Origin of the sequence: Thalassovita sp., from assembly GCF_034670005.1 — a bacterium.
GTDB lineage: Bacteria > Pseudomonadota > Alphaproteobacteria > Rhodobacterales > Rhodobacteraceae > Thalassobius.
Window position 1 is genome coordinate 57,672 of the sequence record NZ_JAXMOH010000010.1, and the last position, 57,671, is coordinate 115,342.

49 protein-coding genes and 1 riboswitch (2 of these 50 cut by a window edge) are annotated in these 57,671 nt (G+C 60.0%); of the genes, 31 read left to right on the forward strand and 18 right to left on the reverse strand.

The genetic code is table 11. The annotated features are described in order from the left end of the window. From VOI23_RS15340 to VOI23_RS15370, 7 genes are all read right to left on the reverse strand, one after another. On the reverse strand, positions 1-293 hold the 5' portion of the coding sequence (locus VOI23_RS15340; RefSeq protein ID WP_416376539.1) for an ABC transporter permease. The gene continues 796 nt to the left of window position 1, outside the view; 293 of the gene's 1,089 nt are visible here — the first part of the coding sequence; its start codon is at positions 291-293; the stop codon falls past the left edge of the window. Next, complete coding sequence (locus VOI23_RS15345) at positions 293-1,372, reverse strand: ABC transporter permease (RefSeq protein WP_323785811.1); 1,080 nt, start codon at positions 1,370-1,372, stop codon at positions 293-295. Before VOI23_RS15345 ends, VOI23_RS15340 begins: the two co-directional genes overlap by 1 nt. Positions 1,373-1,420: 48 nt before the next feature. Continuing rightward, positions 1,421-2,938 (reverse strand): ABC transporter ATP-binding protein, encoded by a 1,518-nt coding sequence (locus VOI23_RS15350; protein ID WP_323785812.1) that lies wholly within the window; start codon positions 2,936-2,938, stop codon positions 1,421-1,423. Continuing rightward, positions 2,935-3,882: a xanthine dehydrogenase accessory protein XdhC gene (gene xdhC, locus VOI23_RS15355; RefSeq protein WP_323785814.1), complete on the reverse strand. Its 948-nt coding sequence runs from the start codon at positions 3,880-3,882 to the stop codon at positions 2,935-2,937. The genes VOI23_RS15350 and xdhC overlap by 4 nt, the downstream gene beginning before the upstream one ends. After that, the gene (gene xdhB, locus VOI23_RS15360) at positions 3,872-6,250 is read right to left on the reverse strand and encodes a xanthine dehydrogenase molybdopterin binding subunit (RefSeq protein WP_323785816.1); all 2,379 of its coding nucleotides are present in this window, start codon (positions 6,248-6,250) and stop codon (positions 3,872-3,874) included. Before xdhB ends, xdhC begins: the two co-directional genes overlap by 11 nt. Continuing rightward, on the reverse strand, positions 6,247-7,644 hold the full coding sequence (xdhA, locus tag VOI23_RS15365) for a xanthine dehydrogenase small subunit (RefSeq protein WP_323785817.1): 1,398 nt from the start codon (positions 7,642-7,644) through the stop codon (positions 6,247-6,249). The genes xdhB and xdhA overlap by 4 nt, the downstream gene beginning before the upstream one ends. 173 nt (positions 7,645-7,817) lie before the next feature. Further along, the gene (locus VOI23_RS15370) at positions 7,818-8,297 is read right to left on the reverse strand and encodes an SRPBCC domain-containing protein (protein WP_323785818.1); all 480 of its coding nucleotides are present in this window, start codon (positions 8,295-8,297) and stop codon (positions 7,818-7,820) included. Positions 8,298-8,403: 106 nt separating this feature from the next. Here VOI23_RS15370 and dnaE point away from each other — a divergent pair, with 106 nt between their 5' ends. Beyond that, positions 8,404-11,910, forward strand: coding sequence for a DNA polymerase III subunit alpha (gene dnaE, locus VOI23_RS15375; protein ID WP_323785819.1), 3,507 nt, complete (start codon positions 8,404-8,406; stop codon positions 11,908-11,910). Positions 11,911-11,953: 43 nt separating this feature from the next. Here dnaE and VOI23_RS15380 read toward each other — a convergent pair whose 3' ends face one another. The 3 genes from VOI23_RS15380 to VOI23_RS15390 all read right to left on the reverse strand — a co-directional run bounded on the left by VOI23_RS15380 (position 11,954) and on the right by VOI23_RS15390 (position 14,039). Next, positions 11,954-12,148, reverse strand: a complete 195-nt coding sequence (locus tag VOI23_RS15380) for a SlyX family protein (protein WP_323785820.1) — start codon at positions 12,146-12,148, stop codon at positions 11,954-11,956. Positions 12,149-12,363: 215 nt separating this feature from the next. Next, entirely contained in the window at positions 12,364-13,071 is a 708-nt protein-coding gene (locus VOI23_RS15385) for a glutathione S-transferase N-terminal domain-containing protein (protein WP_323785821.1), read from the reverse strand. Between the two features lie 26 nt (positions 13,072-13,097). Beyond that, complete coding sequence (locus VOI23_RS15390; protein ID WP_323785822.1) at positions 13,098-14,039, reverse strand: DUF726 domain-containing protein; 942 nt, start codon at positions 14,037-14,039, stop codon at positions 13,098-13,100. Positions 14,040-14,158: 119 nt separating this feature from the next. Then, positions 14,159-14,235: riboswitch (SAM riboswitch) on the forward strand. Between the two features lie 61 nt (positions 14,236-14,296). Between VOI23_RS15390 and VOI23_RS15395 the strand changes: the two genes are divergently transcribed. The 5 genes from VOI23_RS15395 (at position 14,297) to VOI23_RS15415 (ending at position 19,156) form a co-directional block, all read left to right on the forward strand. Next, entirely contained in the window at positions 14,297-15,478 is a 1,182-nt protein-coding gene (locus VOI23_RS15395) for an aminotransferase class I/II-fold pyridoxal phosphate-dependent enzyme (RefSeq protein WP_323785823.1), read from the forward strand. A 128-nt stretch (positions 15,479-15,606) separates the two neighbouring features. Then, a complete protein-coding gene (gene folE2 / locus VOI23_RS15400) occupies positions 15,607-16,707 on the forward strand; it encodes a GTP cyclohydrolase FolE2 (RefSeq protein ID WP_323785824.1) in 1,101 nt (366 codons plus the stop codon). Positions 16,708-16,906: 199 nt separating this feature from the next. After that, positions 16,907-17,230, forward strand: coding sequence for a hypothetical protein (locus tag VOI23_RS15405; protein WP_323785825.1), 324 nt, complete (start codon positions 16,907-16,909; stop codon positions 17,228-17,230). 125 nt (positions 17,231-17,355) lie between these two features. Beyond that, entirely contained in the window at positions 17,356-17,583 is a 228-nt protein-coding gene (locus VOI23_RS15410) for a hypothetical protein (protein ID WP_323785826.1), read from the forward strand. A 124-nt stretch (positions 17,584-17,707) separates the two neighbouring features. Further along, positions 17,708-19,156 carry a TrkH family potassium uptake protein gene (locus VOI23_RS15415; protein ID WP_323785827.1) on the forward strand — a complete coding sequence of 483 codons (1,449 nt, stop codon included), beginning with the start codon at positions 17,708-17,710 and terminating at the stop codon, positions 19,154-19,156. Positions 19,157-19,263: 107 nt separating this feature from the next. Here VOI23_RS15415 and VOI23_RS15420 read toward each other — a convergent pair whose 3' ends face one another. Beyond that, positions 19,264-21,000: a serine protease gene (locus tag VOI23_RS15420; RefSeq protein WP_323785828.1), complete on the reverse strand. Its 1,737-nt coding sequence runs from the start codon at positions 20,998-21,000 to the stop codon at positions 19,264-19,266. Between the two features lie 185 nt (positions 21,001-21,185). On the opposite strand from VOI23_RS15420, the gene VOI23_RS15425 reads away from it, so the two are divergent. From VOI23_RS15425 to folP, 7 genes are all read left to right on the forward strand, one after another. Further along, entirely contained in the window at positions 21,186-22,118 is a 933-nt protein-coding gene (locus VOI23_RS15425; protein ID WP_323785830.1) for a glycine--tRNA ligase subunit alpha, read from the forward strand. Further along, positions 22,115-22,642, forward strand: coding sequence for a DUF6446 family protein (locus VOI23_RS15430; protein WP_323785832.1), 528 nt, complete (start codon positions 22,115-22,117; stop codon positions 22,640-22,642). Before VOI23_RS15425 ends, VOI23_RS15430 begins: the two co-directional genes overlap by 4 nt. Before the next feature lies 1 nt (position 22,643). Further along, entirely contained in the window at positions 22,644-24,899 is a 2,256-nt protein-coding gene (gene glyS, locus VOI23_RS15435) for a glycine--tRNA ligase subunit beta (protein ID WP_323785833.1), read from the forward strand. A gap of 235 nt (positions 24,900-25,134) precedes the next feature. Further along, entirely contained in the window at positions 25,135-27,684 is a 2,550-nt protein-coding gene (gene ppdK / locus VOI23_RS15440; protein ID WP_323785835.1) for a pyruvate, phosphate dikinase, read from the forward strand. Between the two features lie 171 nt (positions 27,685-27,855). Beyond that, positions 27,856-28,473, forward strand: a complete 618-nt coding sequence (locus VOI23_RS15445) for a cell wall hydrolase (RefSeq protein ID WP_323785836.1) — start codon at positions 27,856-27,858, stop codon at positions 28,471-28,473. Between the two features lie 112 nt (positions 28,474-28,585). Next, positions 28,586-29,506 (forward strand): dihydroneopterin aldolase, encoded by a 921-nt coding sequence (locus VOI23_RS15450; protein WP_323785837.1) that lies wholly within the window; start codon positions 28,586-28,588, stop codon positions 29,504-29,506. 39 nt (positions 29,507-29,545) lie between these two features. Continuing rightward, positions 29,546-30,547, forward strand: a complete 1,002-nt coding sequence (gene folP / locus VOI23_RS15455; protein ID WP_323785838.1) for a dihydropteroate synthase — start codon at positions 29,546-29,548, stop codon at positions 30,545-30,547. Between the two features lie 114 nt (positions 30,548-30,661). Here folP and ilvC read toward each other — a convergent pair whose 3' ends face one another. Beyond that, the gene (ilvC, locus tag VOI23_RS15460) at positions 30,662-31,684 is read right to left on the reverse strand and encodes a ketol-acid reductoisomerase (RefSeq protein ID WP_323785839.1); all 1,023 of its coding nucleotides are present in this window, start codon (positions 31,682-31,684) and stop codon (positions 30,662-30,664) included. Between the two features lie 132 nt (positions 31,685-31,816). Between ilvC and VOI23_RS15465 the strand changes: the two genes are divergently transcribed. The 4 genes from VOI23_RS15465 (at position 31,817) to VOI23_RS15480 (ending at position 36,550) form a co-directional block, all read left to right on the forward strand. Further along, positions 31,817-32,272: an Lrp/AsnC family transcriptional regulator gene (locus VOI23_RS15465; protein ID WP_323785840.1), complete on the forward strand. Its 456-nt coding sequence runs from the start codon at positions 31,817-31,819 to the stop codon at positions 32,270-32,272. Then, complete coding sequence (locus tag VOI23_RS15470) at positions 32,269-32,727, forward strand: Lrp/AsnC family transcriptional regulator (RefSeq protein WP_323785841.1); 459 nt, start codon at positions 32,269-32,271, stop codon at positions 32,725-32,727. Before VOI23_RS15465 ends, VOI23_RS15470 begins: the two co-directional genes overlap by 4 nt. A 77-nt stretch (positions 32,728-32,804) precedes the next feature. Beyond that, complete coding sequence (locus VOI23_RS15475) at positions 32,805-33,932, forward strand: aminotransferase class V-fold PLP-dependent enzyme (protein WP_323785842.1); 1,128 nt, start codon at positions 32,805-32,807, stop codon at positions 33,930-33,932. 1,016 nt (positions 33,933-34,948) lie between these two features. Further along, positions 34,949-36,550, forward strand: coding sequence for a methyl-accepting chemotaxis protein (locus VOI23_RS15480; RefSeq protein ID WP_323785843.1), 1,602 nt, complete (start codon positions 34,949-34,951; stop codon positions 36,548-36,550). A 101-nt stretch (positions 36,551-36,651) separates the two neighbouring features. Here VOI23_RS15480 and VOI23_RS15485 read toward each other — a convergent pair whose 3' ends face one another. The 3 genes from VOI23_RS15485 to VOI23_RS15495 form a co-directional block, all read right to left on the reverse strand. Further along, on the reverse strand, positions 36,652-37,854 hold the full coding sequence (locus VOI23_RS15485; protein ID WP_323785844.1) for a UbiH/UbiF family hydroxylase: 1,203 nt from the start codon (positions 37,852-37,854) through the stop codon (positions 36,652-36,654). Between the two features lie 61 nt (positions 37,855-37,915). Further along, positions 37,916-38,137, reverse strand: a complete 222-nt coding sequence (locus tag VOI23_RS15490; RefSeq protein ID WP_323785845.1) for a hypothetical protein — start codon at positions 38,135-38,137, stop codon at positions 37,916-37,918. A 108-nt stretch (positions 38,138-38,245) separates the two neighbouring features. Continuing rightward, positions 38,246-38,890, reverse strand: a complete 645-nt coding sequence (locus tag VOI23_RS15495; RefSeq protein WP_323785846.1) for a pyrimidine 5'-nucleotidase — start codon at positions 38,888-38,890, stop codon at positions 38,246-38,248. A gap of 101 nt (positions 38,891-38,991) precedes the next feature. On the opposite strand from VOI23_RS15495, the gene VOI23_RS15500 reads away from it, so the two are divergent. Then, positions 38,992-39,636: a GntR family transcriptional regulator gene (locus tag VOI23_RS15500; RefSeq protein WP_323785847.1), complete on the forward strand. Its 645-nt coding sequence runs from the start codon at positions 38,992-38,994 to the stop codon at positions 39,634-39,636. Here VOI23_RS15500 and VOI23_RS15505 read toward each other — a convergent pair. Together VOI23_RS15505 and carA are read right to left on the reverse strand one after the other, a co-directional pair. Continuing rightward, entirely contained in the window at positions 39,586-41,517 is a 1,932-nt protein-coding gene (locus VOI23_RS15505) for a glycosyltransferase (RefSeq protein WP_323785848.1), read from the reverse strand. The two genes, VOI23_RS15500 and VOI23_RS15505, sit on opposite strands and share 51 nt — an antisense overlap. A 77-nt stretch (positions 41,518-41,594) precedes the next feature. Further along, the gene (gene carA, locus VOI23_RS15510; protein ID WP_323785849.1) at positions 41,595-42,755 is read right to left on the reverse strand and encodes a glutamine-hydrolyzing carbamoyl-phosphate synthase small subunit; all 1,161 of its coding nucleotides are present in this window, start codon (positions 42,753-42,755) and stop codon (positions 41,595-41,597) included. A 198-nt stretch (positions 42,756-42,953) separates the two neighbouring features. Between carA and VOI23_RS15515 the strand changes: the two genes are divergently transcribed. Then, entirely contained in the window at positions 42,954-43,412 is a 459-nt protein-coding gene (locus tag VOI23_RS15515; RefSeq protein ID WP_323785850.1) for a GatB/YqeY domain-containing protein, read from the forward strand. A 102-nt stretch (positions 43,413-43,514) separates the two neighbouring features. Here the strand turns inward: VOI23_RS15515 and VOI23_RS15520 are convergent, their stop codons facing one another. Then, positions 43,515-44,696 carry an NAD(P)/FAD-dependent oxidoreductase gene (locus VOI23_RS15520; RefSeq protein WP_323785851.1) on the reverse strand — a complete coding sequence of 394 codons (1,182 nt, stop codon included), beginning with the start codon at positions 44,694-44,696 and terminating at the stop codon, positions 43,515-43,517. A 148-nt stretch (positions 44,697-44,844) separates the two neighbouring features. On the opposite strand from VOI23_RS15520, the gene ftsW reads away from it, so the two are divergent. From ftsW to VOI23_RS15580, 12 genes are all read left to right on the forward strand, one after another. Continuing rightward, positions 44,845-46,011, forward strand: a complete 1,167-nt coding sequence (gene ftsW / locus VOI23_RS15525) for a putative lipid II flippase FtsW (protein ID WP_323785852.1) — start codon at positions 44,845-44,847, stop codon at positions 46,009-46,011. 100 nt (positions 46,012-46,111) lie between these two features. Further along, positions 46,112-47,209 (forward strand): UDP-N-acetylglucosamine--N-acetylmuramyl-(pentapeptide) pyrophosphoryl-undecaprenol N-acetylglucosamine transferase, encoded by a 1,098-nt coding sequence (locus VOI23_RS15530; RefSeq protein ID WP_323785853.1) that lies wholly within the window; start codon positions 46,112-46,114, stop codon positions 47,207-47,209. After that, on the forward strand, positions 47,206-48,606 hold the full coding sequence (gene murC, locus VOI23_RS15535; RefSeq protein WP_323785854.1) for a UDP-N-acetylmuramate--L-alanine ligase: 1,401 nt from the start codon (positions 47,206-47,208) through the stop codon (positions 48,604-48,606). Before VOI23_RS15530 ends, murC begins: the two co-directional genes overlap by 4 nt. Continuing rightward, positions 48,599-49,795: an APC family permease gene (locus tag VOI23_RS15540; RefSeq protein ID WP_323785855.1), complete on the forward strand. Its 1,197-nt coding sequence runs from the start codon at positions 48,599-48,601 to the stop codon at positions 49,793-49,795. The genes murC and VOI23_RS15540 overlap by 8 nt, the downstream gene beginning before the upstream one ends. After that, entirely contained in the window at positions 49,792-50,043 is a 252-nt protein-coding gene (locus VOI23_RS15545) for a DUF2484 family protein (RefSeq protein ID WP_323785856.1), read from the forward strand. The genes VOI23_RS15540 and VOI23_RS15545 overlap by 4 nt, the downstream gene beginning before the upstream one ends. A gap of 118 nt (positions 50,044-50,161) precedes the next feature. Further along, positions 50,162-51,091: a UDP-N-acetylmuramate dehydrogenase gene (gene murB / locus VOI23_RS15550; RefSeq protein WP_323785857.1), complete on the forward strand. Its 930-nt coding sequence runs from the start codon at positions 50,162-50,164 to the stop codon at positions 51,089-51,091. Positions 51,092-51,189: 98 nt separating this feature from the next. Continuing rightward, positions 51,190-52,104: a D-alanine--D-alanine ligase gene (locus tag VOI23_RS15555; protein ID WP_416376540.1), complete on the forward strand. Its 915-nt coding sequence runs from the start codon at positions 51,190-51,192 to the stop codon at positions 52,102-52,104. Further along, the gene (locus VOI23_RS15560) at positions 52,092-52,955 is read left to right on the forward strand and encodes a cell division protein FtsQ/DivIB (RefSeq protein WP_323785859.1); all 864 of its coding nucleotides are present in this window, start codon (positions 52,092-52,094) and stop codon (positions 52,953-52,955) included. The genes VOI23_RS15555 and VOI23_RS15560 overlap by 13 nt, the downstream gene beginning before the upstream one ends. 4 nt (positions 52,956-52,959) lie before the next feature. Continuing rightward, complete coding sequence (ftsA, locus tag VOI23_RS15565; RefSeq protein WP_323785860.1) at positions 52,960-54,294, forward strand: cell division protein FtsA; 1,335 nt, start codon at positions 52,960-52,962, stop codon at positions 54,292-54,294. A 356-nt stretch (positions 54,295-54,650) separates the two neighbouring features. Continuing rightward, the gene (gene ftsZ, locus VOI23_RS15570; protein WP_323785861.1) at positions 54,651-56,267 is read left to right on the forward strand and encodes a cell division protein FtsZ; all 1,617 of its coding nucleotides are present in this window, start codon (positions 54,651-54,653) and stop codon (positions 56,265-56,267) included. 209 nt (positions 56,268-56,476) lie between these two features. Continuing rightward, positions 56,477-57,397, forward strand: a complete 921-nt coding sequence (gene lpxC / locus VOI23_RS15575; RefSeq protein ID WP_323785912.1) for a UDP-3-O-acyl-N-acetylglucosamine deacetylase — start codon at positions 56,477-56,479, stop codon at positions 57,395-57,397. Positions 57,398-57,548: 151 nt separating this feature from the next. Next, a protein-coding gene (locus VOI23_RS15580; RefSeq protein ID WP_323785862.1) for an outer membrane protein assembly factor BamD crosses the window boundary here: on the forward strand, positions 57,549-57,671 show its start. It continues 726 nt past the right edge of the window; only the first 123 of its 849 coding nucleotides appear in the window; the start codon lies at positions 57,549-57,551; its stop codon lies beyond the right edge, outside the window.

A 57,671-nucleotide genomic window follows, 5' to 3' on the forward strand; every position in this document is an offset into this window, starting at 1 on the left:
GCCAGCCCGGACGCCACCTGATTGGCCAGCGCGAACTGGGTCAGGATCGCAAACAAAAGCGACAGGACCGCGCCGCCAATAGCCGCCGCAATCAGGCCCAGCACAGGTGATCCGGTATTGACCGCAATGGCAAAGCCGCAGATTGCACCGGTGATCATCATCCCCTCGACACCGAGGTTCAGCACACCGGAACGTTCCACCACCAATTCACCTATTGCCGCCAGCAACAGCGGTGTCGCAGCCACGATCAAAGAGGCAAGAAGCAGGATCGGGTTGATCGAAGACAAATCCATTATGCGACCTCTCTGCGGCTCAGCCGGATGCGGTAATTGGTCAATACATCGACCGCCAGCAGGAAAAACAACAACATCCCCTGGAACAACTGAATTGCCGCCGATGGCAGCCCCATGTTGGACTGGGCGATATCGCCGCCGATATAGGTCAGCGCCATCAACGCACCGGCCAGCAGAATACCCACCGGGTGCAACCGTCCCAGAAAGGCTACGATGATCGCGGTGAAGCCATACCCGGCATTGAAATCAATGCTGATTTGTCCCGACGGCCCGGCGACCTCGAACAATCCGGCCAACCCGGCCAGCGCCCCTGACGTGCCAAGGCAGATCAGGATCAGCCGCGTCGGGTTCACCCCGGCAAACCTTGCCGCCCGCGGTGCTTCGCCGGTCAGCCGGATATGGAAACCCAGCATGTGCCGGTTGAGCAGGATATAGGCGAAGATGACCGCAATAAAACCCGCGACCACGCCCCAATGCATGCCGACGGTCTGATTGATCCAGCTGTTGGCGCTGGCATACTCATTCAGGTTGCGGCTGCCGGGAAATCCGAAACCTTGCGGGTTTTTCAGCAATCCCAGCGACATTGAGGCCAGCAATTGTTCGGCCACATAGACCAGCATCAGCGAGACAAGGATTTCATTGGTGCCGAACTTCACCTTCAGGATCGCCGGGATCATCGCCCAGGCCCAGCCGCCCAATGCCCCTGCGATTACCATCAGCGGGAAAATGTACCACGCTTCCAGCGGATAGAAGGCCAACCCGACGCCAGCGCCACAGATCGCGCCGATGATATACTGGCCTTCGGCGCCGATATTCCAGATGCCAGCCCGAAACCCCAACGACAGTCCGATCGCAATCAGCACCAGAGGTGCGCCTTTGACCAGAATTTGCGGCCGGTAATAGAAGGCAAATTCGGAAAACAAAGGGTCCCAGAAAATCGTCTTGATCGCCTGCGTGGGGTCCTTTCCGAGAACGGAAAACAAGATGCCCCCCGCGATCATTGTCAGGATTACCGCCAGAAGTGGCGTTACATAGGTCCACAGCTGCGACGGCTGGGGCCGCTTTTCAAGCCTCAGCACGCCGCGCCCTCCTTTTTACTGTTCCGAAAATACCCTGCTTTCAAACGCTTACACATGGGCCACCTCCATGCCATGGGCACCGCCCATCATCAGGCCAATTTCGTCCACGGTCAGACCCTTGGCCGGGCGGATTTCCGACAACCGGCCTTCGTTCAGCGCCCCGAACCGGTCCGAGATTTCCATCAATTCGTCCAGATCCTGACTGATCACGACCACTGCGGCGCCACCCGCCGCCAGATCCAGCAGGGCCTGCCGGATCGCGGCGGCTGCCGAGGCGTCCACGCCCCATGTCGGTTGGTTCACAACCAACACTTCGGGCCGTTGCAGAACTTCACGTCCAATGACGAATTTTTGCAGATTTCCGCCCGACAGCGACCGCGCCGCGTTGCCGGGACCCGGCGTGCGCACGTCGAACCGCGCGATGATCTCTTCGGCGAATTCCTTGGCACGGCCCCATTTCAGGAACCCGCGGTTTTCCAGCCCCTGCCGCGCCGCACCGGTCAGCAGCGCATTTTCGGTCAGGCTCATATCGGGGGCGGCGGCATGACCCAGCCGTTCTTCGGGCGCTGTCAGCAATCCCAGTCTGCGCCGTACCACCGGTCCCAGATTTCCAACCGGCTGACCGTCCAGTACGACCGCGCCCGCTGCGGTGATCATTTCGCCCGACAATACGGCCAGCAATTCATCCTGCCCATTGCCGGCAACCCCGCCCAGCCCCAGAACTTCGCCGGTATGCACCTCCAGCGAGATGTTTTTCAAAGACGTACCAAAGGCCGAGGGTGACGCCACCGACAGATTGTTCAGTTGCAGCCGCACTGGCCCGATATCGCCGCCGCTGCTTTCAGGCACATGCAGGCTGGATCCGACCATCATTTCGGCCATTTCCCGCGCCGTGCTGTCGCGCGGGATGCAGGTGCCGACCACCTGACCCAGCCGCAGGATGGTGGCGCTGTCACACAGCGTGCGAATCTCTTCCAGCTTGTGGCTGATATACAGGATCGCGGTGCCTTCCGCGGACAGTTTTCGCAGGGTTTTGAACAGGATGTCGACTTCTTGCGGGGTCAGGACGCTGGTCGGCTCGTCCATGATCAACAATCTGGGGTCCTGCAACAGGCAGCGAATGATCTCGACCCTTTGGCGTTCCCCGGCCGACAGATCGCCGACGATCCGGTCGGGATCGAGAGGCAGGCCATACAGGTCCGACACTTCCCGGATACGGGCGGCCAGATCGCGCATCTTTGGCGGGCTTTCCATCCCAAGCGCGATGTTTTCGGCCACGTTCAGCGCTTCGAACAGGGAAAAATGCTGGAACACCATCGCCACGCCTGCTGCCCGCGCCGCGCTGGGTTCGGAAGGGGCAAAGGGCAGGTGATGCAACTCCATCTCGCCGCTGTCGGGCTTGACCAGCCCATAAATCATTTTCACCAGTGTCGATTTCCCGGCGCCGTTCTCACCGAGCAGGGCATGAACCTCGCCAACACCAATATCGAATGAGACGTCGTTATTGGCAACGACGCCCGGATAGGCCTTGGTCAGGCCGCGGATTGAAAGAAGCGTCCCCGTCACGCTGTCATATCCCCCTGTTGGGCGGTGTGTCCCGCCTTGGTTGTTAGTAACGTGGCAGCGACACCCACGGCAATGGCCTGCGGATGTTTCCCAAGCGTCGGGTCGCCAATCGGGCAGGTGATCCTGCCTATGGATTGGGCAGAATGTCCCAACTCGGCCAGTCGTTTCCGGAACCGCGCCCATTTGGTGGCCGATCCGATCAGCCCGGCGCGGTCAAACCCCCGGGTCAGCGCCGCGTGGCACAGTGCCAGGTCCAGCGTATGAGAATAGGTCAGGATCAGGTGATGGGCATCGCGCGGCGCGTGGGCCATCAGGAATTCGGGCTGTGCGGCGGGGATTGCGGTCACGCCCTGCGGCACGGTGTCGGGAAACCTCTCGGCCCCGGTATCGACCCAGGTCAGCGCGACGTCGGGCAGCGGTTTCAGCACCGAAACCAGCGCCCGGCCAACATGGCCCGCCCCCCAGATCCAGACCGGCAGCGCCGGGCGGTGAACCGGTTCGACCAGCCAGCCTTGAACCATTTGCGGTTCGGGCGCGATTCCTTCGCACCGCGCCCGAGACAATAAACGGGACACCGCAAGGGGCCGTTCGGACGCATCGGTGGGCCGGGCGATGACCGGTTGGTCTTTCAGCTCAGCCAGCCGCCCGGCGTTATAAACTTCGCGCCACAGCGTCACGCGCCCGCCGCAGCATTGGCCCAGATCGGGACCAAGCGCATGCGTGCTCAGCTGATCCCGACCCGCCGACAGGGCTTTGCGTGCCGCGGCCACAGTCTGATATTCCAGCGCACCGCCGCCAATCGTGCCCGATTGGCCGCTGTCCCAGACCAGCATCGCCGCGCCGACTTCGCGCGGCGACGACCCTTTGATACCGGCAATCACCACCCGGGCCACGCGGCCGTGAGTGGCAACGGCGCGCCGCAGTTCGTCCAGATCAAATCCCATTGCGCTGCCTCTGCACCGCTGCCAGCAACCGCTCCGGTGTCGCCGGGGCATCCAGCGCGGGGTATTCTGTCCCGCAAGCCGCCACAGCATCGCTCAGGGCGAGGAACGCCGAAATGCCCAGCATGAAGGGCGGCTCACCCACGGCCTTGGAACGGTAGATTGTGTCTTCGCGATTCTGCCCGTCCCACAGCGCGACATTGAATAGGTCCGGCTGATCTGAAAAGGCCGGGATCTTGTAGGTCGATGGCGCATGGGTCAACAACCGCCCCTTGTCGTCCCACACCAGTTCCTCGCAACTCAGCCAACCGGCGCCCTGCACATAGCCGCCCTCGATCTGACCCTTGTCCAGCGCCGGGTTCAGCGATGCGCCCGCGTCATGCAGGATATCGGCGCGCAGGATACGGTTTTCCCCGGTCAACGTGTCCAGCGCCACCTCGGTTACCGCAGCGCCATAGGCGAAATAGAAAAATGGCCGTCCCTCGCCCTTGATCCGGTCCCAGGCGACTTTCGGGGTCTTGTAGAACCCGGTCGCCGACAGGCTGATGCGGTTTTCATAGGCCAGCATGGCGGCCTCTGCGAAAGGTATCTCGGTATCACCGACCTGGACGTAGCCGTTTTCGAACAGGACTTCGTCGGGCGGGGCCTGATGCAACTGCGCCAGAAATGTCGCCATGCGGTCGCGGATGGTATCACAGGCGGCTTTCACCGCCATGCCGTTCAGGTCGGACCCGGATGATGCGGCGGTGGCCGATGTGTTGGGCACCTTCGCGGTATCAGTCGCGGTGATCCTGACCGCGTCCAGCCCGACGCCGAAACGGCTGGCGGCCACCTGAGCTACCTTTTGGAACAACCCCTGTCCCATCTCAGTGCCACCATGGTTCAGGTGGATCGACCCGTCCTGGTAGACATGAACCAAAGCCCCGGCCTGATTGAGATGGGTCAGGGTAAAGGAAATCCCGAACTTCACCGGGCTGAAGGCCAGTCCCTTCTTGATCACGGGGTTGGTCGCGTTCCACTCCGCCACCGCCCGCTTGCGCGCGGCGTAATCGGACGAGACCAGCAAGGCCTCGGTCATCCCGCACAGCTCGAAATCCTCGACCAGCTGACCGTAAGGCGTGTAATTGTCTTTCTTCTTTTCAGAAATATCCCGGGGGGTCGATCCGGGAACGCCATCGGTCCGAGTGACCGGATCGATGGCGGCAGCCCCCCCCGCGGAGCTCTGGGTCGGCGCATCATAGTAATTTCGCCGCCGCACCTCGACCGGGTCGAGCTGCACCTCATGTGCGATATGATCCATCACCCGTTCGATCCCCACCATTCCCTGAGGACCGCCAAATCCGCGATAGGCGGTGGCGCTTTGGGTGTTGGTTTTCAGCCGGTGACTTTCGATGCGGATATCGGGCAGGCAATAGGCATTGTCGGCATGCAGCATGGCGCGGTCCGCGACTGGCAAAGACAGATCCTGCGCCCAGCCGCAGCGGGTCAACTGCACGAATTCGACCCCCAGAACGGTGCCCTGATCGTCAAACCCGGCGCGGTACCGAATGCGGAAATCGTGCCGCTTGCCGGTGATCATCATATCGTCGTCGCGGTCATAGCGCATCTTGCAGGGCCGCCCGGTCAGCCGTGCGGCCACCGCGCAGGATACCGCCAACGCGTTACCTTGGCTTTCCTTGCCGCCAAACCCACCGCCCATGCGGCGGGTTTCCACCCGGACCCCATGCATCGCAATGCCAAGCGCCTCGGCCACCTTATGCTGGATCTCGGTGGGGTGCTGGGTGGAGCTGTGCACCACCATATCGCCACCTTCCTGCGGCAGCGCCAAGGCGGCCTGACCTTCGAGATAGAAATGTTCCTGCCCGCCGAGTTCGAGCACGCCTTCGACCTGGCGCGGCGCGGCGGCGATCGCCGCAGCCGCATCGCCACGGGCATAGACGCGCGGGCCTTCTTCGAACCGGCTGTCGGCAGCCAGCGCGTCCTCGATGCTGAGAATCGGTGTATCTTCCTGATAGGAAATCTCGCCGCGCCTGGCGGCGCGTCTCGCCGCGTGATGGCTGTCAGCAACCACGAGGAAAATCGCCTGACCGAGGTAATGCACGGGGCCGTCGCTCAGCATCGGTTCGTCATGGGCCGAGGGCGAAACGTCATTGGCGAAGGGCAGATCGGAAGCGGTCAGCACCGCGACGACCCCCGGTGCAGCCCGCACTGCGTCGAGATCCATCGAGACGATCCGGCCCCGGGCGATGGCGCTGAGCCCGAAAGCCAAGTGTAGCGTGCCTTGCGGCGTGGGGATGTCGTCGATGTAACGTGCCTGACCGGTCACATGCAGGCGGGCGGCGTCATGGGGCAAGGGGGAGGAAACACTCATGCCTGAACCTCCTTGACCGAGATGCCGGTGCCTTCTGTTTCCAGATAGTAGCGCATCAGCAGGTTGCGCGCCGTATCGAGCCGGTAGGTGGCCGAGGCCCGCATATCTGACAATGGAGTGAAATCCGCGTCCCAGGCCGGGGCGGTGGCGACGATGGTTGCTTCGGACCACGGCTGTCCGATCAGCGCCGCTTCGACATGCGCGGCCCGTTTGGGAATGCCCGCCATGCCGCCAAAGGCGATCTGGGCCGCCGTGACGCTGCCGTTTTCGACCGTGATGTTGAAACAGCCGCACAGCGCCGAGATGTCCTGATCGAACCGTTTCGACAGCTTGTAGCATTTCAGCCGGTCGGGGGATTTGGCGAAGCTAACCGCCTCGACGAATTCCCCCGGCTGCCGGTCCTGCTTGCCATAGTCGATGAAGAAGGATTCCAGCGGGATATCGCGGCGCTCAGCGCCCTTGCGAAGATGCAAGGTCGCGCCAAGCGCGATCAGCGCCGGCGGGCCGTCGCCGATGGGGGACCCGTTGGCGATATTGCCGCCGATCGTCGCCGCAGCACGCACCTGCGCCGAGCCGTAGCGGCGCAACATCGCGCCCAGAGAGGGATGCAGACGGTCCATCAGCGGGATCAGCCGCGCGATGGTGACGCCCGCACCTAGGGTGACATGGGTTTCGGTTTCCTCGATCCGTTGCAGGTCGCGGCAGCGGTTCAAGAAGGCGACAGGGCCCGGATCGCGCATTTGCTTGGTGACCCAGAGACCGACATCGGTGGCCCCGGCAATCAACGTGGCGTCGGGATTGGCTGCGTACCATTGCGCCAGATCATCGGCGGTTTCGGGCTGCACCGTGGCACCGGTGGTCGGGGGCTGGTTGCCCGTCACTTCCCCTACGGGCATTTCGGCCAAGCTGAAACCAGACAGCCAGTCCGGAACCGGTTCTTCGCTGGCGGCTTTTGCGGCGCGCAGGATCGGGGCATAGCCGGTGCAACGGCACAGGTTACCCGCCAGCGCGGTGGCATGATCGCTGTCAGCATTGAGATGCGCGGTGGCCATCGAGGTGATGAAACCCGGGGTGCAGAAGCCGCATTGCGATCCGTGGTGGTCGATCATTGCCCGCTGTACGGGATGCAGCTGACCATCAGGGCCAGAGATGCCTTCGACGGTGCGGACCGATTTGCCGCTGATCTGGGGCAGCAACAGGATGCAGGCGTTCAAGGCTCTTGCGCCGTCTTCGTCCTGCACCATCACGGTGCAGGCCCCACAATCGCCTTCGTTGCAGCCTTCCTTGGTGCCGGTCAGGCCACGCGCGTCGCGCAGCCAGTCGAGCAGCGTCGCGGTGGCGGATACGCCGCGCAGCTCCACGCTCTCTCCATTCAGAAGAAAGGTGACATTCATGTGAATAAACCCGCCGCCTTACCAGTCTCTATTCACCCGTTCAGCGCGTCTTCGATGCGGCGTAGAAAACGTGCGGGCCCCCTAATATGACGTCAGGAAAGCCTGTTTTTGATCTTTTGGCAAGAAAAAGCCGGAGCACCTGCGCGGTTCTTCGGCAGTTGCCCGGAAATTGATCAGCCCCTGTCGAGCTGTTGAGCGAGTTCGCCAAGCTGGGTAATCGCGCGGCCCCAGCCATCGTGAAAGCCCATGTCTTCGTGTTTCTTTTTCTGGTCAGGCGTGGTGTGCAGTGCACGGGCAATGTAGCGGGTGCCGACCACTTCGGCGCTCAACATGATGACGGTGGTCAGAAAGCCGGACCGGCGCGGGTGGAAACCCGGGCTGAGCCTGTCGGAAATGACCATAAGTCGCGCTGGGCTGGCCGCGAGAACGCATCCAGAGGTTTCAACTATATTGCCATTCGGGCTGCGCAGTCGGGTGTAGAATTCGCCGCCCGGAGTCGGGTTGATCCGCGCCTCTTCGGCGAGCGCGGGCTTGGGGCAGAACCATTTTTGCAGCAGGTCGGGTTCGCTCCAGCAGCGCCAGATCGCCATCGGAGAAACGTTCAACACCCGGTCGATTTCCAGATCGGTTTCTTTGGAAAAGGAAAAATACAAAACCGCCTCCGTTCGTGATCAATATGTGCAGACTCGCCGATGGGGAAAGCGACTGCAAGTCAGATCGTGGCTTTTCGGCTGAGGTGCTCTGGCATAGGATGCCAGCATGAGCACCCCGGCCCGATTCATCCATCTTCGCACCCATACCGAATATTCCTTGCTGGAAGGCGCGATGCGCCTGAAAAAGCTGCCCGGGCTGTGCGCCGAGGCGGGGATGCCCGCAGTGGCGGTGACCGACACCAACGCGCTTTTCGCGGCGCTGGAATTTTCGGTATCGGCGCAGGCGGCGGGGATTCAGCCGATTGTCGGTTGCCAGGTCGATGTGACCTTTGAACACGCCGCGCCGGGGGAGCGCCCGAAAGATCCTGCGCCGGTGGTTCTGTTGGCACAGACCGAGGAGGGGTATGAAAACCTGATGCGGCTTTCGTCCTGCCTGTATGTCGACAAGGGCGGGCAGTTGCCGCAGGTTACGATTGACGAATTGCAGGAGTTTTCCGCCGGTCTGATTTGTCTTTCGGGCGGACCGGACGGGCCGGTGGGCCGGCTGTTGCAGGCCGGTAATCGCGACGCGGCGCAAACTCTGATGCGACGGCTGGCGGCGCTCTATCCGCAGCGGCTTTATGTCGAATTGCAGCGGCATCCGGGCGAAGATGGCCTGCCGCAAAAGGAAAAACTGACCGAGCGCGGTTTCGTGGAAATGGCCTATGATCTGGGCCTGCCCCTTGTTGCCACCAACGATGTCTATTTCCCCAAGGCGGATATGTACGAGGCGCATGATGCGCTGATCTGCATCGCCGAGGGGGCCTATGTCGATCAGTCCGAACCGCGCCGCCGGTTGACACCCCAGCATTATTTCAAATCCCAGGAAGAAATGATCGCGCTTTTCGCGGACCTGCCGGAAGCAATTGAAAACACAGTGGAAATCGCGCGACGTTGTGCCTTTGCCACCTATCGGCGCGATCCGATCCTGCCCAAATTCGCCGATGACGAGGTGGTGGAATTGCGCCGTCAGGCCAATGAAGGTCTGCAGAGACGGCTGGCGGTGATCCCGCATGCAGTGTCGGTCGAGGAATATCAGGAACGGCTGGATTTCGAGCTGGGCATCATCGAAGGCATGGGCTTCCCGGGTTACTTCCTGATCGTGGCCGACTTCATCAAATGGTCCAAGGATAACGGCATCCCGATCGGCCCCGGCCGGGGGTCGGGCGCGGGGTCTCTGGTGGCCTATGCTTTGACCATTACCGACCTTGACCCGCTGCGCTACAGCCTGCTGTTCGAACGGTTTCTGAACCCGGAACGGGTGTCGATGCCCGACTTCGACATCGACTTCTGCATGGACCGGCGCGAAGAAACGATCCGCTACGTGCAGCAAAAATATGGCCGCGACAAGGTGGGGCAGATCATCACCTTCGGCGCGCTTTTGTCCAAGGCGGCGGTGCGCGATATCGGGCGGGTGTTGCAGATGCCCTATGGCCAGGTTGACCGGCTGTCCAAGCTGATCCCGGTTGAGGGGGTGAAGCCGGTGTCGATCGCCGAGGCGCTGAAGCAGGAAGAACGCCTGCGCGAAGAGGCGCGCAACGAAGAAGTTGTCGACCGGCTGCTGAACTACGGCATGCAGGTCGAAGGGCTTTTGCGCAACGCCTCGACCCACGCGGCGGGCGTGGTGATCGGCGACCGGCCGCTGGACCGGCTGGTGCCGCTGTATCAGGACCCGCGGTCCGACATGCCGGCGACACAGTTCAACATGAAATGGGTGGAACAGGCCGGGCTGGTGAAGTTCGACTTCCTCGGCCTGAAAACGCTGACCGTGGTGCAGAACGCCGTCGACCTGATCAAGAAGAACGGGCGGCATCTGCATATTGGCCCGGACGGAACCCAGCTTTACGATCCACCCGACGGGGCGGTGGACGATATCGGCCATATCCCGCTGGATGACGAAGCGACTTACAAACTCTACGCCAGTGCCAAGACCGTCGCGGTGTTCCAGGTGGAAAGCTCGGGCATGATGGACGCGTTGCGGCAGATGAAGCCCAACTGCATCGAGGATATCGTGGCGCTGGTGGCGTTGTATCGTCCCGGCCCGATGGAGAATATTCCAACCTATTGCCAGGTGAAAAACGGGCTGAAGGAACGTGAATCCGTTCATCCCCTGATTGACCATATCCTCGAAGAAACTCAGGGCATCATCGTTTATCAGGAACAGGTGATGCAGATTGCGCAGGAAATGGCGGGCTACAGCCTTGGTGGCGCCGACCTGCTGCGCCGCGCGATGGGTAAGAAGATCAAGGAAGCGATGGATGCCGAACGCCCCAAATTCGAAGCCGGGGCGGCGGCAAAAGGGGTCGCCAAGAAAAAGGCCAGCGAGGTTTTCGATCTGCTGGAAAAATTCGCCAATTACGGCTTCAACAAATCGCACGCGGCGGCCTATGCGGTGGTCAGCTATCAAACCGGTTGGTTGAAGGCGAACCATCCGGCCGAATTCATGGCCGGTGTGATGAATTGCGATATCCATCTGACCGACAAGCTGTCGATCTATGCCGAAGAAGTGCGACGCGGGCTGGATATCGAGATCGTGCCGCCCTGCATTAACCGGTCATTGCCCACGTTTGACGTGGTCGACGGGGCGCTGATCTACGGGTTGGGCGCGCTGAAAAATGTCGGCATCGAAGCGGTGCGACTGATTTCCGACGCGCGTGGCGACAAACCCTTTGTCACCTTGTTCGACTTCGCCCGCCGGGTCGATTTGAAGCGGGTCGGCAAAAGGCCGCTGGAGATGTTGGCCCGTGCCGGTGCCTTCGATCAACTCGACAATAATCGCCGTCGGGTATTCGAAGCGCTGGATTCTCTGGTCGGCTATTCGGCGGCGATCCATGAACAGCGCGCCTCGTCGCAGGTGTCGCTGTTCGGCGAAGCGGGCGACGATCTGCCTGAACCGCGCATTCAAAAGATCGAGGATTGGCTGCCTGCCGAACGTTTGGCCGAAGAACACAAGGCGGTTGGGTTTTACCTGACCGGCCATCCTCTGGACGATTATCTGCCTGCGCTGAAGCGCAAGAAGATCCTGACGCTGGAACAATTGCGGTTGAAGGCCGAAGAAAACGGGGCTGCCATCGAACGGGTCGGTGTGCTGGTGTCGGGGCTGCAGGAACGTAAATCCGGGCGCGGCACCCGTTTTTTCCGCATGAACATTTCGGACCCGACTGGTCAGGTCAGCGGCATGGTGATGTTCCCCGAAGATTTCGACCGGGTACGGGCCGTTTTCGATCAGACCAACCAAGTGGTGATGACGCTGGAGGCACGGTTCAACGAGGGCCAGTTCGACCCGATGGGCCGGTCTGTCGCACCGATGGACACGATCGTGGCCGATGCGGGAAGTTCCGGGCTGCGGATTTTTGTCGATGATGCAGCCGCTATTCCCAGCGTCGCTTCGGTGCTTGGATCAGCGGCACAGACGGTGCCCACGGCCGGGCGCGGGCCGGTCTATTTCTGCCTGATGAACCAAGGCTTGCCGGGAGAAGTCGAGATTGATCTGGGCCAGGAATTCCCGGTCAACCCGCAGATCAAAGGCGCACTGAAAAGCCTTGAAGGCGTGATGGAGGTCGAAGAGGTCTGAACCTTCTGACGTAAGGACTTTGCGGAATCCGGGCGCGCGGGGATCAATAATGCGGCGGTTGTTCCTGACCTGTGAAAATATGCGATCCGGCATCGGCTTCGCGTTCCGCTTCACGTTGCATCAGCATCGCCACCCGCCGGGTCAGCACGTCGATTTCCCGCTGCTGCCGGGCGACGATATCGGACAGATCGTCGACGGTTCGGGTCAGGTGGGCCATTTTTTCTTCGATCTGTTCCATGCAAAGCCTTTTCTGGTGGGACTTGACCCTAGCACGGGAAAACTGTGCGGAAAATCCCTGTCATGGGGCCGATAACCGTCCGCGCTGCCCCCCCGTCGAGCAGCCGCTACGGTGTCGAAGGCAAGCCGCGCGATGCTGTCGTAGCACCGATGCTGGAAAGCTTCTTTCAGAATGCGTGCCGGATAGCATTGAAGGCGATGCAATCCCGCCTTCGGTCAGCCCTTTTGCCCGAACAGAATCTTTTGTGCGTCCTTCTGGTCCTGTAGCCGGGCGCGTTTGTCGGCTGCCAGATCACGGCCTTTTTGAACGGCAGGGCGCGCTCCGATCCGGTCCAGCCAACGCGCCAGGTTGGGCTTGTCGTCCAGAGTCTGCTCTTGCCCTTTCCACAGCGTCGCCCACGGCCAGATCGCCATATCGGCGATTGAATAGAAATCACCCGCCACATATTCATGCTTATCCAGTTGCGTATCCAGAACGCGATAGAGGCGGCTGACCTCGTTGCGATAGCGGTCCTTGGCATAGGGAAGATCGTTGGGCGGGTCCATCGCAGGGGCGTATTTCAGGAAATGATGCGCCTGGCCCGCCATCGGCCCGACCCCGCCCATCTGCCACATCAGCCATTGGTCCACCGCCACCCGGTCGCGTTCGGTGTCGCCATAGAATTTGCCGGTCTTGCGCGCCAGATATTGCAGGATCGCACCGGATTCGAAGACCGAGATCGGATCGCCGTCGGGGCCGTCTGGGTCGATGATCGCGGGCATCCGGTTGTTTGGAGCGATTTTCAGGAAATCGGGTTCGAACTGTTCGCCCTCACCTATATTCACCAGGTTAAGGGTGTAGGGCAGCTCCATTTCTTCGAGAGCGATAGAGATTTTCCAGCCGTTCGGCGTGGGCCAGTAATACAGCTCGATCGGGTCGGTCATTTCGCGCGTTCCTTGTCAGATCACGCTCATAATGGGGCTTTCCCGGCCAGTGGCAAGGGCAGGGGGATATCGGGCAAAGAAAAAAGCCGTGACCAGCGCGGGCTGGGGGTTTCGGGCAGCATCGCCTGCAAAGTGTCCAGCGGGAAGGAATGCGCGTCGCGCAAAAGCGCGCTGTAAAGACCAAATGCCCCTTCGCGCAGGTAGAAGGACCAGTGGCAGACCCGGCGTTCAGGCGGCGCGACACGGATCCCGCGCCGGGCAAAAGCCAGCAGGGTAGCGGGATCGTCCAGTTGCAGCGTTAGCGTGTTGCGGGTGCCCGGCGCACGCGCCCCCAGCGTGGTGTCGCCGCGCTCCGGCCGGGCCACCAGCCGTTCCAGCAGAAAATCGTACAGGTCGTTTTCCCGGCTGGTCACGTTGATCAGCTCGGCGCTGCGCCCGGCGGGGGTGGTCATCGCCGCCAGCGCGGTCGAATGGTATTCAGCCCCGCCCAGCAGCAGCATCCGGTTGAGGCTGTTCGCGGGCAGGCGGGGCAGCGCCGACAGCACAACCCGCGCGCCCATTGAATGGGCGATGGCGTGGATCGGCTGGTCGGGGGCGTGACGGCGCAGGGTGGCGATCACCTCGGCCAGGGCCTCGCCCGCCTGCGCGGCGCGGCGATAGGCCTGCCAGATCGTGCCACAGCCCTGCCAGCCGAAGGCGATGCCCAGCCCTTCGTCATGCGCGCCCCGGCCGAAACCCAGCCCCGCAGGCCAGCTTTGCGCCTTCCAGCAGGCGACCGCGGGGGTCAGCGACAGGATATGCCGGTGCGGGCAGTCGTCATCGGCTCCGGGCGCAAATTTGAACCCGTGCACCATCAGGATGACCGGTCCGGCCCCCTGGGCGAGGTCTTGCAGTACCGGTTGCAGCCTGTACCCAGACCCGTGCAGATGTGGCCCCGTATCGGTCGCGTTGATCCGTAGAATGGGCATAGCCCAAACCCTCTACTTCTTCTGCTCGATAAGGGGATTATGGGACAGCCCTGCGAAGGCAGCGTGACCCCACGGTTACAGAATGGTGACGGTTGACGGACTGCGCACAGCGGCGTATCAGCGCAGCATGTGGCGATTTGTTACCGGATTGCGGGCCACTTTAAACATTCCGCTAAAAGGTCAGGATGAAAGGCCCCTTTCGCTTGACCGCGTCGGGGTTTTTTTATTTGGGCGCAGGATGCGCCGGAGGACGAGAAATGAATGACAGCTGGAAAAAGCGCACCAAACTTGTGCATGGCGGCATTCGTCGCAGTCAGTATAACGAAGTCAGCGAGGCGATCTTCCTGACTCAGGGTTTCGTCTACGACAGCGCCGAACAGGCCGAGGCCCGGTTCCAGAAGGCGGGCGAGGATGAATTCATCTATGCCCGCTATGGCAACCCGACCATGGCGATGTTCGAAGATCGGATTTCCGGTTACCTGGGCTACGAGGATGCCTTTGCCTGTGCGTCTGGCATGGCGGCGGTGAGCGCGGCGCTGACCGCGTTGCTGAAAGCCGGGGATCATGTGGTCGCGTCGCGGGCGTTGTTCGGGTCCTGCCTGTATGTGCTTCAGGACATTCTGGTCCGTTTCGGAGTCACGGTGACTTTGGTCGATGGCACCGACAACGATGCCTGGGCGGCGGCGATCGGGCCCGATACGACGCTGGTCTTCCTTGAATCGATTTCAAATCCCACGCTGGAAGTGATTGACCTGAAACATGTCTGCGATCTGGCCCATGCGGTGGATGCGTTGGTGTTGGTCGATGACGCGATGGCGACCCCGGTGTTTTCTTATGCCCAGTCCTGCGGCGCGGATATTTCCATCGTGTCGACAACCAAGCATGTGGACGGGCAGGGGCGGATGCTGGGCGGCGTGATCTGCGGGTCCAGGGAACTGATCCGCGGACCAATTGAAACCTATGTCAAACATACCGGTGGGGCGATGAATCCGTTCACCGCCTGGACCCATCTGAAAGCACTGGAAACGCTGGAACTCAGGGTGCGGGCGCAGGCTGCGGCGGCGGACCGGATCGCCGATGAACTGTCAGGCCATGCCAAGTTGAACGCGGTGCGCTATCCCACCCACAAGGACCATCCGCAATACGATCTGGCGCGCCGTCAGGCACCGGCGGGCGGCACAGTCGTGACCTTCGAAGTCAAGGGCGGCAAGGAGGCCTGTTTCCGTTTCCTCAACGCGTTGGAGATCGTCACGATCTCGAACAATTTCGCCGATGCCAAATCGATCGCCACCCATCCCGCCACGACGACCCACCAACGCCTGCCGCAGGATCAGAAAGACATTTTGGGTATATCCGACGGATTGGTGCGGTTCTCGGTCGGGTTGGAAGACCCGGAGGATCTGATCGCCGATCTGAAACAGGCGTTGGATAAGGTGTAAATCCTGCAATCCGAGATCCGGGGCGGCAGGCCCCGGATACGTTTTTTTGAAAAAAAGCGGCGTGATTTGGAAATCATCAGTTTCGGTCCTAAGTTAACAATGCGACCAGACTGCGCAGGAGCGGCAAAATGAATGTCCACACCGTTGAAATCGATGCCCTCAAACGCCGGAAAGAGGCAGAGGAAGCCTTGGCCCGGCTGCGGGGCTGGGCCGTTCAGGCCACGGCCGAGGAAATCGCCGATCTCGACCCGGCGGTGGCGCGGCTGTTGCCTGATGCCGCATTATCCAATTACCCGGCCTTGCGGCGGGACTATCCGGAAGAGTTCCGGATCGATCCCAGTTACAAAGACAGCCTGCCTGATCTACAGAACGGTCCGGCCAGCCTGATCCGGGGCGCCAAGCGGATCATCCAGCATGTCGGCATTTCCAATTTCCGCCTGCCGATCCGGTTCCACACCCGTGATAATGGCGATCTGTCACTGGAAACCAGTGTCACCGGCACTGTCAGTCTTGAGGCGGAAAAGAAGGGCATCAACATGTCCCGCATCATGCGGTCCTTCTACAGACATGCCGAAAAGACCTTCAGTTTCGAAGTGATCGAGGCCGCGTTGGAAGATTACAAGACGGATCTGGAAAGCTTTGATGCACGGATCCAGATGCGGTTTTCCTACCCGGTGAAATTGTCGTCGCTGCGGTCCGGGCTGGAAGGGTTCCAGTATTACGACATCGCGCTGGAACTGATCGAAACCGCCGGGCAGAGCAAGAAAATCATCCATCTCGATTATGTCTATTCTTCGACCTGCCCCTGTTCTCTGGAACTCAGCGAACATGCACGGCAATTCCGCGGGCAACTGGCAACGCCGCATTCGCAACGTTCGGTGGCCCGGATTTCTGTGGAGGCCCAGCAAGGCGAATGCCTGTGGTTCGAAGACCTGATCGACATGGTGCGTGCCGCAGTGCCGACCGAAACTCAGGTCATGGTCAAACGTGAAGACGAACAGGCCTTTGCCGAACTGAACGCGGCCAATCCGATCTTTGTCGAAGACGCCGCCCGGCTGTTCGCGCAGCATCTGGAAGACGATCCGCGTGTCGGCGATTTTCGTGTTGTGGCCAGCCATCAGGAAAGCCTGCACAGCCACGACGCAGTGAGTATCCTGACAGAAGGTGAGACGTTTTCAGCAGAAAGCATCGACCCGAAACTGTTCAACACGCTGTATCACGTCGGCTAGCCTATCCCTGCCGGTCTGCCCATAATTTGGGCAAAAGCAGCGCTTTGATGGGGCAAACCCGCTGTTTTGGCCGGGTATGGTAGTTTATCGCGAATTTGATCCGCAGACTGAAAAAAGCATGGGCGGCTTTCATCGTGTTGTGATGCAAAGCTGCTAGTCAGGCTTAGAAACACGACTACTGTTCCGGAGAGGATAACAGATGATCCACGTTATGAACCCTTACCAAATGTCGTCTGCAATGTTCCGTTTGGCGACATTGAGCTTGGAATATCAGATGCAGATGATGCAGACACTGTCCAAAATGTCGATGGCACCATTGTCCATGACAAAGCCCCAAACCGAACCAGAGAGCGGAGCGGACGTGATCGCCGCAGCCACGCCAGCGGCGCGACGGTCGCATGGTGCCGCAGTCTCCAGTCCGACCAAATCGCGTCGGCCCCGGAAACCGTCGCGGCCTCCGGAAATGCCCAAAGCCAAGTCGTCGTCCGGCAGTGACGACGTCGCAGACAACGTGCCGGTCTGAGGCGAAGATTGCTGCGATGCGGCATATGCAGGCCGGCTATGTCCAGACGGCATTGGTAATGTCAGCCAGGCTTACCTACTTTGTGAGGTGAGGGAGGAACCAGAGTTATTATCGAGGTTTCCGAAATGGCTACGCACGTAACGAATCTACCGATCGAAAAATCCGGTCTCCGCATCCGCTTTGATCGCTTTCTGGCTGGCATCTCTGCCGGATTGAGCGCCTACATGGAAAGAAGCTCGCGGATCGCCGAAGTCGAAGCGCTGAAGGCAAAAACTGACGCTGAACTGGCTGCTATGGGACTGAAGCGCGAAAATATCGCCCAGTATGTTTTCCGAGACTTGTTTTACGTCTGATCCCAACAGACGACTATCACGACTTTCATGGCCCCACGCTGGTATCCCCGGCGAGGGGCTTTGTTTTTTTTGGCATGCTTGAGCCCGCTTGACAGATTGTTCCACCCGGGTCATCGCTGCATTCATGTTTGATTTTCGACCCGTCGGGTATGTAATCGGCCTTCTGGTCGCGGCGCTGGGGTTGGCCATGCTGCCGCCGATGCTGGTCGATATGGCCGAAGGGCGGGGCCATTGGCGCAGTTTTGCCGAAAGCGCTTTGTTGAGTGTGATGACGGGGGGATTGATCGCGCTGGCCTGTCGCAACGGGTTGCGAGAGGGCCTGTCTATCCAGCAAACATTCCTTCTGACAACTGGTGTTTGGCTGGCTCTGCCGATGTTCGGTGCGCTGCCCTTCATGCTAGGCGAAACCGAAGCGCGCCCGGTGGATGCATTTTTTGAAGCGATGTCAGGGCTGACCACGACCGGGGCGACCGTTTTTACCGGTCTCGATACAATGCCCAAGGGGTTGCTGCTGTGGCGCGGCATTCTGCAATGGCTGGGCGGGATCGGTATCATTGTCGTAGCCATGGTGTTCCTGCCTGAATTGCGGGTGGGCGGGATGCAGATTTTCCGCAGCGAAGCGTTTGACACAATGGGCAAAATTCTGCCCCGTGCCACTGAAATCGCGGCGCAGATTTCGGTGATCTATTGTGCGCTGACCATGACATGCCTGTTCACCTACATGATGCTGGGAATGGAAGCATTCGACGCGACCGTTCATGCGCTGACCACGGTATCGACCGGAGGCTTTTCCACCTACGATGCGTCCTTCAGCGCGTTTTCAGGCCCGTTGGAATATGTGGCTGCCGTTTTCATGGTGCTGGCGGCGCTGCCCTTCGTGCGCTACGTCCAGATGGTGAACGGCCATCGCACCGCCCTGCTGCGTGACAAGCAGGTCTATGGCTTTGTTCTGGTGGTGGTGACGCTGGTTGCTTTCACGACTTTGGTGCTGCTGGCGGTTTTTCCGCATCACTGGGAAAAATCCTTCCGCGAGGCGGTGTTCAACATAACCTCGATCATCACCGGCACCGGATATGCCAGCGCCGATTACATGGCGTGGGGTAACCTGTTGGTTACGGTGTTCTTTTTCACCGGGTTGATCGGCGGTTGCGCCGGGTCGACCGCCTGTTCGGTAAAAATCTTCCGGTATCAGATCCTGTTCGCCTCGATCAAGGCGCAGATGAGGAAAACCCGATCCCCCAACGGGGTGTTTGTACCGCGCTATGACGGACGGAAAATCGGGGATGAAGCACTGAATTCGGTCATGTCGTTCTTCGTGTTTTTTCTGGTGACGCTGGGCCTTGTGTCGGTGCTGCTGGGATTAACCGGTCTTGATTTCACCACTTCAGTCTCCGGAGCGGCCTCGGCGCTGGCCAATATCGGCCCCGGATTGGGCGATACCATTGGCCCGGCGGGGACATTCGCCGATCTCAACGATACCGCAAAATGGGTGCTGTCGGTTGCAATGCTGATCGGGCGGCTGGAACTGCTGGCGGTCTACGCGATGCTGACAGTTACCTTCTGGCGCGGATAATCGGTGCTTGTCCGGGGCAGGCCGATGATGTCCGCTGTGATGATACCCGGACAAATAAAAACCGGCGCCGAAGCGCCGGTTCCTGTTTGACGATAACCCTCTGCGGATCAGTCCCAGCAATTGACCAGCACGGTCATGCCGTTGGCCTGTTTGGTCAAATCCTCAGGGGCCATCATGCTCAAATCCTTGGTGGCGACCGGAGTCAGCCCCAGCTCGGTCAAAACGCCCTCGATCATCCCGGCATCAAGAACGAAGCTGACGTCTTCAGGTAATTGTTTGCCGCCCGCGTTCTTGGGCAGCAGCATCCCCATCACCGCGCCGCCAGCATCAAAGACCGGCCCGCCGACATCGCCGGGCAGCGCGCTGAGCGCCAGCCGCGCCAGATTTTCTTCGCCCGACAGCCCGCGCAGGTCGGCCAGCGTACCGAAGGTCAATGTCGGTGCCCCCAGAATGCCGCCATAGGAATAGCCCGACACGGCCACATCCGATTGCAGCCGGGGTGCCGCGAGTTGCAACTCAGCGATCTGAGCCGGGGCCAGCGCCACGCCAGGTTTCAGCACCGCCACGCCAAGCACGTCATTGGAACCGATCACTTCGGCCTCGATGCCATCTTCCAGCGTGATCCGGGTGCAATTTTGCACCGCCTCGCTGGACGTCACAACGGTGCCTGCTGCATCGACGAAGAAACCCGATCGCGACAGTCGGGGTTTGCGGATTTCAAGTCCGGACAGCAGGTCGATGTTTTGTTCCGACGCCCCTCCGGCTGCGGGGCTCATCACGCCATCAATGCGGCTGAAACTTTCCTGCATCAGCCCCAATACGCGTGTGCGGCGTTCCTCGTCGCCAGCAGGCCAGATCAAGGTAAAGCCCTTGATCTGGCCGTCTTTCAGGCTGGCTTGGGTATGCGAGACCATTTTGGCGTTTTCGCCAATCAGCACAAAACTGTCCTTGCCGCGTTCCCGTCGGCCGTTCAACGGCACGATCTCCAGCGTCTGCATGATATCATACAGGCCGAACAGCGTCTTTTGATCGCCAGCCTGGCTGATCAACAGGACCTTGGCAGGAATATCGCCGGTGGCGTCATAATGGGCAAACGGGGGTTCGTATTTGCTGAACTTCACCACGCCCAGCGGCAGCTTCATTTCGATACCGGCCTCGCTGTCACGCACCATTTGCAGGTTCATCCCTTCCAGCACAGCATAATATTGCCGCGCCAGTTCCGCGCGCTGGCGCGTGGTCAGAATACCTGTGGCGTCATAGCCATAAGCCGCCTGCCAATCGCCCATCGAACGCCGGGTTCCACGGCCAAAAGCGCCGTCAATTGCGGAATCATAGAAGCCTGCCCATTGCAGCATGATCTGCAATTGTTTGCGTTCATCCGCGTTAAGGGCGGCTTCGCTGCGGCGGGCCTGAGCAGGCGTTTCGTCGGGGGCCTGTGACACCGGTTCCGGTTCGGCCATCGTCGTTGCAACTGTTTGATCCTGCGGCGTGACCGGCGTCATCTGCGTCAGGGTTTCCGATCCAACCGGCCAGAACTGTTGCTGATAAGCATTGGTGAACGCGATATAGGCGTCACGCGGGATTTTGCCCTCACGGCCCAATACCGCCAGAACCTGTTCGGCATCGTCGCGCGCATAAGGGCCAAGCGCAATCGCGTACCAACCGCCCGGCATTACGAACCCGTTCACATCCTCAAGCGACGAAGAATAATCGCGGATGCGTTCCTGGGCGGTGTTTAAATTCGGCTGGGCTTCGATCTGGACCCAGACCAGATCCTGTTGCGCCAACGCGGCGCGGGTCATCATTGCCACTGCAAATAACAGCGAAACCAATAGTTTCATCATAATCCGTCTAATCCTTGCCTGTCGCGGTATGAACGCTTCATAGACGTTTTATCAAATTCACAAGGGCTTGCATCCAAAATATGAACACGCCTGCAATTGACCCCGCTCGAAGTGGGCCGTAGTTAGGGCCAGCGATTTCTAACGTCTTCAAACGCGACACCACACAGGCCGACAGGGCAGCGATTATGGCAGAACCGATCACCAAACCTCGCAGTTTTCAGGAGATCATCCTGAGGCTTCAGACGTACTGGGCCGAAAAAGGCTGTGCCGTGATGCAACCTTATGACATGGAGGTCGGCGCGGGCACCTTCCATCCGGCCACCACGCTGCGGTCGCTGGGGTCGAAATCCTGGGCCGCGGCCTATGTGCAGCCGTCGCGCCGCCCGACCGACGGGCGCTATGGCGAAAATCCCAACCGGCTGCAGCACTACTACCAATATCAGGTGCTGATCAAACCCAGCCCACCGGATCTGCAGAACCTCTATCTGGGATCGCTGGAAGCGATCGGCATCGATATGGAAATGCACGATATCCGTTTTGTCGAGGATGACTGGGAATCCCCGACGCTGGGTGCCTGGGGGCTGGGCTGGGAAGTCTGGTGCGATGGGATGGAAGTCAGCCAGTTCACCTATTTCCAACAGGTTGGCGGCCACGATTGCCACCCCGTTTCGGGCGAACTGACCTATGGTCTGGAACGGTTGGCGATGTATGTTCTGGGCATCGATCATGTGATGGAAATGCCCTATAATGACCCGCAATCGCCGACCGCGCTGAGCTATGGCGATGTGTTTCGTCAGACCGAAGAAGAATACAGCCGGTGGAATTTCGACGTGGCCAATACCGATGTGCTGCTCAAGCATTTCGAAGAGGCCGAGGACGAATGCGAAGCAATCCTAGATCACCCTTATGTCGATCCCAAGACCGGCAAGCGCATCGTCATGGTGCATCCTGCCTATGATCAGTGCATCAAGGCCAGCCATGTCTTTAACCTGCTGGATGCGCGTGGGGTGATATCGGTGACCGAACGGCAGGCCTATATCGGCCGGGTCCGGGCGCTGGCCAAAAAATGCGCCGATGCCTTCGTGCAGACCGAGGCAGGGGGATATACGGGCGAATGACCGGAAAATTACTCGCGGGGTTCATCGTGGTGGTGTCGTTGGTGGCCGGAGTGGCCATGTATTATCTTCAGGTCTATGCCTATTATGACAAGGTTGCGGCCACAGGTACTGATGATGTGCAGATGACGTCGCTGACCAGCGGCCTGCCCGAACCGATCCTTTATGACGGCTTTCAGGCGATTGATTCTGACAGTTCCCCCATTCGCTATCGCGCCTGTTTCACTACTCCTATGAGCCAGGCGATGCTGACCGAAACCTTTGAGATGTATGATACGGCTGATCCACTGGTTGCACCCGGCTGGTTTGACTGTTTCGACGCCAAGAAACTGGGCGCGGCGCTGGAGCGTGGTCAGGCACTGGCCTTTCTCGGTCAGGAAAACGTCCATTACGGTATCGATCGGGTGGTGGCCGTGACCGCCGACGGTCACGGATATGTCTGGCACCAGATCAACCATTGTGGCGCGGTCGTTTTTAATGGCGATCCTGCCCCCGAAGATTGCCCTACACCCCCGGAAGGCTACTGATATGCCCGATTTGCTGATCGAACTCTTTTCGGAAGAAATCCCCGCCCGGATGCAGGCGCGGGCAGCCGAAGATCTGAAAAAGCTGGTGACCAATGGTCTGGTCGAAGCCGGACTGACCTATGCCGGTGCCGCCGCCTTTGCCACCCCGCGTCGCCTGACGCTGACACTGGATGGGCTGCTGGATCAAAGCCCGACGGTGCGCGAAGAGCGCAAAGGGCCGCGGGTCGATGCGCCGGAAAAGGCGATCGAAGGGTTCCTGCGCGGGGCGGGCGTGACCCGCGATCATCTGCAAGAACGGGACGACAAGAAGGGTAAAGTATTCTTTGCCGTGATCGAACGCCCGGGCCGTCCGGCGTCGGACATCGTGGCCGAGGTGCTGGAAAACACCATCCGCAATTTCCCCTGGCCGAAATCGATGCGCTGGGGCGCGGGCAGCCTGCGCTGGGTGCGCCCGCTGCATTCGATCCTGTGCATCCTGACCAATGACGCCGGCGAAACCACGGTGGTGCCGATGGCGGTGGACGGGATCGAGGCTGGCAACACCACAGAAGGTCATCGTTTCATGGGGGCAGGGCGGTTCATCGTATCGTCCTTTGATGACTATGCCGTCAAGCTGAAGCGTGACCGGGTAATTCTGGATGCGCAGGACCGTGCTGACCATATCTGGCACGACGCGACCAATATGGCCTTTGCCAATGGTCTGGAAGTGGTCGAAGACAAGGGGCTTTTGGCCGAAGTTGCCGGCTTGGTTGAATGGCCGGTGGTTCTGATGGGTGAAATCGGAGCGGAATTCCTCGACCTGCCGCCCGAGGTGTTGCAGACTTCGATGAAGGAACATCAAAAGTTTTTCTCGGTGAAGAACCCGAGAACCGGTCGGATCGAACGGTTCATTACTGTGGCAAACCGCGAAACATCAGATGATGGCGCGACCATTCTTGCGGGCAATCAGAAGGTGCTGTCGGCCCGGTTGTCGGATGCGAAATTCTTTTGGGAAAATGATCTGCGGGTGGCCCGGGCCGGGATGACCCAGTGGACCGATCAGTTGCAGAATGTCACTTTCCACAACAGGTTGGGCACGCAGGCGGCGCGGATCGACCGGATCGCCGCTCTGTCGCGCGAAATCGCCCCGGTGCTGGGGGTCGAACCCGATCTGGCAGAACAGGCCGCAAAGGTCGCCAAAGCCGATCTGAGTTCGGAAATGGTATACGAATTCCCTGAATTGCAGGGGCTGATGGGGCGCTACTATGCCGAAGCGGCAGGTCTTCCCGCTGAGGTCGCCGCGGCCTGCGAAGACCATTATTCACCGCTCGGCCCGTCCGATGACGTGCCTGAGGCGCGGGTTTCGCAAGTAGTGGCGCTGGCCGACAAGCTCGATACGTTGACCGGGTTCTGGGCGATTGACGAAAAACCCACCGGATCAAAAGATCCGTACGCGCTGCGCCGCGCCGCATTGGGCGTGATCCGGATCGTGTTGGCGGGCGGCATCCGTGCCAATCTGGACCAGTTCATCGATAGCCAGTTGCTGAAGCACAAGATCAATCTGCACCGCGAAGGCGCCAATGAGGGCGAAATTGAAGCGATGGAAGAAATGCTGGACGAAATCGCCGATCACGGTGTGTTTGGCGCCGCCTTCCGCGCGGTGATCGATAGGATTGAGGGCCAGGATGACAAACCTGATACTGCGCACGGATCCCTGTTGCATAGTATGGGGGATGCGGTGCCGGACCTGTCCACCGATTTGCTGGCTTTCCTGCATGACCGTCTGAAAGTCTACCTGCGCGATGAAGGGCTGCGACATGACGTGATCGACGCCTGCCTCGGGATGCCGGGCAATGATGATCTGACGCTTTTGGTTAAACGCGCCCATGCACTGGGCGGGTTCCTGAAAACCGAGGATGGCGAGAACCTGCTTCAGGGGTTCAAGCGGGCCAATAACATCCTGACTCAGGCCGAGGAAAAGGATGGGGTCGAATACAGTTTCGGGGCAGATGTTAAATTTGCCGAAACCGACGTGGAAAAAGCTCTGTTTTCTGCTCTGGACAAGGCAGAAACCGAAATTGCCCCGGCGATGAAGGATGAGGATTTCGAAGCCGCCATGACCGCGATGGCGGGGCTGCGCGCGCCGATTGACGGGTTTTTCGAGGCGGTGCAGGTGAATTCCGACAATGACGTGGTGCGGCGCAACCGGCTCAACCTGCTGGCGCGGATTCGGCAGATCTGTCTTGGCGTGGCCGATCTGACCCGGGTCGAAGGCTGACGGCCCGGGCCGTGATCCAAAAGTGCGCCCTTGCAGGGCGCTCTTGATATCTCAGGAAAATTCCTTTGGATTTTTCTTTCGGAAGTTTGCCTCCGGCGGGAGTATTTATGCCAAGAAGAACTCTTGAAGCAGTATTTCAGCCGCATCGGACACCGGCGCATCGCCGCAGGTCCTGATCGGGCTTGCCAAGACCCCGATCCCGCGTATTCTGCGTCAACTAAGAAAGGTCGCCGCAGTGCAGCAAGATCAGGACGTCACCTTCATCACTCCCACGGCACCGGTTGCCACCGGTACCCATGGCGGGCGTGCGAAATGCCTGCAGCGACTGGTCCGGCTGGACCTGCCGGTACCGAAAACCGTCGCGTTGAGCTTTGATGAAGTGCATCGGATCGCGTCCGGTGAAATCCCGGATATGGCTGCGCTGATGGACCCGTTCAGTGATCAGGCATTGCTGTGCGTGCGCCCGTCCTCGGAAGATCCCGATTGGGGCGGACCGGGGGCGATCCTGAATATCGGAATCAACGACGCGCGGTATGTTGATCTGTGCGATCAGCTGGGCCGGGAAGCGGCTACGGCGATGTATCGCCGATTTGTTCAGGCCTATGCCATTCACGTGGCCCGTCTGGATCCCGATATGTTCGACCATATCGCCCAGGATGATCCTGACAGTCTGACCGAAACGCTGCGCGCCTATGAAGAGGAAACCGAGGAGGAATTTCCACAGAATCCGGCGGTTCAGCTGCTGGAGGTGCTGCGGTCGATGGCGCGGGCCTGGGAAGGCACCACCGCGCGGCTGCTGCGGCAGGCCAAGGGTGCGCCCGCCGATGCCGGGCTTGGCCTGGTGGTGCAGGAAATGGCCCATGGTATGGGGCAGGGGGAATGCGGGTCGGGTGTAATCCAACTGGTCAATTCCAAGACCGGTGAACCCAAAATCACCGGTCGCTACCTGTCGCAATCCCAAGGACGCGATGCCTTGGCGCGGCAATCGGCGGCGCTGTTTCTGGAACGCGATCCACGCGGTCCGTCGCTTCAGGAACTGGCGCCCGAAGCGTTCGATCAGTTGATCGAACACACCCGGCTGATGCGGATTCGGTTGCGTGAAGAAATGCAGGCCGAGTTCACTATTGAAAACGGTCGGCTGCATATTCTCGATGGCGTACGGGTGGCCCGAACCGCCCATGCCGCGATCCATATTGCGGTGTCGCTGGCCAATGACGGCATCATTCCGCGTGAAGAGGCGCTGACCCGGATCGACCCCCGCGCGATCAATGAATTGCTGCACCGTCAGGTCGATCCGGATGCGCCGCGCGATTGTCTGGCCTCCGGCATCGCGGCCAGCCCCGGCGCGGCCAGCGGGAAAATCGTGTTTTCCGCCGCCGAAGCGCAGGCCAGCGCGGCCCGCGGCGAGCCCTGCGTTCTGGTGCGGCGCGAAACCAGCCCCGAGGATATTCGCGGTATGCACGCCGCCGTTGCCGTTCTGACCGAACGCGGTGGTATGACCAGCCACGCTGCCGTGATCGGTCGCGGCATGGGGTTGCCTTGTGTTGTGGGGGCGTCGGCGCTGAAATTCCATTTGCGCCGCAAGATTCTGATTGCTCCGGACGGGCGCGAATTGCGCGCTGGCGATACAATCACCATTGATGGCACCAATGGCGAAGTTTTGGCCGGAGAACCTCCGCTGATGAAAGCGGCACAGGACGATGCGTTCCGGACCCTGATGGTCTGGGCGGATGAATTCCGCGATATTGGCGTGCGGGCCAATGCCGACACGCCTGCGGATGCGCAGACCGCACGCAATTTCAAGGCACAGGGCATCGGGCTGTGTCGGACCGAGCACATGTTTTTCGAAGGCGACCGGCTGACAGTAATGCGCGAAATGATCTTCGCCGATACTTCGCAGGACCGCGCCGCGGCTTTGGAGCGGTTGCTGCCGATGCAGCGCGCCGATTTCATCGAACTTTTCCGTATCATGCAGGGACAACCCGTCTGCATACGGTTGTTTGACCCACCCTTGCACGAATTCCTTCCGCATGACCGGGCCGGGCACCGGGAACTGGCCGAGGCGTTGGATTTGCCGCTGTCGGACGTCACCCGTCGGGTCGAAGCTCTAACCGAATACAACCCGATGCTGGGGATGCGCGGGGTTCGGCTGGGCATTACCGTGCCCGAGATCTACGATATGCAGGCGCGCGCGATTTTCGAAGCTACGATCGAGGCCAGCCGTGAAGGCGAGCCGGTCGTTCCGGAAATCATGATCCCGCTGGTCAGTGCCAAGCGTGAAGTCGAACTGGTGAAAACCCGTGTCGATGCGGTGGCTGCTGCGGTGCGCACCGAAAAAGGACAGGATTTCACTTACCGGTTGGGGGTGATGGTGGAAACACCGCGCGCCGCGCTGCGGGCCGGGGAGATTGCTCCGCATGTTTCATTCCTGTCTTTCGGTACCAATGACTTGACCCAGATGACTTATGGGTTGTCGCGTGACGATGCGGGGCGGTTCATGTCGATTTATGTGCAGCAAGGTGTTTTTCCCGAAGATCCGTTTCATGATCTGGACACGGACGGCGTCGGTGAATTGCTGCAAATCGGTGCCGAACGCGGCCGCGCAGTCCGGCCTGATCTTGTCTTGTCGATTTGCGGCGAACATGGCGGCAGCCCCGAATCAATCGCTTTCTGCCGCGATGCGGGGTTTAATTATGTCAGTTGTTCGCCGTTCCGGGTGCCGGTTGCACGTCTGGCGGCAGCACAACTAGCCGTAAAGGACAGGATCACCATCAAAAAGCCCTAAGGCGCTGGTGGAATTGCTAAAATCTGTTGATTTTCCGGCTTGTTTATTGTCGTTGATTTTTCTAACGTTGCGGCCTTTTTTCGCTATGGGTGGACGACACGTTCATTTTTGAATATGTGACCGCTTGTTCTGCATGTCCAAACGGACCTGTGCAGTATGGAGAACAAGACGATGCGTATTTTTCTGGCGATCCTTCTGGCCGCTTTGACGACCGTACCCGCTCTGGCGGAAACCCCTGTCGATCAGGTGTTAAAGCAGGAGCGGCGCGGTCTGTTCGGGATGCGCGGTGCCAAGCTTGATGGTTTGTTCAATCCGTCGCGGAAAAAGACTAAAATCGCCTATACTCAGGGATTTCTTCAAAGCCTACCCGCCGCCAAAGGTGGCGAGGAATGGCAATGCCTGGCGGAAGCGTTGTATTTCGAAGCGCGCGGGGAAAGCGTGAAGGGGCAGTTCGCGGTTGCAGAAGTGATCATGAACCGCGTTGACAGCCCCCGCTTCCCCGATACCGTTTGCGGTGTGGTGCATCAGGGCACCGGCCGGAAATATCAGTGCCAGTTCACCTACACCTGTGACGGCCATCAGGAAGTCATCGCGGAACGCGACGCCTATCGACAGGTCGGTAAGGTGGCCAAGCTGATGGTAAACGGTGCTGTGCGCGAATTGACCGGTGGGGCCACATATTATCACACCAAGGCGGTACTTCCCCGGTGGGCGCGGAAATTTGACCGTACGGCAACGATCGGCGTACACCATTTCTACCGTCCGCCGACCAAGATTTCGCAGAACTGACCGGGCTTGGTCGGTTTGTGACGCGATCGGTCTGTCTTATGCCGCAGGCTGTATGTGCAATGCTCCGTATTCCGGCTAGGATGCTGCCAAAACGCCGCGACCGGAGACCGTCATGAGCCACGAGATCAAATGGGCCTTCGGCCACCCGTCAGAACGTTCCGAAGGCACCGCGCCCGAAGGACCGGTTGATCGTATTTCGCTGCGCGATCATATCGTTGATGTCGAAATAGGCGCGTTTCAGGCAGAACGCGGGACGACCCAACGGATTTGTTTTAATATCGTGGTAGAAGTTCGCCCGCTCACCGGGCCGGTCGATGACGATGTCGACCGCATCCTGTCCTATGACAAGGTGACCGAAGCGATCGCACATGAACTGGCCGCCGAGCGGCTCAATCTTCTGGAAACCCTCGCGGACCGGATTGCCCAACGAATCCTGTCCGAGCCACAGGCGGAACGGGTCTTTGTGCGGATCGAAAAGCTTGATCGCGGTCCAGGGGCGTTGGGGGTGGAAATCGTCCGGTCGCGCCTGCCTCAGACAGAGGTGCCGCTGGACGAAGAACGCCCGCACCCTAAGGTCGTTTACCTGTCTAATGCCGCGATCCGGTCGCCGCTTCTGACCGGCTGGATTGATCAGTTGCAAGTGGAAGATCGTCCGACGATCCTGTGCATTGGCACACCGGACATGCCTGCGCCGCAATCGGATCATCCGTTGGCGCAGCGGCGGATTGATCTGCTGTCCATCGAACAAAACGCCTGGGTCCTGGCCGCGCGCGACCCGCGCTGCGTGGTGGTGAACTCGCGCACTGAACTGGATTGGGCGATGAAAAATGATCAGATCAGCGTTTGGGCCCCGTCCAAGATCGTACTGGATGCCGTCGATGGCCCATCTGCTCCGCCGCAGGATGCGCTGGCACTGGCGCTGTGGTTCGCCCGCGAAATGCAGGCCGCCGACATGCTGGTGATCGGAGAAGACCTGCCCGACGCGCCCGATTTGCCGCTGCGGGCGTTGGGGTCGGATGTGCGGGTGCTCTGAGACTTGCGTTTTGCCGCGTGATTGCGCATCCCAGACCCCATGACACAATATTTTCGCCCTCTCGTTCAAACCGATCCCTGCCGCCCCGATGATGCCTATCCGCTTGCGGGTGGCTGGGCCTGGTTTACAGATGTCGAAGTTCTGTCGCGCGACTGCACGCCGCAGCGGTTGCCCGCGCGGCAAGCGCCGGCTGAGATTCTGGATCGGTTGATCGCTACCCATGCTCCGATTGCCCGACTGGATATGTCCGCACCGAGCGTCATGGGGATTTTGAACGTCACCCCCGATAGTTTTTCTGATGGCGGGCGTCACAATGCGCCGGACCGGGCCCTGGACCATGCGCGGGCCATGATTGAGCAGGGCGCGGATATCATTGATATCGGCGGCGAATCGACCCGTCCTGGTGCCGTTGAGGTGCCAATTGATCAAGAAATTCGCCGAACCGCCCCGGTAATCGCCGCGATCCGGGCGGAAATGAATGTGCCGATTTCCATTGATACCCGTAAACAGCCGGTGGCACAGGCCGCGATTGAGGCCGGAGCCGGTCTTGTCAACGATGTGGCCGGGTTTACCTTCGATCCGGAGCTGGCGCCGTATTGCGGTGCCAAAAGTTTACCCGTCTGCGTCATGCATGCGCAGGGCGATCCTGAAACCATGCAGGCGGCACCGCATTACGACAACGTTTTGCTGGATGTTTACGACTACCTTGCCGAACGGGTTGCTGCATTGGAAACTACGGGTGTCGCCCGGACCCGGATAATGGTCGATCCCGGCATCGGGTTCGGCAAGACGCTGGATCATAACCTTGCCCTGCTGAAGCGCATCAGCCTGTTCCACAGCCTTGGCTGTCCGGTCCTGCTCGGGGTGTCGCGCAAGAAATTCATCGGTACATTGGGTAATGCGCCCGATCCACAGGATCGCGCCGCCGGATCGGTGGCGCTTGCGCTGGCTGCGGTGGCGCAGGGGGTGCAGGTGCTGCGCGTGCATGACGTTTTTGAAACCCGTTCGGCGCTGAACCTCTGGCAGGCGGTACAAGGCTAAACTGATCCGTAAAAAGTCCAATGCGCGCGACGAGGTCACAACCCGGCTTGCACAAGACCCCAAAGAAAAAGCCCCCGGTAAAACCGGGGGCTTTCAAAGCATCTGGTATGACGCTTAGTTCTTTTCTTTGTCGACCATCTTGCCAGCAGCGATCCAAGGCATCATCGCGCGCAGCTTGGCACCGACTTCTTCGACCTTGTGTTCGTCGTTGATCCGACGGGTGGCTTTGAAGAAGGGTTGACCAACGGTGTTTTCCTGCATGAAGTCACGCACGAATTTACCGTTCTGGATGTCGGTCAGGACCTCTTTCATCGCTTTCTTGGTCTGCTCATAGGGCAGGATCCGCGGACCCGAAACATATTCGCCGTATTCGGCGGTGTTCGAGATCGAGTAGTTCATGTTGGCGATGCCGCCTTCATAGATCAGGTCGACGATCAGCTTCATTTCGTGCAGGCATTCGAAATAGGCCATTTCCGGCGCGTAACCGGCTTCGACCAGGGTCTCGAAACCCATGCGCATCAGTTCGACAACGCCGCCGCACAGAACGGCCTGTTCGCCGAACAGGTCGGTTTCGCATTCTTCGCGGAAATTGGTCTCAATAATGCCCGAACGGCCGCCACCGATGGCCGAACAATAGGACAGGCCGATTTCCAGCGCCTTGCCCGATGCGTCCTGATCCACGGCCACGAGGCAAGGCACGCCGCCGCCTTTGGTGTATTCGCCGCGCACGGTGTGGCCGGGGCCTTTGGGGGCCATCATGATGACATCGACGCCGGCTTTCGGTTCGATCAGGCCGAAATGCACGTTCAACCCGTGGGCAAAGGCAATCGCCGCGCCGTCACGCAGGTTGTCATGGACATATTTCTTGTAGGTTTCGGCCTGCAGTTCATCGGGCATGGTGAACATGATCAGGTCGCACCAGGCCGCCGCTTCGGCAATGCCCATGACCTTCAGCCCTTCGCCTTCGGCTTTCTTGGCCGAAGCCGAGCCTTCGCGCAGTGCCACGACGACGTTCTTGGCGCCGCTGTCGCGCAGGTTCAGCGCGTGGGCGTGGCCTTGCGAGCCATAGCCCAGAATGGCCACTTTCATGTCCTTGATCAGATTGATGTCGCAATCGCGGTCGTAGTAAACGCGCATTGGGGCGCTCCTTCTTTTCTAACTCTGGCGGCGATCATAGGCAATGGAACAAGGAATGCGAGCGTGTTTGGCATGAAAAACATGTGAAAAACGCATTGATCATTCTTCGATTATTAAAGTATTGAAGAAATCATGCTTGATGATCTCGATCGGCGCATCCTGCGCCATATGCAAAGCGACCCGGACCAATCGTTGCCCGATCTGGCCGACCGGATCGGATTGACCGCTTCGCGTCTGTCGCGGCGGCTCGATAAGCTGCGCGCGAACGGGATATTGCGCGGTCTGCGTGCGGTGCTCGACTGGCGCGCGCTTGGTTTCGAGGTCGAGGTTTCCCTGCGCGTCACGCTGGACAAGACCCAGACCCGCAGCTTCGACGAATTCCTCGCCGCTGCCCGCGATATCCCCGAGGTGATCGAGATTCAGACCTTCCTTGGCCGGGTTGATGTGCGGCTGTCGGTCATCGCCCGCGACATGGCCCATTATCAGCACATCTACCGGTCTCGCATTCTGACCTTGCCGCATATTTCCGACATCGAAACGCTAATGCATGTGGCGCGGATCAAGTCCGACGAGAGCCTGCCAATATGACAGAGCTGGACGAAATCGACCGCAAGATCCTGCGCGCTCTGGCCGAGGATGCAACCCAGAACGCCGGTGCCCTTGGCCGCCGTTTCGGCCTGTCGCAACCTGCCACATGGCGGCGTATCAAGCGGCTACAGGACAGTGGTGTGATCGCCGGACGCAAGCTGGATCTCGACCGTGAGAAGCTGGGCTTTGGCGTCACTGTGTTTCTGGGTGTGAAACTGGCCACCAAGGGCCGCGTCAGCCTGGAGGATTTCGAACGGGCAGTGACCGCCATCCCCGAGGTGCAGACGGTCGAGCATATCCTAGGCATGTACGATTACCGGCTGCGTGTTACCGCGCGCGACATCGCCGATTTCGAACGCGTCCTGCGGCGCCGGATCATGACCCTGCCGGGGGTGGGGGATGTCGAGGCCAACGTGCTTCTTAGCGAGGAACGCCGCCCCGGCCCGCTGGGCTGATTGCATACCGTCATAGACTTGGACAATCCCGCCAATCCGCGCTACCCAACATGAAATCGAAATTAGGAGACCTGAAAATGACCGCTTTGCTCGATACCGTTGATCCGCAGGGATTGCAGGAATTTTCCGTCGTCTTCACCGACCGGTCGCTCAATCACATGTCGGCGGTGTACCAGCAGGTGATGCGTGACATTTCCGAGATGCTAAAAGAAGTGTATAACGCGCAAGGCGTGGCATTGGTCCCCGGTGGCGGCACTTATGGCATGGAATCTGTTGCGCGCCAGTTCGGCCATGACGCCCATGCAATGATCGTGCGCAACGGCTGGTTCTCCTACCGCTGGAGCCAGATTTTCGAAGCGGGTGGCTTCGCCTCCAAAACCACCGTGTTCAAAGCGCGCCAGACAGGCAACGGGCCGCAGGCGCCTTTCGCGCCCGCCCCGGTCGAGGAAGTGGTGGCGATGATCCTAGAAGCGAAACCCGACGTGGTCTTCGCGCCGCATGTGGAAACCTCCGCCGGGCTGATCCTGCCCGAGGATTACATTACGGCACTGGCCAGTGCGGCGCATGAGGTCGGCGCGCTGATGGTGCTTGATTGCATCGCGTCGGGCTGCGTCTGGGTCGATATGGAAAAGACCGGCGTCGACGTGTTGATCTCGGCTCCGCAAAAGGGCTGGTCGGCCTCGCCTTCGGCGGGTCTGGTGATGATGTCCGACCGGGCGATGCAACGGCTGGACAACACCGAATCCGACAGTTTCGCGCTCGATCTGAAGAAATGGCGCGCGATCATGAAAGCCTATGAAGATGGCGGTCATGCCTATCACGCCACCATGCCCACCGACGCGCTGCGCGCCTTCCGCGACACGATGCAGGAAACCCGGGACTACGGTTTCGACAAGCTGAAGGAGGCGCAATGGGCGCTCGGCGATGGTGTGCGTGCAATGCTGGCTGAAAAAGGCGTCACTTCGGTCGCCGCCGAAGGTTTTGGCGCGCCCGGCGTGGTGGTCAGCTATACCGACGATCCCGACATCCAGAATGGCAAGAAATTTGCCGCCGAAGGCATGCAGATCGCTGCGGGCGTTCCGCTGGCCTGCGACGAACCCGAAGGTTTCATGACGTTCCGCCTCGGTCTTTTCGGCCTCGATAAGCTATACGATACCGGTGCCACGCTGGCCCGGCTGAAAGCCGTGCTCGACAAGGTGCTCTGACTTTCAGCCCTTCTTCTGTTGGTAAATATTCCGGGGGTGAGTGCGCCCCCGGGGCGCAGAGGGGGCAGCGCCCTTTGTCCGGCCGTTAATTGCCAATTCGTTTTCGCCGGCTCAGCTTTTTCCTTGTGACCTTTGTTGCGGTATGCGTCGACGGCAGCTGTGCGCAGGAAACGAAGTTTGCAAAGGCGAGGTCACCGCGCGGGGCTGAATGGTGCTTCACGGCCCAGACCGGACCTTGGGTAAACAGTCAAGCGCTGCAGCGCAGCGTCATCAGACCTGACATTCGCCTCCCGGCTACGTTCGTTTTGTTGACTGCGTTCATAGCGGCATCGGTGCTTTAGGGATCAATGTGTCGAAGTCTGTAGTATCGCCCTCGATGCGCTTTATTATAGCCGACCAAACGCTTTGCTGCCCGCTTTAGTTTGCTCTCTGCCTTCGGCTTCTACATCTATCTCACCGGTATGGACTGCCGCAGATCCTGCATGACGGCGAGAACATTTCCGCCATTGCCTGCCGCAATGGTGTGGCACCCGATCTGCTGTATTGTTGGGGCAAACTGATACTCGAAGGGCCAATATCTCCAGCCGTGGTCTATTGGCTGGGAAAAGAAGAAACGCAAACTGATCGGCAGGAGTAAAAAGTAGCCTAATTTCCGACACATCCTGCCCAATGGATAGGCGGCAGTTCGCTCAATGAGCCTTCTTCGGCAGCCTGCTAAAACTTCCTGGTGTCAACGCCGTTTCTACAACTGCGGAAAACTAACCGCAATCAGTCATGCAATCCGGCGTCTGCGCCTCGGGTTAGGAAACCGAAGGCAGAAAATGACGATGAGACCGACAGAAGATCAAGGTGTGCGCCGCGTTCGTCTTCAAGTTCAACGCGAATTATATGTCGCGGAAATCAACTTTCAGGCGCCAACTCGAAGAAGGGACTAAACATCCATGTTTCTCAAGAACGTTTCCATAAGCCGAAAACTGACCCTCGGCTTCTTAGCTATGGTTCTCATCTCGGCGGCCATGTCCGTAGTCTCCTGGAGGAGCCTCAACGAGATTGAACATCAGGTTAAGTGGAATACCCACACTTATATCGTGCTAGCAAAGTCGACTGACATGCTGGGGGCGGTGGTCAATCAGGAAACAGGCTTGCGTGGCTATCTTATAGCAGGAGAAGAAGCATTCCTGGAACCGTACATCGCCGGGCAAGCGGATTTCCAGACTCACCTTGCCGCGCTCAAGGATCTCACCTCCGACAATCCGGCCCAGCAGGAACGGCTCGACCGGATCGCAGAGGCGGAGCAGACCTGGCGGACTACCGTCACTGAACGTGCAATCTCTTTGATGCAATCTCCCGACACGCAAGACGCGGCTCGCGAGATTGAGGCCTCCGGCGCAGGCAAATCGCTGATGGATTCGATTCGCGCAATCCAGGCCGATTTCTCTGCCGAAGAACAAGCGCTTCTAACCGTGCGCTCGGCGGCCATGTCAGATGCCTCGGCTTTCTCGCGGACCGTGATCGTTGTCGGAACATTGATCATGGTCACTTTCGCGGCTCTGATCGGTGTTTTGCTGACCCGAAACATCGGCAACGGGCTGAGCCGCGCGGCGTCGGTGGTTCGCGAAGTGGCACACGGCAATCTTGAGGTCGACACCAAGTCCGACAGCCGCGACGAGATCGGAGCCCTGCTGAACGATGTCTCCGGCATGGTCGAACGGCTGAAATCCGTGGTCGGCGACGTGAGTTCGGCGGCGCGCAGCGTGGCGTCGGGCAGCGAACAGATGGCGGCCAGCTCTGAACAGCTCAGCCAGGGCGCGTCCGAACAGGCGGCGTCGTCCGAGGAAACTTCGGCTTCGGTCGAGGAAATGGCGGCCACTATCAACCAGACCGCCGAAAACACCAACCGTACCGAAACCATTGCCCGAAAAGCGGCGCAAGACGCGGAAACCAGCGGCAAGGCCGTCGGCGAGGCGGTCAGCGCGATGGAAACGATTGCCGACAAGATCATGGTAATCCAGGAAATCGCGCGTCAGACCGACCTTCTGGCGCTGAACGCGGCTGTCGAAGCGGCGCGGGCCGGCGATCACGGGCGCGGGTTCGCGGTGGTGGCGTCCGAAGTGCGCAAGCTGGCAGAGCGTTCACAGGAGGCCGCAACGGAAATCTCCGGGCTTTCGGGCGAAACGGTCCGGGCTGCACAGGCAGCAGGTGATCTGCTCTCGAACCTCGTTCCCGACATTCAGAAGACGGCAGAACTCGTCAGTGGCATCTCGTCTGCCAATGGCGAACTGAACGCCGGTGCGGGCCAGATCAGCGTTGCTATCCAGCAGCTTGATACGGTTACACAGCAGAACAGTTCGGCCGCCGATGAAATGTCCATGGCTGCAGTTGGCCTGTCGTCAGAGGCCGAGCGGCTGCAAAAAAGCGTCAGCTTTTTCAAGCTCGATGCCGCAACCGAACAGCGTGGGTCAATTGTGATGCCGCAATCTGCGATTTCGGAAGAGATCGTTGCTGGCACTGGGGGGAAGGGGACCACAACTTCCGGCAGCCAGCAGGATAGCGGTTTTACCCTCGACGTTTCTAACGACGACGGCGAACCTGATTTCATCCGCGTCGCAAATGGATGATCGGATAAGGAACCCGGGATAGTCCAACGGGCGGCCGGGCAACCGGCCGTCCTTTTTTGAACTGGGCGGCGGCGTAGACCACCCGATGCCGTGCGGCTAGGTTAGCCTCGTGCGCCCAATCCCATCTGCATCATCGTTTTACGAACTGGGGCAAGCGAATAGATCGCGTTTAACCCGACTGCCCGCAGATCACGCAAGGGACGAGATTGGAGCATCGAAGCACGGTTCAGCAGGTCGATCCCCGCTACTCGTGCGCGCACTTCCGCGTGCCGTCGGCGATTGTAGGTGTCCAGCATCCGGGCGTCGCCCAACCGTTCCGGCGCAGCTTCGGCCAGTTCCAGCAGCACCCTCATGTCGCCCAGTGACATGTTCAGTCCCTGCGCACCGATCGGGGGCACCACATGGGCGGCCTCGGCGACAAGGGCCACGCGTTCGCCCTGCATCCGGTCGGCAACCTGACTGATGATCGGCCAGACGCTGCGGCGCGAGGCCAGTTTCAGCGGCCCGAACAGTGAACAGGATCGTTCGGTCATCGCGGCTTCGAAATCGTCTTCCGCCAGACTCGCCAGTCGCATTGCTTCTGGCCCGCGTTCCATCCAGACCACGGCCGAGGACGGCATGCCCTGATAGTCCGGCAGCGGCACCAGCGTGAACGGTCCGCCAGACCGGTGGATCTCGGTCGATACATTCTCATGCGGGATCGGATGGGTGACGGCAAAGGCCAGCGCTTTCTGGCCGTAGCGGGTGGTTTTCACCTTGATGCCCATCGCGTTGCGCACCGGTGAATTGCGGCCATCGGCAGCGATCACCAGACGGCAGGTAACAGAACTGCCATCGCTCAGCCCGACCCGCGCCATCGCGTCGCGGGTGAACACCGATTTGGTTCCGGTGCCAGGGCGAAATTCGACATTGGGCAGATCGTTCAGCCGCGCCATGAATTCGCGCCGCAAAAGCCAGTTGGACAGGTTCCAGCCAAAAGGCAGATCGGAAAGATCTGTGGCGTTGAAATCCTTCACCACCCGAGGTTCCGGCTGGGCACCTCCGGCATCGACAATGCGCATGATCTGCAACGGCGCGGCATCCGCTTGGACCCGTTGCCACAGACCGGCCTTTTCCAGCAGGGCCTGTGCGGGTTGAAGGAACGCGGTGGTGCGCAGGTCCGACCCTTCGGCATCCCGATCAGTCACCGGCGGGGTCGGGTCGACACAAAGCACGCTGAACCCGGCCGCGCCGAACACGGCCGCAGCGGTCAATCCGGCGACGCCGCCGCCGGACACCAGAATATCGACATCGTAATTTTGCATCGGACTGCCTCCTGAAGCGGCAGGTTAGACCTATCGGCGGGACAGTCCAAGGGCCATCCTGTCACCCTCGGGTAATGGCGATCAGCACGATCCAGATCAGCGGCACCGAGGCCAGCGCGGGAATGTACAGGCCCGGAATACCGAACAGGAAAATGGACAGACCCCAGACCAGCAACAGCAGCGCGACGGCAAGCAGGATCACAGCGTCGCGCGAATTCTTCTTGGGGGCTGCGTCGGATTTGGGGGTGGTGTGGGAAGAATGGGAGGCGTCAGCGAATGTCATTTTCGGTTCCGGTTCAGTTAGAGGTGACCGTTGACATAACATTCATTCGGCCCGCGTGAAGGCGCGGAATCGCCGCAGTGCGGCATCCTGCCCCTCTGGACTTTTGGTCTATTTGATACGTGCCAGAAACGCAGTCAGATCGTCGGTGTGATGATGGATGTGATCTGCGGCATGGGGTTCGGGGGCAACGTGTACCGTACGCATTCCCATCGCGTGCGGCGCCGCCAGGTTGCGCGGGTCGTCTTCGAACATCGCGGCGCGGTCCGGTGTGATTCCATCCCGCGCGAAAATCATCTGAAACGCCTCGATTTCCGGTTTCGGGCGGTATCCGGCATGTTCGACACCATAGACCGCATCGAACAGTCCGGACAGGCCGCGCGCCGCCAGAACCCGTTCGGCATAAGGTGCCGACCCATTGGTATAGACGATCTTGCGCCCCGGCAGGTCTTTGATATGGGCGGCTAGCTGGGTATCTGGTTCCAGATGGTCGAGCGATATTTCATGCACATCGATCAGGTAAGGATCGGGATCAAGATCGTGTTCGCGCATCAACCCGGCCAAAGTGGTGCCGTAGGTGGTCCAGTAGTGATGCCGCAGCTGATCGGCGCGTTCGCGGCTGACGCCGAGTTGATCCATCACGTAGCGGATCATCTTCCGCTCGATCTGATCGAACAGGCGGGCCTGGGGCGGATATAGCGTGTTGTCTAGGTCAAAGACCCATTGATCGACATGGGCGAAATTCGTTTTGGGCATGGCGCAAACTAGGCCCGCGCGACGAATGGTGCAATATGTCAGGGTTGATTACCAACAAGGCCTGCGCATAATCTGCGCGGATTATTGCCCGAACGGGCAGGATGGAAGGAGACCGCCCGGTGCAAAAGGATGCCTATACGCTGATCCTCGAGGCTATTGACACAGGGCTTTACCGTCCTGGGGACCGTCTGGTGGAAAGCGAACTGGCCGACCGCTTCGGGGTGTCTCGCACCCCGATTCGTGAAGCCCTGCAGCGGTTGGAAACCCAATCCTTGCTGGCGCGGGATGGCCGCAGCCTGATCGTAGCGTCCCTTGATCATAATCAGTTGAGCGAACTGTACGTGGTGCGGTCGGAGCTGGAAGGTCTGGCCGCGCGTCTGGCGGCGCGGCACGCGACGCAGGAAGAGGTGGATGTTCTGAAAGAAATGGTCTCAGAAGACCGGGCCTTGGTGAACGATCCGGTAGCTTTGTCGCGCGCCAATCGGCGGTTCCACAAACAGATCCATTTAGCGTCGCATAACCGCTATCTGGTGCAGCAGCTTGATCTGGTGCACCGCACCATGGCGTTGATGGCGACGACATCGCTGGCCGCCGAAGGCCGTGGCGAAGGCGCGCTGGCCGAACATACTGCTATCGTCGATGCGATCGAAAAACGCGACGAAGACCGTGCCTATTCAGCGCTCAAGGCTCATATATCAAAGGCGTTCACCACCCGTCTTAAGCAGGATTCTCTTTCCAATATCTGACCGGCTGAACTCCGATGTTTCAGGCTTTGGCTGGGGCGTGCCCGGGGGCAGCGACAGCCCGTGCTTTGTCTTGTCCCAGTAGAACGGCTGAAACACCAGTTCGAAAATCGCTTTGTAGGCAGCAAGAACACCTAGCGGAAAATAGAGATGCAAAGTCGGCAGCCAGGGCAGTAAATGCCGGTGATCCGGACCTGACACCGCTTTGATCGCATACCCGACACTGCAGATTTCAACGGCAAAAAAACAATAGCTGGTGGCGCGTAGCAGACCCGGGGCGACAAAACCGGTCAGCGGATGCGGCAGGCCGAACACCAGCAGCCAGCACGACCACAGTAGCGGGGCCAACAGAAACTGAGACAGAGCCGTGATGAAATGCAGCTGGAAACCAAGGAATTTCCATGCACCAAGCTGCTGCAGCAAAGTTGCCGGGTTTCGCATATGCACCAGATAGGTAACCATATACCCTTTCAGCCAGCGCGACCGCTGCTTGACCCAGGGCAGGAGGTGGCAATTGGCTTCCTCGCTGGTGGTGGTCTCTAGCATTTCGGTGCGATAACCATGCCGGGCCAGACGGAAACCCAGATCGGCATCTTCCGTGACGTTAAATGCGTCCCAGCCGCCCAGACGCTCCAACACGTTTCGGCGGAAAAACAAAGTGGTCCCACCCAGAGGAATGGCAAAACCAAGCCGCGCCATGCCCGGCATAAGCACCCGGAACCAAGTGGCATATTCCGCGGTGAAACAGCGAGCCAGCCAGTTTTGCCGGGAGTTGTAGTAATCCAGCACCCCTTGCAGGCAAACGACATCCTTCGCTGCGGTTCTGAAGTGATCGACAACTTTCTCGATTTGATCCGGGTCGGGCGCGTCTTCGGCATCAAAGATGCCAACGATGTCGCCGCGACAGAAATCGAGCGCATAATTCATCGCCCGTGGTTTGGTCCTTGGTTGACCATCCGGCACGGTCACCACCCGCATCCAGCTCGGCAGGTCCGCCACGGACAGGGCTTTTTTCGTCGTCAGATCGTTTTCTTCCAGGATCAGCACTACGTCGAGCAACGATTTGGGATAGCTCAACTGCTGTAGCCGGTTGACCAGAACATGAGCCACCTCGCTTTCCTTAAACAGCGGCACAAGGATGGACACTTTGGGTCGTTTAACCGGGTGCTCTGGTGGGGGCTGTGGCGAAGGGGCAGGGCGGGTCAACAGGGACAGAAAGGATGCCATTTTCATCGCCGCAGTGATGAGCAGGGTGAAACAAGCCCAAAGGGTCAGGGTGGCAAAAACCGCTTCGGGAGCCTGCGCGGTCACCAGAATCAACAGCGCCACGAAAAGGGCCGTGAACACGATGCGTCGGTGCGGATACTGGCCCCAATTGCGGCAGCTTTCCTTGCTATTGACGCGGGTCGCGGCGGCATCTGTCAGGTGGGAGCGGAAATGATCCGCCAGCCGGTCCTGAATCGCCTGTTCCTGCGCCAGCGCCCAATCGATGCCGCGCACGCGCCCTTTAAACCCCAAATCGAAAATGCCCACTTTGCCGGGGCGGCTGGTCGCGATCTGGACGCGACCGTTTTTCAGTCGCAGCGGCAGGGTCGCGTGTTTCAGGCACAGACGCGGGTCGAACCGGTTCAACAGGGCGGGATCCGGGACAAGTTCGGCGGCTTCGAGATAGTCAAGGTCGAGCCAATCAGCATGGTGCCGCTGCGCTTCGTTTTCTTCCAGCACTTGCTGCGCGACAAGAATATCGCAAAGCGAACAGTCGGCCAGTGCCATTTCGCCATAAGCGGCCAGAAGCTGAGCCGCAGATAAAACCCCGCGATCCAGCAAAAACTGCCCGAAATTCCGCGATCTTTTCCTGTGGTCGATGCGTTGAGCGGCATACATATTCTGCGCCTCCGGGAGCAATTGCTCAGGAGACAGCATCGCGCCGCACGGTTAATGCGCGGTTAAGCAGTTTTTAGTCAGGCTTTGACTCGCGCGGTCATTGAGTCCGCAAACCGTTCGAACAGGTAAAAACTATCCTGCGGTCCGGGGCTGGCTTCGGGGTGGTGCTGCACAGAAAAGACCGGTCGGTCGGCCAGGCGGATACCACAATTTGAGCCATCGAACAGCGAAATATGTGTCTCGACAACGCCCTCGGGCAGGGTCTGGCTGTCGACTGCGAAACCGTGGTTCATCGAGGTGATTTCCACCTTGCCGGTTTCATGTTCCTTGACCGGGTGATTGGCGCCGTGATGGCCGTGGTTCATCTTGATGGTCTTGGCGCCAAGCGCCAGCGCCAGCATCTGGTGGCCCAGACAGATACCAAAGACCGGCAGATTGGCCGCCAGAATACCCTTGATCATCGGCACTGCGTAAACCCCTGTCGCCGCCGGGTCGCCCGGGCCGTTTGACAGGAAAACCCCATCGGGACCATGCGCCAAAACCTCTTCTGTCGTGGCGGTGGCGGGCACGACAGTCACGTCACACCCGGCCGAGGCAAGGCAGCGCAGGATATTGCGTTTGGCACCGAAATCGATGGCGACGACCTTGTGCTTGGGCGCGGTCTGACGGCTGTAGCCTTCGGGCCAGGCCCACCGCATTTCGTCCCAGCGATAGGATTGCGCGCAGGTCACGTCCTTGGCCAGATCCATGCCTTCGAGCCCCGCAAAGTCGCGCGCCTTGGCAACCAGCGCCTCGATGTCGAAATTGCCCTCGGGATCGTGTTGCAGCGCGACATGCGGCGCGCCCTGCTGGCGGATCGCCCGGGTCAGTCGGCGGGTGTCGATGCCGCCGATGGCAATCCGGCCCCGGCTGGTCAGCCATTCAGTCAGCGTCTGTGCCGCGCGCCAGTTGCTGGGCTCGGTCGGGTCCCATTTCACCACCATGCCGGATGCGACCGGATTAGCAGTTTCGTCATCATCCGGGTTGACGCCCACATTGCCCACATGCGGGAAGGTGAAGGTCACGATCTGCCCGGCATAGGAAGGGTCGGTCATGATTTCCTGATAGCCGGTCATCGCAGTGTTGAAACACAGCTCGGCTTGCGCGGTGCCGGTCGCGCCAAACCCCTTGCCATAAAAAATCGTGCCATCGGCAAGAGCGAGGCAGGCGGTCGGACGGGTATCGGTCTGCTGGGCCATGGGCTTTCTCCGGCGATCTGGGCAAATTGGCGGATATCTACGGCTGGCCGGACAGGGGGTCAAGGCCCCGCGCTGTGAAAACCCACGGCTTTGGGGTCTGTTTTGGCGCTTGCAGGGAGGCGCAAGCGGACAGGTTGTCAGTCCGGCTGCAATTGACTAGGGTCGGCGGCTATCGAAACCCCTAGGGGAAGGGATCAAATGGGTATGCGCGAACGGGTCACAACGGCCCTGAAACAAGCCATGAAGGACAAAGCCACGCTACGGTTGGCGACTTTGCGCCTGATCAATGCCGCGATCAAGGATCGCGATATCGCGGAACGCGGCAATGGGAATGAAGACGGCGTTGGCGATACCGAAGTGCTGGCGATTCTGGGAAAGATGGCCAAACAACGCCAGGAAAGCGCGCGCCAATATGAAGAAGCCGGGCGGCTCGACCTTGCTGAACGGGAACTGGCCGAGATCGAAGTGATCGAGGATTTCCTGCCGCGCAAGCTGAACGAGGACGAGGTTGCGAAAGCAATTGACGCTATCATTTCCGATGTCGGTGCCGATTCGATCCGCGACATGGGCAAGATCATGGGCGCATTGAAGGCCAAATATACCGGCCAGATGGATTTCGGGTCGGTCGGGCCAATGGTCAAGGACCGGCTGTCCTGACAGCCGGTACAATAAGCAAGTATACAAAACCCCGCCCATCGTGGCGGGGTTTTGATTTTGGCAAACTGACATTGGATGTCCGGGCCGATTTGGCCTGTGGGCTCAGCCTTGCGCTGTGATCGACGACCCGGCGGCAAAACCCGACGACCATGCCCATTGGAAATTGAACCCGCCGAGCCAGCCAGTCACATCGACGCATTCACCGATGAAATAGAGCCCTGGAACGGTCTTGGACATCATCGTTTTGGACGATAGCCCGTCTGTATCGATCCCGCCCAATGTGACTTCGGCGGTGCGATAGCCCTCCGATCCGGTCGGGACCAGGTCCCACCCGGTCAGTCGGTCACATAGCGTGCGCAGAGCGGTGTCGCTCTGATCTGCGAGATTGCCGCTCAACTTCCAGTCGTCCACCAGATGTTCGGCCAGCCGTGACGGCAGCATTTGGGCCAAAACCGTCGACAGGTTCTTGCGACCGGCCTGTTGACGCTGGCTGCGCAAGGTTTCGTATGGATCGGAATTGGGAAACAGGTTGATCCGGACCGTGTCGCCTTCGCGCCAATAGGATGAAATTTGCAGGATCGCCGGACCTGACAGCCCACGATGGGTAAATAGCATCGCTTCGTCGAAGCTGGTGTTGTTGCAACTGACGCGCACGGGCAGGGCAACACCTGCCAACCCGGCAAAACGCCCGTCGGGGAAGGTCAGCGGCACCAGCCCGGGGCGGGTTTGGGTCAGCGCATGACCGAATTGCCGTGCAATGTCATAGGCCAGACCGGTTGCCCCCATCTTGGGGATGGATTTGCCTCCCGTCGCGATCACCAGATTTTGGCAATCAACGGTTTTCTGTGCGCTTTGGTTTTCGATTGTCAGCCGGAACCCGGTTTCGGTCTTGTTGACCGAGGTGATCTTGGTTTGCAGCCACATCGTGGCCCTTGTCTGTGCCATTTCGTCCAACAGCATGGCAACGATCTGCTTTGCGCTGTCATCGCAAAACAGTTGGCCCAGCGTCTTTTCATGCCAACCAATTCCGTGTCGCCCGACCAGATCGAGAAAATCCCACTGCGTGTAGCGCGCCAGCGCTGACTTGGCGAAATGCGGGTTCTGGCTAAGAAAATTTGCGGGCCCGGCGTGTAAATTGGTGAAATTGCAGCGCCCGCCGCCGGAGATGCGGATCTTTTCCCCCGGCGCCTTGGCGTGGTCCAGAACCAGAACATCGCGTCCGGCATGGATCGCGCACATCATGCCGGCGGCTCCGGCACCGAGGATGATCGTTTCAAATTGCATGGTTGCGGGCCTGCCCGAAACCACCGCTTTTGACAAGGGTGCGCTGCAATCAGGCGCTCAAAAAGCTGGTCAGCGAATCGCATTCGCGCTAAACTGCGACCCAGACCCCGAAAACGGGGCGATGTTGAGGCAGATACGGCGGTAACCCATGACGGCAATGGTGCATGGTTCCACCCCTTTACGGGATGTGGAACCGGTTCTTCCAAAATGGTGGCGGACAATCGACAAGTGGACGATGTCCTGCATTCTGATCCTGTTCGGGGTTGGGCTTCTTCTGGGCTTTGCGGCGTCGCCGCCGCTGGCGGAAAAGAATGGCTTTGCGCCCTTTCATTACGTGCAGAAACAAGCCTTTTTCGGAGGACTGGCGCTCACAGCGATGTTCCTCACCTCGATGATGACGCCGACACTGGTCCGGCGTCTGGCGGTGCTGGGCTTCACGGTCTCCTTGTTGGCCGTGCTGGCGCTACCGATCTTCGGGACCGATTTCGGCAAAGGCGCGGTGCGCTGGTATTCGCTGGGCTTTGCCAGCGTGCAGCCGTCGGAATTCCTCAAGCCCGGTTTCGTGGTGGTGGCGGCGTGGCTGCTGGCTTCGGCGCAGGAAATCAACGGGCCGCCGGGGCGGATGTGGTCGTTCTTACTGACCGTTTTCATCGTCTTCGTGCTGGCGTTGCAACCCGATTTCGGTCAGGCTTCGCTCATCCTGTTTGGCTGGGGCGTGATGTATTTCGTCGCTGGTGCGCCGATGCTGCTGCTGGTCGGTATGGCCGGGATGGTGGTGCTGGCAGGCAGCTTTGCCTATGGCAATTCGGAACATTTCGCGCGCCGGATCGACGGGTTCCTCAATCCCGATATCGATCCCACCACGCAGTTGGGCTATGCCACCAATGCAATCCGCGAAGGCGGTTTTTTTGGGGTTGGCGTCGGCGAAGGTCAGGTGAAATGGTCGCTGCCTGACGCCCATACGGATTTCATCATCGCGGTGGCGGCAGAAGAATACGGGCTGATACTGGTGCTGTTCATCATCGGGCTTTTTTCCCTGATCGTGCTTCGGTCGTTTTACCGGCTGGTGAAGGAACGCGATCCGTTCATCCGGTTGGCCGGAACCGGGCTGGCGGCGATGTTCTGCGTTCAGGCTCTGGTCAATATGGGTGTGGCGGTGCGTCTGCTGCCTGCCAAGGGGATGACATTGCCCTTTGTCAGCTATGGCGGTTCATCTTTGATCGCCGGTGGTATCGCAGTGGGCATGTTGCTGGCCTTCACCCGGACCCGACCGCAGGGGGAAATCGGCGATATTCTGCGCGGACGCTTGCGGTGACGCGATCTTCCCGTTTCCTTGCGGGCGCGTTTTCTCTAGAAGGAAACGCCACGGAAAATTCGAAATTTACCGGCCCTGCGGGGCCGGGTAGGAGGCCTCAATGACCGCTCCGCTTCTTGTTATCGCTGCTGGCGGCACAGGGGGGCACATGTTTCCCGCCCAGGCGCTGGCCGAAGTCATGTTGCGCAAGGGGTGGCGGGTAAAACTGTCCACCGATGCGCGCGGCGCGCGCTATACTGGCGGTTTCCCTCACACGGTGGAAATCGAACAGGTCTCAAGCGCCACTTTCGCCCGTGGCGGCCTGTTGGCCAAGGCTTTGGTGCCGTTTCGCATTTTGGGCGGTGCCGTTGGCATGACCCTGAGAATGATGCGCGACCGACCGGCGGTTGTCGTGGGCTTCGGCGGATATCCGTCGATCCCGGCGCTGGGCGCGGCGGTTCTGTTGCGTCTGCCGCGGATGATCCATGAACAAAACGGCGTCCTGGGCCGGGTCAACAAGATTTTTGCCAAGCGCGTCGATCAGATCGCCTGTGGCACATGGCCGACGACCCTACCCGAAGGCATTGAGGGACATCACGTCGGCAACCCGGTGCGGGCGGCCGTGCTGGAACGCGCCGGTGCGGGCTATATCGCCCCGGGCGATTATCCGATGTCGATTTTAGTGATCGGTGGCAGTCAGGGGGCGCGCATCCTGTCCGATGTGGTGCCCGCCGCCATCGCGGCACTGCCCGAAGATTTGCTGGCTAATATCCGTGTTGCCCACCAGGCCCGCGATGAAGACGGCGACCGCGTCGCCCGGTTCTATGCCGAGCATGACATTGCCGCCGATGTGCAGCCATTTTTTCACGATGTGCCCCGCAGGATGAGCGAGGCGCAGCTGGTGATTTCACGCGCCGGGGCGTCCAGCGTCGCCGATATCAGCGTGATAGGGCGGCCTTCGGTCCTGATACCCTATGCGGCTGCAACCGCCGATCACCAGACCGCCAATGCCCGCGGGCTGGTCGATGCCGGCGGCGCGATCCTGATCCCGGAAAACCGGCTTGATGTTGCCGCGCTGGCAGAGCAGATAACCGCGGTGCTGACCAACCCGCGCGGCGCGTCGATGATGGCGCAGGCGGCATTGTCGCGTGGTAAACCCGATGCGGCGCAGGATCTCAGCGAAATGGTCGAGACGCTGGCAGAGAAAGGCAAGACATGAATGGGGCAACCAAACTTCCCGTCGATATCGGACCGATCCATTTCGTGGGCATCGGCGGCATCGGCATGTCGGGCATTGCAGAAGTTCTGATCGACCACGGCTATGCGGTGCAGGGCAGCGATCTGAAAAGTTCGAAAATCACCGAACGTCTGGCCGGGATGGGGGCAAAAGTTTTCGAAGGTCAGCACGCCGAGAACCTCGAAGGGGCGGAGGTCGTGGTGATTTCATCAGCCATCAAACCGGGCAACCCGGAACTGGACGAAGCGCGCAGGCTGGGCCTGCCGGTGGTGCGCAGGGCCGAAATGCTGGCCGAATTGATGCGGTTGAAATCCAACGTGGCCGTGGCCGGAACGCATGGCAAAACCACCACCACCACGATGGTGGCGGCGCTGCTGGACGGCGGCGGCATTGATCCGACGGTCATCAATGGCGGCATCATTCATGCCTACGGATCGAACGCTCGGGTGGGGGCCTCTGACTGGATGGTGGTCGAAGCCGATGAAAGCGATGGCACGTTCAACCGGTTGCCCGCGACCATCGCCATTGTCACCAATATCGACCCCGAACATATGGAACATTGGGGTACGATCGAAAACCTGCGTCAGGGTTTTCTCGATTTCGTGTCAAACATCCCCTTCTACGGGTTGGCTGTTTGCTGCACCGATCATCCCGAAGTGCAGGCTTTGGTGGGCAAGATCACCGACCGACGGGTGACCACCTTCGGCTTCAACGCGCAGGCCGATGTGCGGGCGGTCAACCTGACTTATAAGGCTGGCGTGGCGCATTTCGACATCGCGCTGCAGGTCGATGGCCAGATGATTGAGGGCTGCACTCTGCCGATGCCCGGGGATCACAACGTATCCAACGCTTTGGCGGCGGTCGCGGTGGCTCTACATCTTGGCATGACAGCTGATCAGATACGCGATGCTTTGGCCAGTTTCGGCGGCGTGAACCGGCGCTTTACCAAGGTAGGTGAGGTCAATGGCGTCACCATCATCGACGATTACGGCCATCATCCGGTGGAAATCGCCGCCGTGCTGAAAGCCGCGCGCCAGGCTACCGAGGGCCGGGTGATCGCCGTGCATCAGCCCCACCGCTATTCCCGGCTGCATTCGCTGTTCGACGATTTCTGTGCCTGCTTCAACGAAGCCGACGTGGTCGGTATCGCCGAAGTCTTTGCCGCAGGCGAGGACCCGATCGAGGGCGCCAGCCGCGACGATCTGGTAGCCGGTCTGATCCGCCACGGTCACCGCCATGCCCGCGCGATCAGGTCCGAAGACGATCTGGAACTCATGGTGCGCGAACAGGCGCGGCCGGGTGACATGGTTGTCTGTCTTGGTGCCGGGACGATTTCGGCCTGGGCCAACCGGTTACCGGAACGCCTGAGGGATGGCTGAAGCGCTCAAGCGACGGATCGGACCGGTTGTCCTGACGCTATACGGCATCGGTATCATGGTGGGCGCGGGTATTTACGTGCTGACCGGGGCTGTGGTCGGGGCGGCTGGCATGTGGGCGCCGGTTGCGTTCCTGCTGGCGGGTCTGGTCGCGATCCCTTCGGCGCTGTCCTTTTCCGAACTCTCGGCCCGTATACCCGAAGCTGCGGGCGATTCTGCCTATATCGAGAAAGGGCTGGGCCTGCATTGGCTGGCCGTTCTGGTCGGCTTGATCAATGTCGTTGTCGGCACCGTCGCCGCTGCCGCCGTGCTGCGCGGCGGAGTCGGTTATTTGTTGGCGCTGGTCGATATCCCGTTTGTCTGGGGCGTGGTCGGCCTTGGCGTGCTGCTGACCGTGGTGGCGCTGATCGGGGTACTGGAAAGCCTGAGCTTTGCCGCGATCCTGACGCTGATCGAAATCGCCGGGTTGGGCATGGTGATCTGGGCCGGGTTCAGCGTGGCGGCACCCGTCGCCGATTACCACCTGCCTCTGCCGTCGCCGGAATGGGGCGGCATTGCATTGGCCATGATTTTTGCCTTTTTCGCGTTCATCGGGTTTGATGACATTGTGAATGTAGCCGAAGAAACCCGCAGTCCCGCGCGAACCATGCCGATTGCGATCCTTGCGGCGCTGGCTGTGACCGCGTTGCTTTATGCGCTTGTGTCGCTGGCTGCGATCCGCGCGGTGCCGCGCGAACTGCTGGCGGTGTCGGATCGTCCCTTGGCATTGGTCTGGGAAGCCGGGGCAGGCCGGTCAGCGGCTTTTCTCAGCGCGATTGCCGTCGCGGCGGCGCTGAACGGCGTTCTGGCGCAGATCGTCATGGCCAGCCGGGTGCTGTACGGTCTGGGCAAACGATCGCTTTGGCTGACCATGTTCCGTCGCACCAATGCGCGGCTGGGCACGCCCGTTCTGGGAACGGTTCTGATCGGTGCGGCGACGATTGTCTCGGCCCTGACCTTGCCCGTGGCGGTGCTGGCCGAAGGGTCGACGCTGGCGCTGCTGGTGGTCTTTGCCATCGTCAACGCCGCCCTGATCGGGGTGAAGCGCAAGCAGCCCGAGGCCGATTTCAAAGTGCCGTTGTGGATGCCATGGCTCGGTATTCTGAGCTGTATCGCCACCTTCGCGGCGTCGTTTCTGGGAAAATTGGGATGAGCCTGTCTTTTGGTCTTGCTTGCGGCTGGCTGGTGCTGGTCAATATTCTGGGGCTGTTTCCAAGTAAACGTAATCATTGGCCGCAGGCCTATGCAATGATCGCGCTGGGCGTTCCGATCCTGATCTATCTGATTTACCAGAACGGGCCATGGATGGGTCTTTTGTTCCTGGCCTCTGCGATGTCGGTGCTGCGCTGGCCGGTGATTTATCTGGGCCGCTGGATCAGACGGCAGTTGGGGCGCGGATAAGGCGCATCCGGCTTTACAAGTGCAACCCGCTGCGTCTTGCGGCGGTATGGTACCAGAGCCGTTTGCCCCTTGCGGGTTTTGCCATTAAGACGCGTTGGACCGAATTGAGGGCGCGAAGATGATCCAGAACTTACCGCAGGTGCGCGGACGGCTGACCGAAGACAAACCGCTGTCCGATCTGACATGGCTGCGCGTTGGCGGGCCGGCGGATGTGCTGTTCCAGCCTGCCGATATCGCCGATTTGCAGGCTTTCCTGCGCGTGCTTCCCGGTGACGTGCCGGTGTTCCCTATGGGCGTGGGCAGCAACCTGATCGTGCGCGATGGTGGCCTCAGGGCGGTGGTGATCCGGCTGGGACGTGGGTTCAACGGGATCGAAATCAAGGATAATCGGGTGATCGCAGGCGTGGCGGCGCTTGATGCGCATGTGGCGAAAAAGGCGGCCGAGGCGGGGTTGGATCTGACCTTTTTGCGGACCATTCCCGGCAGCATCGGCGGCGCGGTGCGGATGAATGCGGGCTGCTATGGGGCCTATGCGGCGGATGTTTTTGTTTCAGCCCGCGCAGTGACGCGTCAGGGTGACCTGGTCGAACTGGGCCCGGAAGATATGAAATTCCAATATCGCCAAAGCGACCTGCCCGAAGGCTGGGTTCTGGTCGAGGCCACGTTCGAAGCCCCTTCGGGCGATCCGCAGGCCCTGACCGACCGGATGGAGGCGCAACTGAAAAAGCGCGATGACACCCAGCCGACCAAGGAACGCAGCGCTGGCAGCACCTTCCGCAACCCGGCCGGATTTTCCAGCACCGGGCGCGCCGATGACGTGCATGACCTCAAAGCCTGGAAAGTGATCGACGAAGCCGGGATGCGCGGCGCATCCCGCGGCGGGGCGCAAATGAGTGAAAAACATTCGAATTTTTTAATCAATACCGGCGGTGCGACAGCGGCCGACCTCGAAGGTCTGGGCGAAGAGGTTCGAAAAAAGGTTTACGAAAACAGCGGGATCACGCTAGAGTGGGAAATCATGCGGGTCGGTGAACCGATCCCTGAATAAGCGCCGCTAAAAGGCGCAAGCAGGCGGGCCGGAACAGGTCCATACATAAAGTAATAAAGGCCGCACAAGCGGTCATGCAGTTGAGGCACAGTGTGGGTATGTCGAGCAGGGCAAACCCGGTAGTGGCGGTATTGATGGGCGGCCCCTCGGCCGAACGCGAGGTGTCGTTGACAACCGGGCGCGAATGCGCCGCGGCGCTCCGGGAAGAAGGCTATGAAGTGATCGAGGTCGATGCGGGCCGCGATCTTGCTTTGCGCCTTTCCGAACTCAAGCCAGATGTGGTTTTCAATGCGCTTCACGGTCGCTGGGGCGAAGATGGCGGTGTCCAGGGATTGCTGGAATGGATGGGGCTGCCTTATACCCATTCCGGCGTGCTGGCGTCGGCTTTGGCGATGGACAAAGAGCGCACCAAACTGATCTATCGTGAGGCCGGTCTGCCGGTGGTGCCCAGCAAACTGGCCACCAAGGCCGAGGTCGAGGCGCGCCATATCCTGCCGCCGCCCTACGTGGTCAAACCCTATAATGAGGGATCGAGCGTCGGCGTCTACATCGTGCAAGAGGCCGCCAATGGTCCGCCGCACCTGTCCGAAGACATGCCCGATACGGTCATGGTCGAAGAATATGTGCCGGGCCGCGAAATGACCGCAACGGTGATGGGGGACCGGACCCTGACAGTCACCGATATCTATTCCGACGGTTGGTATGACTACCACGCCAAATACGCGACAGGCGGGTCGCGTCATGTGGTGCCCGCCGACCTGCCGCAGGATATTTTCGACGCCTGTCTCGATTATGCTTTGCGCGCGCATCAGGCGCTGGGCTGCCGTGGTTTCAGCCGCACCGATTTCCGCTGGGATGAAGCCCGCGGTCTGGACGGCCTGTTCCTGCTGGAAACCAACACCCAGCCGGGGATGACACCGACCTCGCTGAGCCCTGAACAGGCAGAGGTGATGGGGATAAGCTTTGGCGCGTTGTGCCGCTGGTTGGTGGAGGACGCCTCATGCAACAGGTGACCCGCCCCGATCCGGCGCCGTCGCGCTGGTCCTACCGGATGCAGCGATTGATGCTGACGCCGCTGTTTCGGTTTTTGCTGCGGGTTGGGTTGCCGATGGTGGTGACCTTTGCTGCGCTGTCGATCTACTTTGCCCAAGAGGGCAATCGAGACACCTTCAGGCTGTGGGTTTCCGATATCCGTAACGAAATCGAAACCCGACCGGAATTCATGGTCAAGCTGATGGCCATAGACGGCGCCGGGGGCAGTGTGGCCGAAGATATCCGCGAAATCATCCCGATTGATTTCCCGATCAGCTCTTTCGATCTTGATCTGGACCGGATGCGTCAAACCATTGCCGAACTGCCCGCTGTCAAAGATGTCAGCGTGCGGGTGCGCCCGGGTGGTGTGTTGCAGGTCGATGTCACCGAACGGCTGCCGGTGATCCTGTGGCGGGGCGAAGACGGTTTGGCACTGTTGGATGAACACGGATACTACGTCGGTCAGGCCGAAAGCCGGATCAAATATGCGGATTTGCCGCTGATCGCGGGCGAAGGCGCGGACAGGGCGGTACCCGAAGCTCTGGCTTTGATTCAAGCGGCGGGGCCGCTGCGGTCTCGTATGCGTGGATTGGTCCGTATGGGCGAACGGCGCTGGGATCTGGTGCTGGATCGTGAGCAGCGCATTCTACTTCCTGAGGACAAGCCGGTTCAGGCATTAGACCGGGTTATTGCACTGCATCAGGCGCAGGACGTCATGGCGCGCGATCTGGCGCAGGTCGATATGCGGATCAGGTCACGCCCGACAATCAGAATGAACGAAGCCGCCGTCGAGCAGTGGTGGCGCATTAACAAGATCGGTTTCAAGGACTGACGGCATGATAGAACTTTATGAATCCCAACGGGCGATGCGGGCAATGCGCAAGGCGGCGATGCAGCGGGGTGTTGTCGCTATTCTGGACGTGGGCAGTTCGAAAATATCCTGTCTGGTGTTGCGTTTCGATGGTGCCGAACAGGGTTTCGAAAGCGAAGGGATCGGCCCCCTGGCCGGGCAGGCGGGGTTCCGGGTGATCGGGGCGGCGACGACCCGGTCGCGCGGTGTCAAGTTTGGTGAAATCAGTGCCATGCAGGAAACCGAGCGGGCGATCCGGACCGCGTTGCAGGCGGCGCAGAAAATGGCGAATATCCGGGTCGATCACGTGATCGCCTGTTTTGCCGGGGCCGAGCCGCGCAGCTATGGTCTTGCCGGTCAGGTCGAGGTCGCAGAACAGATCGTTTCGGAACAGGATATCAGTCGGGTGTTGTCGGCCTGCGAGGTGCCCGATTACGGTATGGGGCGTGAAGTGCTGCACGCTCAGCCGGTGAATTTCGCGCTCGATCACCGGTCGGGTCTGGCCGATCCGCGCGGACAGATGGGCAATACGCTGTCCACCGACATGCATATGCTGACCATTGATGGGGCGGCGGTGCAGAATCTGGCGCATTGTGTCAAACGTTGCGACATGGAATTGGCCGGGATCGCCAGTTCGGCCTATGTGTCGGGAATCTCGGCCTTGGTTGAAGATGAACAGGAACTGGGCGCGGCCTGCATCGACATGGGCGGCGGCGCCACCAGCATTTCGATCTTCATGAAGAAACACATGATCTATGCTGACAGTGTGCGCATGGGCGGCGATCATGTGACCGGCGATATTTCGATGGGGCTCTCGGTGCCATATAATACTGCCGAACGGATCAAGACTTTTTACGGTGGCGTGGTGGCGACCGGGATGGACGACCGCGAAATGATCGAAATCGGCGGCGATACCGGCGATTGGGAACATGACCGGCGCTCTGTCAGCCGGGCCGAACTGATCGGCATCATGCGCCCGCGCGTCGAGGAAATACTGGAAGAGGTCCGGGCGCGGTTGGATGCGGCCGGCTTCGAACATCTGCCCAGTCAACAGATCGTTCTGACCGGTGGCGGCAGCCAGATCCCCGGCCTTGATGGGCTTGCCAGCAAGATCCTGGGCCAGCAGGTGCGCCTGGGACGGCCTTTGCGCGTGCACGGCTTGCCGCAGGCCGCGACCGGACCGGGATTTGCCAGCGCGGTGGGCATGTGCCTGTTTGCAGCCCATCCGCAGGATGAATGGTGGGATTTCGACCTGCCGGTGGATCGCTACCCGGCGCGGTCGCTGAAACGTGCGGTAAAGTGGTTCAGGGACAACTGGTGATCCGCAAAAGCCTCAAAAGAGGGGGTGACGGGCGGAATTCTCTGCGTTAAGTTATCCACAACCACATGTGTAAAAGTGGACAAGACCGAGGACCGGGCAGGCCCTCTGAACATAATTGGCCGGACTGCGTCGCGTGAATTTCGCGCGCGGGGTTCGCTTTGCCTTGTGCTCCGGAGCTGTTGGTCCGCTAAATCTGTGCGGGATTGGCAAGATACCGCAGGTGCAACCCCGGTTTTGTCCATATTTCGTGGTGAAATTGCGTTTTTTTGATGACGCATGGGTTGGTTCTCGCTACCATCGACGATAATAGGCAGAAAAACCGCGAATGCGGATCACAACATCAGGCGGATAGATCCATGACATTGAACCTTTCGGTGCCCGGGCACGACGACGACTTGAAACCCCGTATCACTGTGTTTGGCGTCGGCGGCGCGGGCGGCAACGCTGTGAATAACATGATCGAAAAAGATCTGACCGGCGTTGACTTCGTGGTTGCCAATACGGATGCACAGGCGCTGCAACAATCCAAGACCGATACACGCATTCAGCTGGGCGTGAAAGTCACCGAAGGTTTGGGCGCAGGCGCGCGGGCAGCGGTCGGCGCGGCGGCTGCAGAAGAAAGCATTGAGCAGATCGTCGATCATCTGGCCGGGGCGCATATGTGCTTCATCACTGCCGGTATGGGCGGCGGCACCGGCACCGGCGCGGCTCCGATCATCGCCCAGGCGGCGCGTGAACTTGGCGTCCTGACCGTGGGTGTGGTCACCAAACCGTTCCAGTTCGAGGGCGCGAAACGGATGCGTCAGGCCGAGGAAGGCGTCGAGACGCTGCAGAAGATGGTCGATACGCTGATCATCATCCCGAACCAGAACCTGTTCCGCCTGGCCAACGAAAAAACCACGTTCACCGAAGCGTTCAGCATGGCCGACGATGTGCTGTATCAGGGTGTGAAGGGCGTGACCGACCTGATGGTCCGGCCGGGCCTGATCAACCTCGACTTTGCCGATGTCCGTGCCGTGATGGATGAAATGGGCAAGGCGATGATGGGCACCGGCGAAGCCGATGGCGAAGATCGCGCAATCCAGGCCGCAGAAAAAGCAATTGCCAACCCGCTGCTGGACGAAATCAGCCTGCGCGGTGCCAAGGGTGTTCTGATCAACATCACTGGCGGGCACGACCTGACCTTGTTCGAACTGGACGAAGCCGCCAACCGCATCCGCGAAGAAGTCGATGCGGATGCCAATATCATCGTCGGCTCCACGTTGGATACCGGCATGGAAGGCCATATGCGCGTTAGCGTCGTTGCCACCGGTATTGATGCGGCAGATGTGAATAGCGAACTTCCGGTTCCGCGCCGTTCGATGGCTGCGCCGCTGACCCAGACAGTCAGCGCCGAAGCCGCGAAAGCCCCGGTCGCAGTCGAAACCGTGCCGCAGGAGGTGCCGGCGGAACCCAGCCTGTTCGAGGATCTGGATGCGCAGCGCGCCGCGGCAGAAGACCAGATGGAAGACATCTTTGAAGAAGAATACGAAGCCGAAGGCGATTTGCCGCCCCCGGCCTATCAGCCGCAGGTCGCGCAGTTCAATCCGCAGTCCGATGCGTATGAAGCCGAACCGGAAAATCTGGAAAGCTTCGTTGCGCCCAAGGCCCGTCCCGTCGGGCAGCCCTCGGACGAAGCCATGGCCCGTTTGCAGGCCGCGGTTCACAACGTGCCTTCGCAGCAGGCCGCGCGGCAACAGCCGGTGCAGCAGGCGGAGCCAGCAGCGGAACAAGGTCAGGCTGATCGCAGCCGCTTCGGTCTGAATTCGCTGATCAACCGTATGACCGGTCATGGCACCGAGGCCGCACCGCAGCAGCATGCTGGCCGTCAGCAGCCGCAGCTGCGCGCTCAGCAACCGGTGGCACAACCCGAAGCGGACCCGGAACAGGAACGGATCGAAATCCCCGCATTCCTGCGCCGTCAAGCGAACTGACGCGGAATACCAGATCAATGAATGGGCCGCCTTTTGGCGGCCTTTTTCGTTTTTTTACAAAGCGTTATCGCGTTAATGCGCGGAAAACGGCGCATCTGTGGACCGGATGTTTCAGTACGTTACAAAGATTGAGTTGAGCCTACTTTAGGCTAGGGGTACCACGTCCCTGTGGTGCTCAAAGAAGCATCAACAAGATGTTGGGGAAGATCTTGCAGACAACTCTTAAAGGGCCGGTCACATTCACTGGCATTGGACTGCATTCAGGGAAACCTGTCCGTATGACGCTCAGACCGGCTATGGCCGATCAGGGGGTCTGGTTTCGCCGTACCGACGTTCTGTACAAGGACGCAATGGTCGCTGCGCATTGGAATGCGGTAAAACAATCCCCCCTTTGCACCCGGATCGAAAATGATGCCGGCGTGTCGGTTTCTACCATCGAACATGTCATGGCGGCGCTTTCGGGCTGTGGGGTGCATAACGCTTTGATTGATGTCGACGGGCCCGAAGTACCTATTCTCGATGGCAGCTCTGCCAGCTTCGTGCGCGGCATTCTGTATAAGGGTCTACGCGTACAGGCCGAACCGGTGCGCGCGATCAAGATTTTGAAGCCGATCGAGGTGACACGGGGCGACGCATGGGCCCGGCTGGAACCGCATGACGAATTGCAGATTGATTTCCATATCGATTTTACCGACGCCGCAATCGGGGTTCAGAAAAAATCTCTGGCGATGGCCAATGGCAGCTTCGTGCGTGAACTTAGCGATTGTCGCACCTTCTGCCGTCAGTCGGATGTCGATACGATGCGTGAAAACGGTCTTGCCCTCGGTGGCACACTGGAAAACGCCGTTGTGGTCGAAGGCGACAAGGTATTGAGCCCGGGCGGGCTGCGCCGGAACGACGAACCGGTGCGGCACAAGATGCTGGATGCCCTAGGCGATCTGGCGCTGGCGGGAGCGCCGATCATTGGGCGCTATATTGGTCACCGTGCCGGACATGCGATGACAAACGATTTGCTGCGGGCTTTGTTCGCGCAGCCCGATGCATTCCGTATGGTCACCTGTGACCGCGATCTTTTGGCGCGTTTGCCCGGCGTTGGCGTGCATCTGGGCGAAATTCCGGCCGTCGCGTGATCCCCGCGACAGGTCGGGAAAGCTTTACCTGAGCGTTCCCAACGTGAAATCCAGCCAAAGGCGTTTTGCACCGGAATTTTCTGTGCTAGGACCAGAACGAGCAAGGGATCTAACATCCCTGATAAGGGTCCAGACGAGGGTGAGACAGGTCATGACAGGCAGCGGATCGCGCAAACGGGTGATCGGTGTTCTTCTTCTGGTCGGACTGCTGGCCGGTTGCAGCGGGCAGGGCGCGCTGGATCGCGGCGAAGTTCCTCTCGAAGACTACACCGCC

What these genes read in the sequence shown, in the direction of transcription:
- xdhC (WP_323785814.1), bottom strand. Translation starts at nt 3,882, where the DNA reads ATGGGATTTGATCTGGACGAACTGCGGCGCGCCGTTGCCACTCACGGC.
- xdhB (WP_323785816.1), bottom strand. Translation starts at nt 6,250, where the DNA reads ATGAGTGTTTCCTCCCCCTTGCCCCATGACGCCGCCCGCCTGCATGTG.
- xdhA (WP_323785817.1), bottom strand. Translation starts at nt 7,644, where the DNA reads ATGAATGTCACCTTTCTTCTGAATGGAGAGAGCGTGGAGCTGCGCGGC.
- dnaE (WP_323785819.1), top strand. Translation starts at nt 8,404, where the DNA reads ATGAGCACCCCGGCCCGATTCATCCATCTTCGCACCCATACCGAATAT.
- VOI23_RS15380 (WP_323785820.1), bottom strand. Translation starts at nt 12,148, where the DNA reads ATGGAACAGATCGAAGAAAAAATGGCCCACCTGACCCGAACCGTCGAC.
- VOI23_RS15385 (WP_323785821.1), bottom strand. Translation starts at nt 13,071, where the DNA reads ATGACCGACCCGATCGAGCTGTATTACTGGCCCACGCCGAACGGCTGG.
- VOI23_RS15390 (WP_323785822.1), bottom strand. Translation starts at nt 14,039, where the DNA reads ATGCCCATTCTACGGATCAACGCGACCGATACGGGGCCACATCTGCAC.
- VOI23_RS15395 (WP_323785823.1), top strand. Translation starts at nt 14,297, where the DNA reads ATGAATGACAGCTGGAAAAAGCGCACCAAACTTGTGCATGGCGGCATT.
- folE2 (WP_323785824.1), top strand. Translation starts at nt 15,607, where the DNA reads ATGAATGTCCACACCGTTGAAATCGATGCCCTCAAACGCCGGAAAGAG.
- VOI23_RS15405 (WP_323785825.1), top strand. Translation starts at nt 16,907, where the DNA reads ATGATCCACGTTATGAACCCTTACCAAATGTCGTCTGCAATGTTCCGT.
- VOI23_RS15410 (WP_323785826.1), top strand. Translation starts at nt 17,356, where the DNA reads ATGGCTACGCACGTAACGAATCTACCGATCGAAAAATCCGGTCTCCGC.
- VOI23_RS15415 (WP_323785827.1), top strand. Translation starts at nt 17,708, where the DNA reads ATGTTTGATTTTCGACCCGTCGGGTATGTAATCGGCCTTCTGGTCGCG.
- VOI23_RS15420 (WP_323785828.1), bottom strand. Translation starts at nt 21,000, where the DNA reads ATGATGAAACTATTGGTTTCGCTGTTATTTGCAGTGGCAATGATGACC.
- VOI23_RS15425 (WP_323785830.1), top strand. Translation starts at nt 21,186, where the DNA reads ATGGCAGAACCGATCACCAAACCTCGCAGTTTTCAGGAGATCATCCTG.
- VOI23_RS15430 (WP_323785832.1), top strand. Translation starts at nt 22,115, where the DNA reads ATGACCGGAAAATTACTCGCGGGGTTCATCGTGGTGGTGTCGTTGGTG.
- glyS (WP_323785833.1), top strand. Translation starts at nt 22,644, where the DNA reads ATGCCCGATTTGCTGATCGAACTCTTTTCGGAAGAAATCCCCGCCCGG.
- VOI23_RS15445 (WP_323785836.1), top strand. Translation starts at nt 27,856, where the DNA reads ATGCGTATTTTTCTGGCGATCCTTCTGGCCGCTTTGACGACCGTACCC.
- VOI23_RS15450 (WP_323785837.1), top strand. Translation starts at nt 28,586, where the DNA reads ATGAGCCACGAGATCAAATGGGCCTTCGGCCACCCGTCAGAACGTTCC.
- folP (WP_323785838.1), top strand. Translation starts at nt 29,546, where the DNA reads ATGACACAATATTTTCGCCCTCTCGTTCAAACCGATCCCTGCCGCCCC.
- ilvC (WP_323785839.1), bottom strand. Translation starts at nt 31,684, where the DNA reads ATGCGCGTTTACTACGACCGCGATTGCGACATCAATCTGATCAAGGAC.
- VOI23_RS15465 (WP_323785840.1), top strand. Translation starts at nt 31,817, where the DNA reads ATGCTTGATGATCTCGATCGGCGCATCCTGCGCCATATGCAAAGCGAC.
- VOI23_RS15470 (WP_323785841.1), top strand. Translation starts at nt 32,269, where the DNA reads ATGACAGAGCTGGACGAAATCGACCGCAAGATCCTGCGCGCTCTGGCC.
- VOI23_RS15475 (WP_323785842.1), top strand. Translation starts at nt 32,805, where the DNA reads ATGACCGCTTTGCTCGATACCGTTGATCCGCAGGGATTGCAGGAATTT.
- VOI23_RS15480 (WP_323785843.1), top strand. Translation starts at nt 34,949, where the DNA reads ATGTCCGTAGTCTCCTGGAGGAGCCTCAACGAGATTGAACATCAGGTT.
- VOI23_RS15485 (WP_323785844.1), bottom strand. Translation starts at nt 37,854, where the DNA reads ATGCAAAATTACGATGTCGATATTCTGGTGTCCGGCGGCGGCGTCGCC.
- VOI23_RS15490 (WP_323785845.1), bottom strand. Translation starts at nt 38,137, where the DNA reads ATGACATTCGCTGACGCCTCCCATTCTTCCCACACCACCCCCAAATCC.
- VOI23_RS15495 (WP_323785846.1), bottom strand. Translation starts at nt 38,890, where the DNA reads ATGCCCAAAACGAATTTCGCCCATGTCGATCAATGGGTCTTTGACCTA.
- VOI23_RS15500 (WP_323785847.1), top strand. Translation starts at nt 38,992, where the DNA reads ATGGAAGGAGACCGCCCGGTGCAAAAGGATGCCTATACGCTGATCCTC.
- VOI23_RS15505 (WP_323785848.1), bottom strand. Translation starts at nt 41,517, where the DNA reads ATGTATGCCGCTCAACGCATCGACCACAGGAAAAGATCGCGGAATTTC.
- carA (WP_323785849.1), bottom strand. Translation starts at nt 42,755, where the DNA reads ATGGCCCAGCAGACCGATACCCGTCCGACCGCCTGCCTCGCTCTTGCC.
- VOI23_RS15515 (WP_323785850.1), top strand. Translation starts at nt 42,954, where the DNA reads ATGGGTATGCGCGAACGGGTCACAACGGCCCTGAAACAAGCCATGAAG.
- VOI23_RS15520 (WP_323785851.1), bottom strand. Translation starts at nt 44,696, where the DNA reads ATGCAATTTGAAACGATCATCCTCGGTGCCGGAGCCGCCGGCATGATG.
- ftsW (WP_323785852.1), top strand. Translation starts at nt 44,845, where the DNA reads ATGACGGCAATGGTGCATGGTTCCACCCCTTTACGGGATGTGGAACCG.
- VOI23_RS15530 (WP_323785853.1), top strand. Translation starts at nt 46,112, where the DNA reads ATGACCGCTCCGCTTCTTGTTATCGCTGCTGGCGGCACAGGGGGGCAC.
- murC (WP_323785854.1), top strand. Translation starts at nt 47,206, where the DNA reads ATGAATGGGGCAACCAAACTTCCCGTCGATATCGGACCGATCCATTTC.
- VOI23_RS15540 (WP_323785855.1), top strand. Translation starts at nt 48,599, where the DNA reads ATGGCTGAAGCGCTCAAGCGACGGATCGGACCGGTTGTCCTGACGCTA.
- VOI23_RS15545 (WP_323785856.1), top strand. Translation starts at nt 49,792, where the DNA reads ATGAGCCTGTCTTTTGGTCTTGCTTGCGGCTGGCTGGTGCTGGTCAAT.
- murB (WP_323785857.1), top strand. Translation starts at nt 50,162, where the DNA reads ATGATCCAGAACTTACCGCAGGTGCGCGGACGGCTGACCGAAGACAAA.
- VOI23_RS15555 (WP_416376540.1), top strand. Translation starts at nt 51,190, where the DNA reads ATGTCGAGCAGGGCAAACCCGGTAGTGGCGGTATTGATGGGCGGCCCC.
- VOI23_RS15560 (WP_323785859.1), top strand. Translation starts at nt 52,092, where the DNA reads ATGCAACAGGTGACCCGCCCCGATCCGGCGCCGTCGCGCTGGTCCTAC.
- ftsA (WP_323785860.1), top strand. Translation starts at nt 52,960, where the DNA reads ATGATAGAACTTTATGAATCCCAACGGGCGATGCGGGCAATGCGCAAG.
- ftsZ (WP_323785861.1), top strand. Translation starts at nt 54,651, where the DNA reads ATGACATTGAACCTTTCGGTGCCCGGGCACGACGACGACTTGAAACCC.